The 55,154-nt window shown below is 67.5% G+C and carries 55 protein-coding genes, 1 pseudogene and 1 riboswitch (2 of these 57 running past the window's edge); of the genes and pseudogenes, 24 read left to right on the forward strand and 32 right to left on the reverse strand.

Annotated elements, in window-relative coordinates; genetic code table 11:
* The 3 genes from QNN99_RS09980 to QNN99_RS09990 form a co-directional block, all read right to left on the reverse strand.
* Positions 1 to 15: the beginning of a manganese catalase gene (locus tag QNN99_RS09980; RefSeq protein ID WP_229966300.1), read on the reverse strand. It extends 867 nt beyond the left edge of the window; 15 of the gene's 882 nt are visible here — the first part of the coding sequence; it begins with the start codon at positions 13 to 15; the stop codon falls past the left edge of the window.
* Positions 16 to 184: 169 nt separating this feature from the next.
* Entirely contained in the window at positions 185 to 1,066 is an 882-nt protein-coding gene (locus tag QNN99_RS09985; RefSeq protein WP_229966301.1) for a manganese catalase, read from the reverse strand.
* A gap of 152 nt (positions 1,067 to 1,218) precedes the next feature.
* A complete protein-coding gene (locus tag QNN99_RS09990; protein WP_229966302.1) occupies positions 1,219 to 2,379 on the reverse strand; it encodes an acyl-CoA dehydrogenase family protein in 1,161 nt (386 codons plus the stop codon).
* 136 nt (positions 2,380 to 2,515) lie between these two features.
* Here QNN99_RS09990 and QNN99_RS09995 point away from each other — a divergent pair, with 136 nt between their 5' ends.
* Positions 2,516 to 3,982: a S10 family peptidase gene (locus QNN99_RS09995; RefSeq protein ID WP_229966303.1), complete on the forward strand. Its 1,467-nt coding sequence runs from the start codon at positions 2,516 to 2,518 to the stop codon at positions 3,980 to 3,982.
* Between the two features lie 19 nt (positions 3,983 to 4,001).
* On the opposite strand, the gene QNN99_RS10000 is transcribed toward QNN99_RS09995, so the two are convergent.
* On the reverse strand, positions 4,002 to 4,502 hold the full coding sequence (locus QNN99_RS10000) for a DUF456 domain-containing protein (protein ID WP_229966304.1): 501 nt from the start codon (positions 4,500 to 4,502) through the stop codon (positions 4,002 to 4,004).
* Positions 4,503 to 4,683: 181 nt separating this feature from the next.
* Here QNN99_RS10000 and QNN99_RS10005 point away from each other — a divergent pair, with 181 nt between their 5' ends.
* On the forward strand, positions 4,684 to 5,661 hold the full coding sequence (locus QNN99_RS10005) for a hypothetical protein (RefSeq protein ID WP_229966305.1): 978 nt from the start codon (positions 4,684 to 4,686) through the stop codon (positions 5,659 to 5,661).
* Positions 5,662 to 5,764: 103 nt separating this feature from the next.
* On the opposite strand, the gene QNN99_RS10010 is transcribed toward QNN99_RS10005, so the two are convergent.
* Positions 5,765 to 6,673: an SDR family oxidoreductase gene (locus QNN99_RS10010; protein WP_229966306.1), complete on the reverse strand. Its 909-nt coding sequence runs from the start codon at positions 6,671 to 6,673 to the stop codon at positions 5,765 to 5,767.
* Between the two features lie 255 nt (positions 6,674 to 6,928).
* Complete coding sequence (locus tag QNN99_RS10015) at positions 6,929 to 8,098, reverse strand: multidrug effflux MFS transporter (protein ID WP_229966307.1); 1,170 nt, start codon at positions 8,096 to 8,098, stop codon at positions 6,929 to 6,931.
* Positions 8,099 to 8,267: 169 nt separating this feature from the next.
* Between QNN99_RS10015 and QNN99_RS10020 the strand changes: the two genes are divergently transcribed.
* Positions 8,268 to 8,714, forward strand: a complete 447-nt coding sequence (locus QNN99_RS10020) for a universal stress protein (protein WP_229966308.1) — start codon at positions 8,268 to 8,270, stop codon at positions 8,712 to 8,714.
* A gap of 10 nt (positions 8,715 to 8,724) precedes the next feature.
* Here the strand turns inward: QNN99_RS10020 and QNN99_RS10025 are convergent, their stop codons facing one another.
* Entirely contained in the window at positions 8,725 to 10,251 is a 1,527-nt protein-coding gene (locus tag QNN99_RS10025; protein WP_229966309.1) for an MFS transporter, read from the reverse strand.
* Positions 10,252 to 10,373: 122 nt separating this feature from the next.
* Between QNN99_RS10025 and QNN99_RS10030 the strand changes: the two genes are divergently transcribed.
* Genes QNN99_RS10030 through QNN99_RS10040 form a run of 3 tightly spaced genes read left to right on the forward strand, consistent with a single transcriptional unit; the run spans position 10,374 to position 12,027 of the window.
* Positions 10,374 to 10,946 (forward strand): TetR/AcrR family transcriptional regulator, encoded by a 573-nt coding sequence (locus QNN99_RS10030; RefSeq protein WP_229966310.1) that lies wholly within the window; start codon positions 10,374 to 10,376, stop codon positions 10,944 to 10,946.
* A 22-nt stretch (positions 10,947 to 10,968) separates the two neighbouring features.
* Positions 10,969 to 11,436 carry a ribonuclease E activity regulator RraA gene (rraA, locus tag QNN99_RS10035; protein ID WP_229966311.1) on the forward strand — a complete coding sequence of 156 codons (468 nt, stop codon included), beginning with the start codon at positions 10,969 to 10,971 and terminating at the stop codon, positions 11,434 to 11,436.
* 9 nt (positions 11,437 to 11,445) lie between these two features.
* Positions 11,446 to 12,027 carry a dienelactone hydrolase family protein gene (locus tag QNN99_RS10040; protein WP_229966312.1) on the forward strand — a complete coding sequence of 194 codons (582 nt, stop codon included), beginning with the start codon at positions 11,446 to 11,448 and terminating at the stop codon, positions 12,025 to 12,027.
* Here QNN99_RS10040 and QNN99_RS10045 read toward each other — a convergent pair.
* The 7 genes and pseudogenes from QNN99_RS10045 to uraD all read right to left on the reverse strand — a co-directional run.
* Positions 12,024 to 12,869, reverse strand: coding sequence for an HpcH/HpaI aldolase/citrate lyase family protein (locus QNN99_RS10045; RefSeq protein WP_229966313.1), 846 nt, complete (start codon positions 12,867 to 12,869; stop codon positions 12,024 to 12,026). The two genes, QNN99_RS10040 and QNN99_RS10045, sit on opposite strands and share 4 nt — an antisense overlap.
* 118 nt (positions 12,870 to 12,987) lie before the next feature.
* The gene (gene allB / locus QNN99_RS10050) at positions 12,988 to 14,337 is read right to left on the reverse strand and encodes an allantoinase AllB (RefSeq protein ID WP_229966314.1); all 1,350 of its coding nucleotides are present in this window, start codon (positions 14,335 to 14,337) and stop codon (positions 12,988 to 12,990) included.
* The gene (locus QNN99_RS10055) at positions 14,337 to 15,197 is read right to left on the reverse strand and encodes a bifunctional allantoicase/(S)-ureidoglycine aminohydrolase (RefSeq protein WP_229966315.1); all 861 of its coding nucleotides are present in this window, start codon (positions 15,195 to 15,197) and stop codon (positions 14,337 to 14,339) included. Before QNN99_RS10055 ends, allB begins: the two co-directional genes overlap by 1 nt.
* Positions 15,198 to 16,502 carry a DUF6986 family protein gene (locus tag QNN99_RS10060; protein ID WP_229966316.1) on the reverse strand — a complete coding sequence of 435 codons (1,305 nt, stop codon included), beginning with the start codon at positions 16,500 to 16,502 and terminating at the stop codon, positions 15,198 to 15,200.
* Positions 16,502 to 17,554: a factor-independent urate hydroxylase gene (gene pucL / locus QNN99_RS10065; protein ID WP_229966317.1), complete on the reverse strand. Its 1,053-nt coding sequence runs from the start codon at positions 17,552 to 17,554 to the stop codon at positions 16,502 to 16,504. The genes QNN99_RS10060 and pucL overlap by 1 nt, the downstream gene beginning before the upstream one ends.
* Before the next feature lie 3 nt (positions 17,555 to 17,557).
* Positions 17,558 to 17,899 (reverse strand): hydroxyisourate hydrolase, encoded by a 342-nt coding sequence (gene uraH / locus QNN99_RS17510; protein WP_229966675.1) that lies wholly within the window; start codon positions 17,897 to 17,899, stop codon positions 17,558 to 17,560.
* A 6-nt stretch (positions 17,900 to 17,905) separates the two neighbouring features.
* A pseudogene (gene uraD / locus QNN99_RS17515) lies at positions 17,906 to 18,412 on the reverse strand (2-oxo-4-hydroxy-4-carboxy-5-ureidoimidazoline decarboxylase); the annotation flags it as partial.
* Between uraD and QNN99_RS10075 the strand changes: the two are divergent.
* The 4 genes from QNN99_RS10075 to QNN99_RS10090 all read left to right on the forward strand — a co-directional run bounded on the left by QNN99_RS10075 (position 18,411) and on the right by QNN99_RS10090 (position 23,859).
* Complete coding sequence (locus QNN99_RS10075; RefSeq protein WP_229966318.1) at positions 18,411 to 18,605, forward strand: hypothetical protein; 195 nt, start codon at positions 18,411 to 18,413, stop codon at positions 18,603 to 18,605. The pseudogene uraD and the gene QNN99_RS10075 overlap by 2 nt on opposite strands.
* 428 nt (positions 18,606 to 19,033) lie before the next feature.
* Positions 19,034 to 20,176 carry an XdhC family protein gene (locus QNN99_RS10080; RefSeq protein WP_229966319.1) on the forward strand — a complete coding sequence of 381 codons (1,143 nt, stop codon included), beginning with the start codon at positions 19,034 to 19,036 and terminating at the stop codon, positions 20,174 to 20,176.
* 9 nt (positions 20,177 to 20,185) lie between these two features.
* Positions 20,186 to 21,049, forward strand: a complete 864-nt coding sequence (locus tag QNN99_RS10085) for an FAD binding domain-containing protein (protein WP_229966320.1) — start codon at positions 20,186 to 20,188, stop codon at positions 21,047 to 21,049.
* Positions 21,046 to 23,859: a molybdopterin-dependent oxidoreductase gene (locus QNN99_RS10090; RefSeq protein ID WP_229966321.1), complete on the forward strand. Its 2,814-nt coding sequence runs from the start codon at positions 21,046 to 21,048 to the stop codon at positions 23,857 to 23,859. The genes QNN99_RS10085 and QNN99_RS10090 overlap by 4 nt, the downstream gene beginning before the upstream one ends.
* 10 nt (positions 23,860 to 23,869) lie before the next feature.
* Here the strand turns inward: QNN99_RS10090 and QNN99_RS10095 are convergent, their stop codons facing one another.
* The 4 genes from QNN99_RS10095 to QNN99_RS10110 form a co-directional block, all read right to left on the reverse strand.
* Complete coding sequence (locus tag QNN99_RS10095) at positions 23,870 to 24,028, reverse strand: hypothetical protein (protein ID WP_229966322.1); 159 nt, start codon at positions 24,026 to 24,028, stop codon at positions 23,870 to 23,872.
* 55 nt (positions 24,029 to 24,083) lie between these two features.
* Complete coding sequence (locus QNN99_RS10100; protein ID WP_229966323.1) at positions 24,084 to 25,481, reverse strand: FAD-binding oxidoreductase; 1,398 nt, start codon at positions 25,479 to 25,481, stop codon at positions 24,084 to 24,086.
* 2 nt (positions 25,482 to 25,483) lie between these two features.
* A complete protein-coding gene (locus QNN99_RS10105; RefSeq protein WP_229966324.1) occupies positions 25,484 to 27,340 on the reverse strand; it encodes an L-lactate permease in 1,857 nt (618 codons plus the stop codon).
* A gap of 225 nt (positions 27,341 to 27,565) precedes the next feature.
* Entirely contained in the window at positions 27,566 to 29,140 is a 1,575-nt protein-coding gene (locus QNN99_RS10110) for an alanine/glycine:cation symporter family protein (protein WP_229966325.1), read from the reverse strand.
* A 188-nt stretch (positions 29,141 to 29,328) separates the two neighbouring features.
* On the opposite strand from QNN99_RS10110, the gene QNN99_RS10115 reads away from it, so the two are divergent.
* The 4 genes from QNN99_RS10115 (at position 29,329) to QNN99_RS10130 (ending at position 34,164) form a co-directional block, all read left to right on the forward strand.
* Positions 29,329 to 30,813, forward strand: a complete 1,485-nt coding sequence (locus QNN99_RS10115; protein WP_229966326.1) for a mannitol dehydrogenase family protein — start codon at positions 29,329 to 29,331, stop codon at positions 30,811 to 30,813.
* A 293-nt stretch (positions 30,814 to 31,106) separates the two neighbouring features.
* The gene (locus QNN99_RS10120; protein ID WP_229966327.1) at positions 31,107 to 32,330 is read left to right on the forward strand and encodes an ABC transporter substrate-binding protein; all 1,224 of its coding nucleotides are present in this window, start codon (positions 31,107 to 31,109) and stop codon (positions 32,328 to 32,330) included.
* Positions 32,327 to 33,271, forward strand: a complete 945-nt coding sequence (locus QNN99_RS10125) for a carbohydrate ABC transporter permease (RefSeq protein ID WP_229966328.1) — start codon at positions 32,327 to 32,329, stop codon at positions 33,269 to 33,271. The genes QNN99_RS10120 and QNN99_RS10125 overlap by 4 nt, the downstream gene beginning before the upstream one ends.
* Before the next feature lie 2 nt (positions 33,272 to 33,273).
* On the forward strand, positions 33,274 to 34,164 hold the full coding sequence (locus QNN99_RS10130) for a carbohydrate ABC transporter permease (protein WP_442860510.1): 891 nt from the start codon (positions 33,274 to 33,276) through the stop codon (positions 34,162 to 34,164).
* Between the two features lie 24 nt (positions 34,165 to 34,188).
* Here the strand turns inward: QNN99_RS10130 and QNN99_RS10135 are convergent, their stop codons facing one another.
* From QNN99_RS10135 to gcvP, 7 genes are all read right to left on the reverse strand, one after another.
* A complete protein-coding gene (locus QNN99_RS10135) occupies positions 34,189 to 34,611 on the reverse strand; it encodes a ChaB family protein (protein ID WP_229966329.1) in 423 nt (140 codons plus the stop codon).
* Entirely contained in the window at positions 34,611 to 34,907 is a 297-nt protein-coding gene (locus QNN99_RS10140) for a hypothetical protein (RefSeq protein ID WP_229966330.1), read from the reverse strand. The genes QNN99_RS10135 and QNN99_RS10140 overlap by 1 nt, the downstream gene beginning before the upstream one ends.
* 88 nt (positions 34,908 to 34,995) lie before the next feature.
* Positions 34,996 to 36,411 carry an L-serine ammonia-lyase gene (locus tag QNN99_RS10145; RefSeq protein WP_229966331.1) on the reverse strand — a complete coding sequence of 472 codons (1,416 nt, stop codon included), beginning with the start codon at positions 36,409 to 36,411 and terminating at the stop codon, positions 34,996 to 34,998.
* Between the two features lie 12 nt (positions 36,412 to 36,423).
* Entirely contained in the window at positions 36,424 to 37,725 is a 1,302-nt protein-coding gene (gene glyA, locus QNN99_RS10150) for a serine hydroxymethyltransferase (RefSeq protein WP_284015824.1), read from the reverse strand.
* The gene (gcvH, locus tag QNN99_RS10155) at positions 37,722 to 38,099 is read right to left on the reverse strand and encodes a glycine cleavage system protein GcvH (protein WP_229966332.1); all 378 of its coding nucleotides are present in this window, start codon (positions 38,097 to 38,099) and stop codon (positions 37,722 to 37,724) included. The genes glyA and gcvH overlap by 4 nt, the downstream gene beginning before the upstream one ends.
* Positions 38,100 to 38,349: 250 nt before the next feature.
* Entirely contained in the window at positions 38,350 to 39,471 is a 1,122-nt protein-coding gene (gene gcvT, locus QNN99_RS10160) for a glycine cleavage system aminomethyltransferase GcvT (RefSeq protein WP_229966333.1), read from the reverse strand.
* A gap of 18 nt (positions 39,472 to 39,489) precedes the next feature.
* Positions 39,490 to 42,396, reverse strand: a complete 2,907-nt coding sequence (gene gcvP / locus QNN99_RS10165) for an aminomethyl-transferring glycine dehydrogenase (protein WP_229966334.1) — start codon at positions 42,394 to 42,396, stop codon at positions 39,490 to 39,492.
* A gap of 150 nt (positions 42,397 to 42,546) precedes the next feature.
* Positions 42,547 to 42,689, reverse strand: a riboswitch (glycine riboswitch).
* A gap of 280 nt (positions 42,690 to 42,969) precedes the next feature.
* On the opposite strand from gcvP, the gene cycA reads away from it, so the two are divergent.
* Entirely contained in the window at positions 42,970 to 44,499 is a 1,530-nt protein-coding gene (gene cycA / locus QNN99_RS10170; protein WP_229966335.1) for a D-serine/D-alanine/glycine transporter, read from the forward strand.
* Here cycA and QNN99_RS10175 read toward each other — a convergent pair.
* The 6 genes from QNN99_RS10175 to QNN99_RS10200 all read right to left on the reverse strand — a co-directional run bounded on the left by QNN99_RS10175 (position 44,496) and on the right by QNN99_RS10200 (position 47,745).
* Positions 44,496 to 45,350: an MBL fold metallo-hydrolase gene (locus QNN99_RS10175; RefSeq protein ID WP_229966336.1), complete on the reverse strand. Its 855-nt coding sequence runs from the start codon at positions 45,348 to 45,350 to the stop codon at positions 44,496 to 44,498. The genes cycA and QNN99_RS10175 overlap by 4 nt on opposite strands.
* Before the next feature lie 4 nt (positions 45,351 to 45,354).
* Positions 45,355 to 45,954: an Asp23/Gls24 family envelope stress response protein gene (locus QNN99_RS10180; protein WP_229966337.1), complete on the reverse strand. Its 600-nt coding sequence runs from the start codon at positions 45,952 to 45,954 to the stop codon at positions 45,355 to 45,357.
* Positions 45,955 to 46,041: 87 nt separating this feature from the next.
* Positions 46,042 to 46,608, reverse strand: a complete 567-nt coding sequence (locus QNN99_RS10185) for a DUF6286 domain-containing protein (protein ID WP_229966338.1) — start codon at positions 46,606 to 46,608, stop codon at positions 46,042 to 46,044.
* The gene (locus QNN99_RS10190) at positions 46,605 to 47,024 is read right to left on the reverse strand and encodes an Asp23/Gls24 family envelope stress response protein (RefSeq protein ID WP_229966339.1); all 420 of its coding nucleotides are present in this window, start codon (positions 47,022 to 47,024) and stop codon (positions 46,605 to 46,607) included. The genes QNN99_RS10185 and QNN99_RS10190 overlap by 4 nt, the downstream gene beginning before the upstream one ends.
* Positions 47,021 to 47,200, reverse strand: coding sequence for a hypothetical protein (locus QNN99_RS10195; RefSeq protein ID WP_229966340.1), 180 nt, complete (start codon positions 47,198 to 47,200; stop codon positions 47,021 to 47,023). Before QNN99_RS10195 ends, QNN99_RS10190 begins: the two co-directional genes overlap by 4 nt.
* A 74-nt stretch (positions 47,201 to 47,274) precedes the next feature.
* A complete protein-coding gene (locus QNN99_RS10200) occupies positions 47,275 to 47,745 on the reverse strand; it encodes an Asp23/Gls24 family envelope stress response protein (RefSeq protein ID WP_229966341.1) in 471 nt (156 codons plus the stop codon).
* Positions 47,746 to 48,047: 302 nt separating this feature from the next.
* Between QNN99_RS10200 and QNN99_RS10205 the strand changes: the two genes are divergently transcribed.
* From QNN99_RS10205 to ald, 7 genes are all read left to right on the forward strand, one after another.
* On the forward strand, positions 48,048 to 48,683 hold the full coding sequence (locus QNN99_RS10205) for an RNA polymerase sigma factor (protein ID WP_229966342.1): 636 nt from the start codon (positions 48,048 to 48,050) through the stop codon (positions 48,681 to 48,683).
* The gene (locus QNN99_RS10210; RefSeq protein WP_229966343.1) at positions 48,674 to 49,234 is read left to right on the forward strand and encodes a hypothetical protein; all 561 of its coding nucleotides are present in this window, start codon (positions 48,674 to 48,676) and stop codon (positions 49,232 to 49,234) included. Before QNN99_RS10205 ends, QNN99_RS10210 begins: the two co-directional genes overlap by 10 nt.
* Positions 49,227 to 49,631, forward strand: coding sequence for an Asp23/Gls24 family envelope stress response protein (locus tag QNN99_RS10215; protein WP_229966344.1), 405 nt, complete (start codon positions 49,227 to 49,229; stop codon positions 49,629 to 49,631). The genes QNN99_RS10210 and QNN99_RS10215 overlap by 8 nt, the downstream gene beginning before the upstream one ends.
* Positions 49,632 to 49,639: 8 nt before the next feature.
* A complete protein-coding gene (locus QNN99_RS10220; protein WP_229966345.1) occupies positions 49,640 to 50,284 on the forward strand; it encodes a hypothetical protein in 645 nt (214 codons plus the stop codon).
* A 94-nt stretch (positions 50,285 to 50,378) separates the two neighbouring features.
* Entirely contained in the window at positions 50,379 to 51,977 is a 1,599-nt protein-coding gene (gene aceB / locus QNN99_RS10225) for a malate synthase A (protein ID WP_229966346.1), read from the forward strand.
* A gap of 121 nt (positions 51,978 to 52,098) precedes the next feature.
* The gene (locus QNN99_RS10230; RefSeq protein ID WP_229966347.1) at positions 52,099 to 52,578 is read left to right on the forward strand and encodes a helix-turn-helix domain-containing protein; all 480 of its coding nucleotides are present in this window, start codon (positions 52,099 to 52,101) and stop codon (positions 52,576 to 52,578) included.
* Between the two features lie 72 nt (positions 52,579 to 52,650).
* Entirely contained in the window at positions 52,651 to 53,769 is a 1,119-nt protein-coding gene (gene ald / locus QNN99_RS10235) for an alanine dehydrogenase (protein WP_229966348.1), read from the forward strand.
* On the opposite strand, the gene QNN99_RS10240 is transcribed toward ald, so the two are convergent.
* Entirely contained in the window at positions 53,766 to 54,506 is a 741-nt protein-coding gene (locus QNN99_RS10240; RefSeq protein ID WP_229966349.1) for a GAF and ANTAR domain-containing protein, read from the reverse strand. The two genes, ald and QNN99_RS10240, sit on opposite strands and share 4 nt — an antisense overlap.
* Before the next feature lie 187 nt (positions 54,507 to 54,693).
* Here QNN99_RS10240 and QNN99_RS10245 point away from each other — a divergent pair, with 187 nt between their 5' ends.
* Positions 54,694 to 54,843 carry a hypothetical protein gene (locus QNN99_RS10245; RefSeq protein ID WP_229966350.1) on the forward strand — a complete coding sequence of 50 codons (150 nt, stop codon included), beginning with the start codon at positions 54,694 to 54,696 and terminating at the stop codon, positions 54,841 to 54,843.
* Positions 54,833 to 55,154, forward strand: partial view of a hypothetical protein gene (locus QNN99_RS10250; RefSeq protein ID WP_229966351.1) — the 5' portion only. The gene runs 101 nt beyond the window's last position; the window shows 322 of its 423 coding nt (coding positions 1-322); its start codon is at positions 54,833 to 54,835; its stop codon lies beyond the right edge, outside the window. Before QNN99_RS10245 ends, QNN99_RS10250 begins: the two co-directional genes overlap by 11 nt.

Genomic DNA, 55,154 nt, shown 5'->3' on the forward strand with positions numbered 1-55,154 from the left:
CTTGTGAAAGAACAATCTGCACCTCCGAAAGCGTCCCGTCTTACGGCCCGGGTGGACCCGCGGGGCTGGTGGCAAAAAAATAGCCCAGAACCAAAGTCATCAGCAAGCTTTGTATTCTTGCGGCTGCCGACACAGCGGCAGCAGCCTGCCCGCCGAAACCACGCAGCAGGCAGGCCCGCTCCGGCTACTCTTTCTTCATCTTGTCCTGCGCGGCACCCGCAGCCTTTTCGACCACGTTCGGCACGTCCGTGGTTCCGTAGTAGCGGGCGTCCACCCGGGTGGGCGGCGGCATGGGCGCCGTCGTCGTCGGCCCGTCGTGGTAGGTGAACTCGCCGTGGCCGTCCGGTGTCGGGCCGGAGGCCCAGGATCCCTGGGACGCTGCCTGCCCGTCGGAGAAGTTCAGGTACTGGTAGGAGACCTCCCGGTGTTCCTTGCTCAGCGGGAAGTTGGACGGGACCGGCAGCTGCTCCAGGCCCTCGGCCTGCAGCTCCAGGGCGGCGGTGGTCCACTGATTCTGGTGCATGGTGTCCCGGGCGAGCAGGAACGAGAGCAGGTCCCGCACGCCGTGGTCATCGGTCATGTGGTAAAGCCGGGCGACGGCGATTCGGCCCTGCATTTCGATGTTGGCGTTGGACGTGAAGTCCGCCAACAGGTTCCCGCTGGCGGTAATGTAGCCGCCCGTCCAGGGGTTGCCGTTGGAGTCCACCGGCCGCGCGCCGGCACCGGCCACGATGGCGTGCTGCACATCCATGCCGCCTATTACGGCCGCCACCGTGGGATCGTTCTGCACAGCGTCGTCGGTGATGCCCAGTGGCGCCTTTTCCAGCAGCTGGGCGATCATGATGGCCAGCATCTCCACGTGGCCCATTTCCTCCGCCCCAATGCCGAACAGCAGATCACGGTATTTGCCGGGAAGATGCGTGTTCCAGCCCTGGAACCCGTACTGCATGGCCACGGTGATTTCACCGTACTGGCCGCCCAGGGCTTCCTGGAGTTTGCGGGCAAAAACGGCGTCCGGCTGGTCCGGCGTGGATTTGAACTGAAGCTCCTGCTTGTGGAAAAACATCTGTACCTCCGGGAGGGTTGGAGCGCCCGGTTCCGCGTCTCTGGGGAGGGACCGGCAAGCCGGTGCACTTCAGCCAAAACTAATCCGGGATGACCGCCCACGGAAGAGCAGCCGGCTTGGTTGCCCCTGTCATCCTCCAGTTATTCGGCGCATCACCGGAATGCCGGAATGCCCGTAAGGTGCTGGCCCAGGATCAGCAGGTGGACCTCGTCGGTGCCTTCGTACGTGCGCACGGATTCCAGGTTGTTGGCGTGACGAAGCGGAGAATAGTCCAACGTGATGCCGTTGCCGCCCAGGATCGTCCGGGCTTCGCGGCAGATGGCGATCGCTTCGCGGCAATTGTTCAATTTGCCGGCGGAAATCTGATGCTTCTGCAGCCGGCCGGCATCCTTTAACCGCCCGATCTGCAGGGCCAGAAGTGTTCCCTTGCTGATCTCCAGCGCCATGTTCACCAGTTTTTCCTGCGTGAGCTGGTACCCGGCCAAGGGCTTCTCGAACTGCAGGCGTTCCTGCGCGTAGCCCAGGGCTGCCTCGTAGCTGTCCCGGGCAGCGCCCATCGCGCCCCAGATGATCCCGTACCGCGCTTCGTTGAGGCATTCGAAGGGCCCGCGCAGCCCCTTGGCCTTGGGCAGCATCGCGTCCCCGGGCAGGCGAAGATCCGTAATCTCGATGTCGCATTGGATGGAGGCGCGCATCGACAGTTTCTGCGTGATGGGCGCAGCCGTGAACCCCGGGGTGTCGGTGGGCACCACGAAGCCGCGGACGCCGTCGTCCGTCATTGCCCAGATCACTGCCACATCGGCCACCGAGGCCAGCCCGATCCAGCGCTTGGAACCGTTGAGGATCCAGTCGTCGCCGTCGCGCCGGGCACGGGTGAGCATGTTCCCCGGATCGGATCCCGCGGCGGGCTCGGTGAGCGCAAAACAGCCGATGGCGGTTCCGGCGGCCATCCGCGGCAGCCATTCATTTTTCTGCTCCTCGGAACCGTGTTTGAAGATGGCGCCCATCGCCAGGGATCCCTGCACGGAGACGAAGGTGCGCAGCCCGGAATCGCCGGCCTCCAGCTCCAGCGCCGCCAGCCCGTATTCGACGGCGCTTCGTCCGGGGCAGCCATAACCCTGCAGATGCATGCTAAGCAGTCCCAGTTCGGCCATCTGCGGCACGATGTCCAGCGGAAACTCGGCGGCGTCATACCAGCGGGCTATGTTGGGCCGAATTGCGGTATCGACGAAGGACCGCACACCGGCGCGCAGTTCCCGTTCCTCGGCGGTGAGGAGGGAGTCGAGGTCCAGGAGGTCGGGGCTGTCCGTCATGGTGTTTCCTGTCGGGTAGGGGCGGCGTCCCGGAAATCCTAGCCCGTGCGGCAGGCGCCGTCCGCTCCCGCGTCCGCCGGCCCGTAATCCGGCCACCGTTCCGGGTTCCTGCCGGCGGCGTGGCTAGACTGCTCCAATGCCCCAAGACGAGCAGCCCCAAGACACCGGCAACCAGCCCTCCCCGGGCGAGGCGGCCACCGACGATTTTGTTGTCCGCAGCCACACCTTGCCCTCCGGCCTGGGCTACACAACCACCGCCGGGCGGATGGTGCTGCGGCAGGAGGAGACCCGGGACGGGAAATCTGACGGATTCCGGCCCAAGGCAGAGATTTTCCTCGTGGCCTACACCGCTGATCAGGCGGATTCCGCGGCCAACCGCAGGCCGGTGGTCTTCGCGTTCAACGGCGGCCCCGGCTCCTCCTCGGTCTGGCTGCACATGGGCCTGCTGGGGCCCCGGATGGTGGACTCCGGAGACGCCGGATCGCTGACCCCTCCCCCGTTCGGGCTGACGGACAACCCGGAAACGCTGCTGCAGCATGCGGATCTGGTGATGATCGATCCCGTGAGCACCGGCTTTTCGCGCGTCGTGGACGGCAACGAGTCAGGGGAGTTCCACGGCTTCGAGGCGGACCGTGATCTGGTGGCCGAAGTCATCCGGCTCTGGACCACCCGCAACAACCGCTGGCTCAGTCCCAAGTACTTGGTGGGCGAGTCATACGGCACGCTCCGCGCCGTCGCCGTCGCCGGCCGGCTGTTCGACGCCTACGGCATGGCCGTGAACGGACTGGGGCTGATCTCCACCGTGCTCAATATGGCCACTCTGGATTTCGCGCCCGGCCGCGACACCCCGTATGCGCTGCACCTGCCCACCTACGCAGCGATAGCGCATTTCCACGGCCGGCACGGGGACCGGACGCTGTCCGACGTGGTGCGCGAGGCAGAGGACTACGCCGGCCGGGAGTACGGCTACGCCCTGACGCAGGGCGCACGGCTGAGCTCCGAAGCGTTCGACGACGTCGTCGGCCGGCTGGCCGAAATCACCACCCTGGACCCGGGGTTCATCCGCCGCACCAATCTGCGCTGGGACTACGCGCAGTTCTCCGCCGAGCTGCTCCGGCAGGAGAATCTGGTGGTCGGGCGCATCGACGGCCGTTTCACCGCTCCGCCGGCGCACCAGCAGGATTCGGCCAACTGGGATGACCCCAGCCTGCGCGCCATCAACGGACCCTATGCGGCAGCCGTAAACCACTATGTGCGGGCGGAACTGGGCTACGAGAACGATCTGCCGTACGAAATCCTCACCGGCCGGGTCCAGCCGTGGAGCTACAAGAGCTTCGAAGGGGTACCGGTGGATGTCACCGAAACCCTCGAACGGCTCCTGGCGCACAACGCGCATCTGCGGGTGCATGTGGACTACGGCTACCACGACGGCGCCACGCCCCATTTCGCCGCCGAATACGTCTGGGCGCACATGCGCCTGGATGATGCGGCACGGGCACGGTTCTCGCATCACTATCACGAGGCCGGGCACATGATGTATCTGAAGCCGCAGTGCCGGCTGGATCAGCTGGCGGCGCTGGGCGAGTTCGTGCGTTCGCGCTGAGCCGGCGGAGCTTTCCCGCCTACTTGGCGGCGAAGTGCCACCAGGTGCCGCCGACAAAGACGGTGCCGGCGGCAAAGGCCAGGGCCAGTTCCAGCAGGATGCCCAGGCCCATCGCCTTCAGCGCCGCGTAGCTGGCCGACCAGGCCTCGGGCAGGCTGCGGCGGCGCAGGAACTCGCTCAGCAGCAGCCCCGCGGCGAACCCGACGATCAGCCCCACCACGGGGATAACGAACATCCCCACGACGCCCGCCACCACCCCGGCCAGGACTGAGGTGTTGGGAACTTTGCGCTGCTTCAGGCGGCGGCCGGTCAGCACCGCACTGGAAAGCAGGCCCGCCAGGGCCAGTGCGGCGCCCACGCCGAACGTCCACCATGCGGCGGTGCTCTGCAGCCCCAGGGCCCAGCCGAGCAGTGCGGCGATAATCAGGATGCTGCCCGGCAGGACCGGAATAACGATTCCGGTCAACCCCACGGCGATGGCCAGGGCAGCGATGACGGTGATGACAATGTCGGGGTCCATCCCCTCAGTCTTCCATCCGCCCGGACTTCCGCCCGCCGGAACTTCCACCGCCGGTCGGGCCCGCTCCGGGGCGGAGCCTGATCCGAGACGCTCGGCACGGCAGTCGCCAAGCCGCACGAGTCGATACTAAGGTTGCTTATAGAGCGGTTACCCCTGCACCCAACAGCACCAGGAGAGACAAATGAGCACGGACTCAGGCAACAACGGCCGACCCGGAGCAGCCAACGGCTCCGAAAACGCCGGCAACCCGACGGGACCCGACGGCGGACGGCTGCGGGATCGCTCCGGCCGGATCCCGGCGGCCGACGAAACGCAGGTACTGCCGGCCGGCACGGATCCGTCCGGGACTTCTCCGGCCTCGGGGGCAACCGCTGCGGGAGCTTCCGCGCACCCGTCGGCCGGGCAGTCGAACCAGGGCGACGACGACGGCCGCACCCGGGCCATGCCCCTGAGCGCCACCAAAGACCCCAACTCGGACTATGACGCCACCGGCGGGTCCCATCCGGACAGCGACCGGCTGGACAGCGACCGGGCGGCAGACAGCAGGGACGCCGGCCGCCGCACCGCCCTTCCGGGCAAAGCCAACCGCGAGGCACTGCTGGCACTGGAGAAGGAGCGGTTCGGCGGCATGAAGTTCGGAGCTGCCTTCTTCGGCTGGCTGACCGCCACCGGCATGGTGGTCCTCCTGTCGGCGCTGGCCGCCGCCATTGGTGCCGCCGTCGGCTTCTCCACCGACAATGACCTCGGCCAGTCCCTGGACCAGGCGATGGCAAACCAGAGCGCGGGGATCATCGGCACCGTCATCCTGCTGGTTATCCTCCTGCTGGCGTACTGCGCCGGCGGTTACGTGGCCGGCCGGATGGCCCGCTTCAACGGCCTGAAGCAGGGCCTGGCGGTCTGGCTGTGGGCCCTGATCGCCGGAGTGGTTGTGGTGGTGCTGGGACTGATCTTCGGCGACGACATCCGCAGCATCACCCAGCTGAACACCGTCGCACCGCTGCCCGAGGATCTTGACGGAGCCACTGCGGTGACCTGGATTGCCATCGCCGCCACGCTGGCCGCCACGCTTATTGGCGCCCTGATCGGCGGGCTGGCCGGCATGCGCTACCACCGCCGGATCGACCGCGCCGACTTCAGCGACGCTGACGCCCGCGGCTAGCAAAGCCTGACTCCGGAAGACAGAACGCCGGAAGACAGAACCGGCCCGCACCTTCGAAAGGTGCGGGCCGGTTCTGTCTTCCGGGCTTGTTCCAGCGGCCCCGTTACGGCGAGGGAGTGCCGCCGTTGACGTTCAGGGTCTCACCGATCACATAGCTGGATTCGGGAGACGCCAGGAACACGTAGGCCGGAGCCAGCTCGGTGGGCTGACCGGCCCGGCCCAGCGGGGTGTCCTTGCCGAACTCGGGCAGCTTGTCCTTGGGCTGACCGTCGGATACCTGCAGCGGCGTCCAGAACGGCCCCGGCGCCACGGCGTTGACGCGGATGCCCTTGGGGGCCAGCTGCTGGGCCAGGCCCTTGGTGAAGTTGTTGATGGCCGCCTTGGTGCTGGCGTAGTCCAGCAGGAACGGCGAGGGGTTGTAGGCCTGGATCGAGGTGGTGTTGATGATGCTTGATCCGGCCGGCAGGTGCGGCAGTGCAGCCTTCGTAATGCGGAAGAACGCGTAGATGTTCGTCTTGAACGTGTCATCCAGCTGCTCGTCGGAGAGGTCTTCAAGGTTGTCCACGGCAACCTGCTTGCCCGCGTTGTTCACCAGGATGTCGAGCCCGCCCAGGGCCTCGACGGCATCCGTCACCAACTGGGCACAGTAGGCGGCGTCGCGCACGTCGCCGGGCAGCGCCACGGCCTTGCGGCCGGCGGCCTCGACGAGGCGGACGATTTCCCGCGCGTCTTCCTCTTCCTCGGGCAGGTAGGCCAGCGCGACGTCGGCGCCTTCCCTGGCGTACGCAATGGCCACTGCCGCGCCGATGCCGGAGTCGGCACCGGTAATGAGGGCCTTGCGGCCTTCCAGCCGTCCGGTGCCGCGGTAGGATTCCTCGCCGCGGTCCGTTTTCGGCTCCAGGTCGGCATCCAGGCCGGGCTCGGGCTGGTCCTGCTTCGGCGGAGTGATCACCGGGAAGCGGTCCACCGGGTTCTGGAAGGTGTACTGGTCGTTCGAGCTGCCGTTGGTCATAGAGTTTCCCACTTTCGGCTGGTCATTCTGCATGCGGTACGCGTCTTCCGCAGCGGACGTTCCACCGCCGCCGAAGTAAGCGTAAGTATGCTTAGTATCCTAGACCGACTGGACTTCCCGGCTCAAGTTCCACCCCCACCGGGCTTAGAACAGCATGTTGAGGAAGCCCACGCTGACGCTGCCCAGCAGCGCGATGATCAAGAGCCAGACAATGACGGTTCGGTACTTATTCATGGTTCGCATAGGCCTACGAGTCTACCCAGCTGCCGGGTGCCGCGTGCGGGTGGCGGCCAGTGCCGCTGCTGCGAAGAGCGCGGAAACGCTCATGATCACCGCCAGCGGCAGCGCCGATTCCGCGCCCGCCAATCCCGTCAGCGGCGAAACCAGGGCTCCGGCGAGGAACTGTCCCCCGCCCAGAACCGCGGATCCGCTTCCGGCGGCGAGTCCAACTTCGGCCAGGGCCAGTGCGGTGGTGTTGCCCATGATGAAGCCCACCGAGCTGGCCGCGAAAAAGATGGGCACGGCCAGCAGCAGGGGCGGTGCCGCGAAAACCGCCAGCGCCAGCACCGCCAGCGACATGCCGAGCAGGACGGCAACTGCGGCGGCAACGGTCGTCCGCGGCGGTACGCGCCGGGCCAGCCGGGCAGAGACGAACCCGGCGGACACCAGTCCCATGGCATTGATGCCGAACACTATCCCGTAGGCGGATGCCGAGAGTCCCATCAGGTTCTGGTAGACAAACGGGGAGGCCGAAATGTAGCTCATGAGCACGCCGAAGGTGCTGGCAAACAGGACGGCGTAGCCCAGGAATTTCCGGTTGCGCAGCACCGCGGAAACACCGGCCAGCACCGGTCCGCTGCTGCGGTGGCCGGGGGGCTGGGTTTCGGAAAGCACAAACACCACGCAGGCGAACATGACGAGGGCGAGCCCAGCCAGCACCCAGAGCACGCCGCGCCAGCCCAGGGATTCCGCCAGGAGCCCGCCGACCGTCGGAGCCACGACCGGCGCCACCCCGCCAATGGTCATGAGCAGGCTGAAGGTGCGGGCCGACGTCGCGCCCGTGGTGAGGTCGGCGACCATGGCGCGCGCGATGACCACGCCGGCCGAAGCGCACAGGCCCTGGAGCAGCCGTCCGGCGATGAGGACAGCCAGCGTGGGTGCCAGGGCGCAGATTGCGGAGGCCACGACAAAGCCTGCCGAGCCCAGCAGGAGGGGGCGGAAGCGGCCGTACCGGTCCGACAGCGGACCGAAAAACAGCTGGCCGGCTCCCATGCCGAGCAGGAACGCGGTGAGCGTCAGCTGGACTCCGGTGGCCGACGCGCCAAGCTCGTCGGTCATGACCGGAAAGGACGGGAGATAGAGGTCCGTCGCGAAGGGGCCGGTGGCCGAAAGCAGGGCCAGGACCAGCAGCAGGCCTGTTGTCATGGCGGTGGCCGGTCTGCGGCGATGGGCACGAAACATATGCACGATGCTACGGCCACCCTCCCCCGGCCTTTATCGCGGGGATGGATGAGCGGACGATGGAGGGAGCACGACGGGAAGCTGCCTCCGTCGCGCTCTGGATGAAATGCCCCGCGGAAGGAACGGACAGGCAATGAGCACAAATGATGAGGACCGTAAGCCCATTGTCGTGGGAGTCGATGGTTCCAAGCTCTCCCTTGAAGCGCTGTGGAAGGCCCGCCGGCTGGCCGCCGTGCTGGATAACCCGCTCCAGGTGGTCACCGTCTGGGGAACCAGCGTTTCACTGACTGCTCCCGTCGCCTCCGATACCTGGTCTCCGCAGGTGGAGGCCGAACAGGTGCTCAATCAGGCGCTGGCGGATGCCTTCGGGACCGACGTTCCGAAGGACCTGGTGAGGACGCCTTTGGCGGGAAGTCCGGTGCTGCTGCTGATAGAAGCCAGCCGGGGCGCGGAGATGCTGGTGGTTGGAAACCGTGGCCACGGTGGTTTTGCCGGGCTGCTGCTGGGCTCCGTCAGTTCGGTGCTGGCGGCCCATGCCCTCTGCCCGGTGCTCATCGTGCACCGCGGCGAGTCCGGTTAGCAGCAGTGAGCTAGCTGTCGGCGGTAGCCCGGCGCAGCATCACGACGGCCCCGGCGGAGGCAACCAGCATCAGGACCACGCCGATCAGGGAGGTGGTGGTGACGCCGGAGTCGAAGGCCGCACGGGCTGATTCCAGCAGCGCGGATGCAGAACCCTCGGGCAGCCGCTGGGCTGCCTCGACGGCGCCGCCGAGGGTTTCGGAGGCTGCAGCGGCGTCGGCGGGGGCCAGCCCCCCGGGCAGCACAACCCCGTTCCGGTAACCCGCGGTCAGGATGCTGCCCAGGACCGCGGTGCCCAGAACCGCACCCACCTCGTAGGCGGTCTCGGAGATTGCCGAGGCCGCTCCGGCCTTGGTGGGCGGCACGGAGGACAGAATCAGGTCATTGGAAATGGTCTCCGCAGCACCCACGCCAAGCCCCAGGACCATAAAGGCAACCATTAGTCCGCCGACGCCGCCGTCGCCTCCGGTGGCCAGGATGATGGTGTAGCCGACGGCGTTCAGGAGCAGTCCGCCGGCAATGATGTAGCCCGGGCGGATATGCCGGACCACCCGCACCACGGCCAGTCCGGCGATGATGGTCAGCAGCAGGCCCGGCAGCATGATCAGCCCCGCCTGCTGCGGAGACTTCTCCAGGACCAGCTGCAGGTGCTGGGAGAGGAAGAAGATGAACCCGACCAGCGAGAAGACACTGAGCAGATTGGCGCCGATCGAGCCGCTGAAGGTGGGGTTGCGGAAAAGCCGCACATCCAGCATGGGATGCAGGCGGCGCAGCTGGCGGCGGACGAAGAGCACGCCAAACATCAGCCCGACGGCGATCGGCAGCAGTGAATCGACGCCGACTCCCGACGTCGAGATCGCCTTGATGCCGTACACGACCGGGAACATGGCAGCCATGACCAGCAGCACGCTCCACAGGTCCACCGGCCCCGGGTGGGGGTCGCGGGATTCGGGCAGCAGGATCGGGCCGAGGACCAGCAGCGGAATGAGCACCGGAACGGAGAGCAGGAACACCGATCCCCACCAGAAGTGTTCCAGCAGCAGTCCGCCGACGATGGGGCCCAGCGCGGCGCCGCCGGAGAATCCGGCCGCCCAGACGGCAATGGCAATCCGCCGCTGGGACGGAACGGTGAAGATGTTCCGGATCAGGGACAGCGTGGCCGGCATCAGCATGGCACCGAAGAGTCCCAGCAGCGCGCGGGCACCGATCAGGGCCTCGGCGGAGGGCACGAAGGCGGCGGCAGCGGAAACCAGCCCGAAGCCGGCGCAGCCGATCAGCAGCAGCCGGCGGCGGCCAATCCGGTCACCGAGGGCGCCCATGGGCACCAGCAGGCCGGCGAGGACCAGGGCGTAGATGTCCACGATCCACAGCAGTTCGGTGCCCGAGGGCGCGAGCGCGCGGGACAGCGACGGGATGGCGAAGCTCAGGACCGTGTTGTCGACGGAAATCAGCAGCACCGGCAGCATCAGCACTGCCAGACCCAGCCATTCACGCCGTCCGGCTCGTTGAATGGGGGATGCTTCCTGTACCGCGGGCACAGCTGTCTCCTTCGCAGGTTTGTCAGGGGAAAGTCGAGGGGTGGTGGCAGCGCCGGCAGGACTCACCGGCCGTTTACTGTACCGTCTAGACTGTACAGCATCGGATGGCGTAGCGTAAACGTATGCCTGAGCACATTTCCACCCGGGACCGCATCCTCTCCGCCTATGAGGAGTTGCTGATCAATGAAGGTCCCCGCGGCGCCACCATGGACGCCGTCGTTGCGCTGGCCGGTGTCTCCAAGGGCGGCCTGCTCTATCACTTCAAGAACAAGGAAGCCCTGGCCGCTGCCCTGATCGCCCGCCTCGAGGAACTGGCCGCCGCTGACATTGAGGCCATGGGCACCGACCCCGAGGGCCCGTCCCGGTACCTGGTGCGGGAATCCGTCTACGTGGACAGCGCCCTGGACCGCGCCTTGATCGGCGTCGTCCGGCTGGCGCAGGCCTCGGACCCGGAGGCATCGGCCATGCTGGAGCGGATTCACCGCAACTGGATGCAGCTGATCCTCGAGGAGGTCGGCAACCCAGCCATCGCCCGCGCCATCCTGCTGCTCGGGGACGGCCTGTATTACAACGAGGGGCTGGCCGGGGGCTGGCCCCGGGAGAAAGGCGCCGCCACCACCGAATCGGTGGCCGAACTGCTCGAGGTCGTGGAAGTCCTGAAGGCCCATGCGGCGTCCCTCCAGCACTCCCGCTGAGCCCTGTGCCACAGTAGGTGCCATGGAAATCAGCACAGCAGACCTCTACGACGAACACGGCGAGAACCTGGCGTCAGTGCCCCTGCAGTTCCAGGACCTGGGCGGCAGCCCGGGGTTCAGCGGCCCGGTCCGCACCATTCGCTGCAACGAGGACAACGGACTGGTCAAAAGCATCCTGAACTCGCCCGGCGACGGCGCGGTGCTGGTGGTCGACGGCGGCGGGTCGCTGCACACCGCGCTCATGGGCGACATGATCGCCGAGGCGGCCGTGGCCAACGGCTGGGCCGGCGTCGTCATCAACGGCGCGATCCGGGACCGTGCCGCCCTGGCAAAGCTGCCGCTGGGCGTGAAGGCACTGGGCTCGAATCCGCGCAAGAGTGCCAAGGAATCCGCGGGTGAAGTGGACGTCACGGTGACGTTTGGCGGCGTTGCGTTCCGCCCCGGCGCCGTGCTGTACGCCGACGCCGACGGCATCCTCGTCGAACGCTAAGGAGTTGCCGTGGCCAATGTCCTGCTGTTCCATCATGCCCAGGGCCTGACTCCCGGCATGGATGCCTTTGCCGACGTGCTGCGGGAGGCCGGGCACACCGTTACCGTTCCGGACCTGTTCGAGGGCCGCACGTTTGCCGGGCTCGACGCCGGCCTGGCCTATGCGCAGGAGCTCGGGCTTGAGGAGATCGAGGAGGCCGGGGTCCGGATTGCCGGCCGGTTTCCGCCCGGCATGGTCTACCTCGGATTTTCACTGGGCGTGCTGTGCGCGCAGCGGCTGGCGCAGACCCGGCCCGGCGCCCGCGGCGCGGTGCTGATCAGCGGCTGCGTCCCGCTCGGAGTCTTTGCCGATTCCTGGCCCGACGGCGTGCCCGTGCAGATCCACGGCATGGACGAGGACCCCGTCTTCACCAAGGAAGGCGACCTGGATGCGGCCGTGAACCTGGCGGAGTCAGCGGACGACGCCGAGCTGTTCCTCTATCCGGGCAGCTCACACCTGTTCGCCGACATCAGCCTGGACGGCTACGACGAAGCGGCAGCACCCGCACTCACGGCACGGGTGCTGGACTTTTTATCCCGGATCGAGGGCTAGGCGTTCCAGAGACCGTAGGAGTCCGCCAGCGAGGAGATCTTCTGCGCGCGGGCCAGTCGGGGCAGGTAGGAACCGTCACCCACGACGGCGCCGGCAGCGTGCGCCTCAAGCAGTTCGTGGGCCCAGAGGACCTCGGATTCGCTCGGCGAGAGGCCATGGTTGATGAAGTCGGCGGCGTCGGGCAGCAGGCAGAGCTTGCCGGTCATGCCCATGGACTGGGTGACCTTGCAGGCCTCCAGCAGCTTCTCGCCGAGGGCGCCCACCGTGGGGCCGTCGATCGGGCCGGGCAGCTGGCCGACGCGGGACGCGACCACCAGCTTGGAGCGGGCGTAGGCCAGCGCCATGGGATCGTCGGAGGCGCCGGTGTCGCGGCGGAAGTCGCCCACACCGAAGGCCAGGCGGAAGGTGCCGGGGGCGGAAGCGATCGCCGTCGCATTCTCGATGCCCAGCGCGGATTCCACCAGGGCGAGCACCGGGGTGCCGGCCTGCAGGCGCATCGCGGTGTGGGTGACCTGCTCGGGCTTTTCCGTCATGGCGAGCATGACGCCGCGCAGGCCGGGGGCCTTGGACAGCGCCGCGAGGTCATCGGCCCAGTAATCGGTTTCGATGCCGTTGACGCGCACCCAGGCGGTCATGCCGGTGGACAGTGCTTCGACCACTCGTTCGCGGGCCTCGGCCTTGCCCGGCGCGGGGACGGCGTCTTCCATGTCGAACACCACGGAGTCCGCCTCGGACGCGAGCGCCGGTGCAAAGTTCGCTTCGTCGGCTGCCGATGCCAGGAGCCAGGAACGGGACAGTTTTGCGGGCAGCGACGCGGCGCGGCTGTTTCGAAAGGGGGCCATGGATAAGACACTACTTTCACGGCGGCGGTTCCCTTAAATGCCACGGCTGGATTGTGCCGACCATCACTTTTCCGGTGCGGGCAGGGGTGCGGGCCGGCCCCGCCCGGGGAGCCGGCGGTTAGGCTTCCCCGCGCCGCAGCAGCCGTCCGCGCGGAACCAGGCAGTCGACGTCGGCCCCGGCCAGGAAGGTGCGCCGGACGACCCCGCTGAGCTCCCTGCCGGCATAGGGGGTGACGGGGTTCTTGTGCTGCAGGGCCGCCGGGTCCACGGTGAAAGTGTCCTCCGCCGCGAACACCGCCAAGTCGGCATCACGGCCCGGGGTGATGGCGCCCTTGCGGTGCAGGCCGGCCAGTTGTGCCGGCGCCGCTGACATCCAGTGCAGCACCCGCTCGAGGGGGACACCGCGGGTCTTGGCCTCGGTCCAGATCAGCGACAGCCCCAGCTGCAGGGAGGAGACGCCGCCCCAGGCCAGTCCGAAGTTTCCGCTGTCCAGGGCCTTCAGGTCCGGGGTGCTGGGCGAGTGGTCCGAGACGATGCAGTCGATGATCCCGTCCGCCAGGCCCTGCCAGAGCAGCTCCCGGTTCGCCTCCTCGCGGATCGGCGGGCAGCATTTGAAGGCGGTGGCGCCGTCGGGGATCTCCTCGGCGGTGAGCGTGAGGTAGTGCGGGCAGGTTTCCGCGGTGAGCCGTACGCCGTCGGCCTTGGCGCGGGCGATCAGCGGCAGCGCGTCGGCTGAGGACAGGTGCAGGATGTGTGCGCGGGCACCGGTGCGCCGGGCCGCCGCGATCACCTGGCCCACGGCGGTGTCCTCGGCGGCGCGCGGCCGGGAGGCGAGGAACCCGGCGTACCGTGGGCCGGCGGCATCGGGAGCGGCACCGATGACGTCGGGGTTTTCGGCGTGCACGATCAGCAGCCCGTCGAAGGTCTTCAGCTCGGCCAGGTCCGTTTCCATCTCTGCCGGGGAAAGGTGCGGAAATTCGTCCACTCCGGAGGAGACCAGGAAGCACTTGAAGCCGAACACGCCGGCCTCGTGCAGGGGCCGCAAGTCCGCCGTGTTGCCCGGCACCGCGCCGCCCCAGAAACCGACGTCCACGAACGCCTGCGGCGCGGCGCAGGCCTGCTTGGCTTCCAGTGCCGCGACGCTCACGGTGGGCGGGATGCTGTTCAGCGGCATGTCGATCAGGGTGGTGACGCCGCCGGCCGCCGCGGCGCGGGTGGCGGAACTGAAACCCTCCCATTCGGTGCGTCCCGGCTCATTCACATGGACGTGGGTGTCCACCAGGCCCGGAAGCAGGGTTTCGTCATCGGCCAGTTTGATCAGCCGGTCGCCGTCGAGCCCGGCGCCCAGGGGCTCGACGGCGGTGATCACGCCGCCGCGGATGCCCACCTCGGCCGCGCGGAGGCCCGCCGGGGTGAGGACGGCACCGCCCCGGATCACCAGGTCATGGCGGTGCGCTTCGGTGCCCATCATTTGCCCCCGAGCAGGACCTGGCGGTTGACGTCCTTGTAGAGCAGATAGCGGAAGTTGGAGGGCCCGCCGGCGTAGCAGGCCTGCGGGCAGAAGGCGCGCAGTGACATGTAGTCGCCCTCCTGCACCTCCACCCAGTCCTGGTTGAGCCGATAAACGGCCTTGCCCTCGAGCACGTAGAGCCCGTGTTCCATGACATGGGTTTCAGCGAAGGGAATCACCGCGCCGGGCTCGAAGGTCACCACGTTCACGTGCATGTCGTAGGCGATGTCGTCCACCGGGATCATCCGGGTGGTCCGCCATTTGTTGTCGGTGCCGGGCATCGCCGCCGGTTCAAGGTCCGCTTCGTTGCCGAACACCGGTGCCGGAGAGTGCCCGGCCAGCGGCTGGTGGGCCTTGCGGATCCACTGGAACTTTGCGGGCGCCCCGCCGCCGTTGGAAACCTCCCAGCGGGCCTGCGGGGGCAGGTAGGCGAATCCGCCGGAGGCCAGCCGGTGCTCCCGGTGCTCCGGAAAGTCCAGGCCGTCAAGGGATATATCCAGCTCCCCTTCGAGCACAAACACGAAGGATTCCACCACGCCCGGTTCCGGCTCCGGGGTGCTCGAGCCGCCGCCGGGACCCACTTCCACCAGGTACTGCGCGAAGGTGGTGGCGCCGCCGGCCACCGGACGGTTCAGGATCCAGGTGCGGGTGTTGGTCCAGCCGGGCAGCACGCTGACCACGATGTCACGCAGCACGCCGCGCGGGATCACCGTGTAGGCCTCGGTGACCACGGCACGTGACGTGAGCAGCTCGGTCTGGGCCGGAAGCCCGGCATCGGGGGCGTAGTAGCGGGGGGCGTCGCGATCGGGCGTGTTCACTTAGCGGACCTTCTCTGTGGAGGCGGGAGCGGCGTGGGGATGGGCGAGGGCGGCCAGTTCGGCACCATCCAGGCCGGTGCCCCTGGCGACCTCGTCCCCGGTCAGCGCTCCGCAGAGCAGGCCGCGGTGGACAAAGCGGGCCAGCGCACGGGCGGTGGCCGGTTCGTCGAGCACGCTGCCGGGGCGCTGCTGCACGTAGTTGCACAGGCGGGCGGCGGCGTCGTCGAACCCCTTCCGATAGAAGGAGTAGGTGGCGAGGTAGCGGGTGGGCAGCTGGGCCGGATGCAGGTCCCAGCCCTGATAGAAGCCGCGTTCCAGGGAACGGAGCACCAGCCGGGCGTGCAGCTGCCAGGCCGAGCGGACCTCTGCCGGGCTGCCCAGGGGCAGGATGTTCGTGGACCCGTCGGAGAGCCGGACGCCGGTGCCGGCCGCTGCCACCTGCAGCACTGCCTTGGCGTAATCGGCGGCCGGGTGCTCCATGGACTGCTGCGCGGGAGCGATCTGCAAGGCGTCACTGTAGTCGTAGGTGCCGTAGTGCAGGCCCGAAACCCGGCCCTTGGCGCGGTGGATCAGCGGCGCCACCGGCACGGTGCCGTTGGCGGCGAGAATCAGCTGCGGAGTTTCCACCTGCACCTGAAACCGCAGGCGCCCGGGAGGAAGCCCGTGCGCTTCCTCCAACCGTTCGCAGGTGTAGGCCATGGCCTCCACCTGGTCCACGGTGGAGACCTTGGGCAGGGTCAGCACCAGGCCGTTGGGAAGCGGGCCGGCGTCGAGCAGCCCGGCCAGGAACAGGTCCAGGGTCCGCACCCCGCGGGCGCGGGTGGCCGCTTCGAAGGATTTGAACCGGATGCCGACAAACGGCGGAGCGGTTCCGGCGCGCATGGCCCCGGCCACGGCGGCGGCGGCGGAAACGGCGTCGGCGTCCTCCTCCGCCTCCGGCCGCAGGCCGTAGCCGTCTTCGAAGTCCAGGCGCAGGTCTTCAACGGGTTCGGTGTGCAGCTTTGCTTCCACCAGGGGCACGACGGCGGCCGCGAGGTCGGCGCCCAGGCCGATCAGGGCAGCCAGTGCCGGCAGCCCGCCGTCGTCGTTCGCCGCCGCCAGACCGGCCGCGCCCCAGTCGGCGGGCAGGCCGGGCCGGCAGCGATCGGCGGGCAGGTAGACGGTGTGCACCGGTTGCCGGGTGCCGGCGTCGCCGGGATATGCGGCGGCCAGCAGCCGGTCGGTGTCCGCCAGGGCGGCAGCCAGGCGGAGCAGGTGCTCGTCCCCCAGAACGGGGGCCGGGTGGGAGCCTGAGGCGTGAATCATCAACAGAATCCGCCGATGCTGTCCCAGATCGGGGAATCCTGCCCGGCGCCTTCGCGCAGGACCGATGCCTCGATCAGCCCGTAGGGCCGGTCAGCGGCGAAAAAGACCTCTTGGGGATTGTCCAGGCCGAAGGGAGCCAGATCCACCAGGAAGTGGTGGTTGTTCGGCAGGGACAGCCGGACCTCCTCGATTTCCGGATGGACCTCAAGCACCGCCCTGCCCATTTCGAACATGGTCTGCTGCAGGGCCAGGGAGTGGGTGTTCGCGAAGGCTTCCAGCAGCAGGTTCCGCACCGAGGCGTAGGTCGTGTTGAAGTCCGCGACGCCGGATCCGGTGCCCGCGGCGTAGCGCCACTTCGCCGTGACGTCGGTGGCGAGGACGCGGTCGGTGGTCTCCGCGAGGGTGGTGAAGCGGTCCCGCGGGAAGCCGTGGAACTCGGAGCCGGTGGATTTCAGGACGGTCAGGCCGCTGATGCCGGAAACCAGGTGCAGCTGTCCCCCGACCGAAAGCAGCACCGCGGTGCGGACTTCTGACTTGTCCTTGGCGAAGGCATGGTCGTGGTTGTTGATCCGGTTCCAGAAGTACTGCTCCGCCGCCCAGCGCCCGCCGGTGACCCAGTCGAAGCCGGAGGTGAAATGCCGGGCCAGCCGCATCAGGAACTCTTCGGGCGAGCCCACGCCGTCGCGGGCGAAGGCATAGATGGTGTTTTTCTGCGTGTCGGTGGCCACCACCCGTGAGTTGTTTCCCTGGGTGTGGGCGGCCTCGAAATCACCGTGCAGCTGGGAGGTGATGCTGAGGTCCTCCAAATGGTGCCGGGCCGTGTCGCGGCTGACCTTGACCAGCCGGACCTCGGCCTTGCCGTACTGGTTGCGGCCCAGGACAATCTTCGGTCCGGAGCCGGCGCCCGGATTGCCGTCCTGAGGATTGCCGTCAGGCGGGTTGTCGTCCCGGGGATTGCCGTCAGGCGGGTTGCCGTCCAAGTTGTCCCCCAAGCTGTTCCCGGTGATGTCCCCCGTGATGTCCCCTGTCGGGGCGTGCGTCGCTTCTGTCATGGTTCAGCTTCCTCGGTAGGTGGAGTAGGCGAAAGGGCTCAGCAGCAGCGGTACATGGTAGTGCTGGGCCGGGTCGGTCAGGCTGAAAACAAGGGAAACGCTGGGGAAAAAGGTGTTCGTTCCCGCGGCGGCAAAGTAGTCGCCGGTGGCAAAGTCGATGCGGTAGGTTCCCGGTTCGAGCGCCTCGGGGCCGAGGCTGCCGATCCTGCCGTCCCCGTCAGTGGTTCCCGCTCCGATCCGGTTCCAGCCGCCGTCTCCGTGGGACCAGAGGGAGGCCGCGACGCCGGCGGCGGGCTTGCCGGTTCCGGTGTCCAGGACGTGGGTGGTGATGCGGCTGCGGGTCATGGAGCTCAGCAATCCTTCGAGTCGGAGGATGGCGATGTCGCGCAGCTGGGCGGCGATGACGGGGATTTCTTCGGCTGAAGTGTTCCCGAGCCGCTCCTGGAGGGAAGCCAGAATCTCCTCGGCGGTCCGGCCGGCGGCGCGGATGAGGAAGATCCGCCCGAATTTCTCTTCATAGGCGCGGTTGCCGGCCAGCAGCCGGTCCTGGGCGCCGTCGAGGCCCGGGACCGACGCCTGCTCGCCGCGGGAGAACCCGGCCTCGGCACCGTTGCCGGCCGGGCGCTCGCCAATCCGCGGATGATGCGCCAGCGCGGCGTCAATTTCGGCTTCGGTCCAGTCGGGGGCAGCGAGCTCGGCGAAACTCAGCAGCTCCCCGGGGGTGGCGAAGGGCCGGGCCGCTGCGATTTCGCTGCTCCAGCGGGGAATGTCCACGCAGGGGCGCAGCATGGCTTCCGCGTCCGCAGCCGGCGCCGCGTTGAACGCTGTGAGGAAGTCTTCGGAGGAATCTGCTGCCATGGGTGTCAGCTTTCAGGTAGGCATTCCGCCGCTGCCGGCGCTGAACACCCTTGACCATCGGACTCGCCGACTTGATTCGATGTTTTCCGGCAACGCAATTGTTATTTCGGCCAGTTTGGGGGCCAGAACTGCACCTGTCAAGGAACCGGCAGTGGTGCCGGAACAAAACGTCACGCTGTTTCCTGCGCGTTAAATTCCCGCTGCCCGTGGGTTAATTGGCGGCGGAAAAGTCCCACACCGCTGCCCCGGTCGAGCCGCCCGCACTGCCACCGCCCGTCCAATGGCCGCCCGCTGGCCGGTGCGGCGGGCAAAGCGATCCCGGCGGCAGGGGATCCCGCGCGGCGGATCAGCGTGGTACGCTTCCGTGAAATTACCGGAGCCATTACGGCACTCGAGGATATTTTTGGTCGAATGCGAAATAGCATTCTTACCGATCGAGGCGGCAATTCGCAGCCGTAAACTCCATCGCCGTCTTTTATTGTTCTTGCCATTGTTGGAACTGTTTTCGCGGAGTCAAGGCCCCTGCCGTGCGGTGGGGGAAACTTCCCGCTTGGTTGCAGGGTTGACCGGCGGCGGTTGCCGTCGGCCGGTGTTGCTGGAGGGTTGGCCGCAGTGTTGGACATGTTGGATGCACTGGCCTCGGCCGTGAGGGGCGGCGAGCCCTGCGCCGCCGCCACCGTGGTCCGCGCGTCGGGGTCCGTTCCCCGCCCCGTGGGCACCTCAATGCTGATCACCCGGTCGGGAAAAATCACCGGGTCCCTGTCGGGCGGCTGCGTGGAAGCCGCCGTCGCCGCCGCGGCCGAGGAGTCGCTCGCCGACGGCCGGGCGCGGCTGGAGACCTTCGGCTACGACGCCGCCGACGCCTTTGCCGTGGGCCTGAGCTGCGGCGGCACCCTGGAGGTCCTGATTCAGCCGTTTCCGCCCGGCCGGCTGCCGGCCGTTCCCGCCGCCGGCACCCCCTGCGCACTGATCACCCGGGTTGATGCCTCAGCTGCTGCGGTGCCGTTGCTGGTGCCCGACCCGGCCGCCGCGGCAGCCAATCCGGCGGAGCTCCTGTCCCGGCACGGCGTGGAGCTGCGGTCCCTGCTCGGCGTGGATCCGCGGCTGGCGGCCGCCCGCCTCGCCCCGCTGCTCGCCGCCGGCCGCACCGGGCTGGTGGAACTGGGCGGCACTGAGTGCGGCGGCGGTCCGGTGGTCCTGTTCCTGGAATCCCGGCTCGCCCCGCCGCGCCTCGTGCTGATCGGCGCCAACGACTTCTCCGCCGCGCTGGCCCGGCAGGGCCGGCTGCTGGGCTACCACGTCACAGTCTGTGACGCCCGGCCGGCTTTCACCACCGCTGAGCGGTTTCCGGCGGCCCACCTCGTGCGCGTGCAGTGGCCGGACCGGTATCTGCAGGAGCAGGCGGAAGCCGGAGAGCTGGACGCCCGGTCGGTGATCTGCGTGCTCTCCCATGACGCCAAGTTCGATGTGCCGGTGCTGGTCACGGCCCTGCAGCTGAACGTGGCCTATGTGGGGGCCATGGGGTCGCGCCGCAGCCACGAGGCGCGGATGGCCGCCCTGCGCGCAGCCGGACTCACCGGCGGGCAGCTGCAGCGGCTGCACTCCCCCATCGGTTTGGACCTTGGCGCCGCCAGCCCGGAAGAAACGGCCCTCTCAGTGTTTGCCGAAGTGGTGGCAGGCCGGTCCGGAGCGGCCGCCAGCGGGCTGCCGCTCCGGGAATGTTTCGGCCCCATCCATCCGTTCAACCGACAACACGTCAGCTAGGGGAAACGCATGGATTTGCCCACCGTCTCGGAACTGGTCAACACCGCTGACCCGCGGTCCTGGCGTCCCGGGGACGCCTGGCTCGCCGGCGGCACCGTGCTGTTTTCCTACGGCAGCGACACGCTGGAACGCCTGCTGGACATCACCACGGCCGGGTGGGAACCGCTGACCGCGTCCGACGCCGGTCTCGAGATTGCGGCCACCTGCACCATCGCCGACCTGTATGCCTTTCCCGCGGCCGCTCCCCGGACCATGCGTGCGCTGTGGACCGCCCTGGACCTGGTGCGTCCCTGCTGCGACTCGTTTGTGGCGTCCTTCAAGATCTGGAACGTGTCCACGGTGGGCGGCAACGTCTGCGCCGGGCTGCCCGCCGGACCCATGACCTCCCTCACCGCGGCGTTGGACGGCGTCGCCCTCCTGTACGCCGCTGACGGCACGACCCGCCGGCTGCCGGTGGCCGAGCTGGTGACCGGGGACGGCCGGACCGGCCTGGCGTCCGGGGAGCTGCTGCGCAGCATTACCGTCCCGGCCGCGGCGCTTCGTTCCCGCACCGCGTTCCGGCGCCTGTCCCTGACCAACCTGGGCCGCTCCGCGGTGCTGCTGATCGGCCGCTTGGGGGAAGACGGCGGTTTTGTGCTGACCGTGACCGCCTCCACCAAGCACCCGGTCCAGTTGCGCTTCCCCTCCCCGCCCTCCGCGGCTCAGCTGCGCACGGCACTCGGGGCGGCAGTGGCGCCGGAGCTCTGGCACGACGACGTCCACGGGCTGCCCGAATGGCGGCGCTCCATGACCGAACGGCTCGCGGAGGAAATCCGGGCCGAACTCGCGGCTCCGCCGGCCCCCGGTTCCCGCCCGAAGGATGGTTCCCAATGACTTATCGGATCAACAACACCAAGGTCGACGCTGCCCCCTTCCCCGGCCAGTGCCTGCGCACCTTCCTGCGGGAGCAGGGTTATCTCGGCGTGAAGAAGGGCTGCGACGCCGGCGACTGCGGCGCCTGCACCGTGCATGTGGACGGCAAGCCTGTGCACAGCTGCCTCTATCCCGCTGTCCGCGCCGAAGAGCGGGAGATCACCACCATCGAGGGCCTGGCCGGCGAGGACGCACTGCACCCGATGCAGCAGCAGTTTCTGGATGCGCAGGGATTCCAATGCGGCTTCTGCACCGCCGGAATGATCATGACCGCCGCGACCTTCGACGAAGAACAGAAGCAGGACCTTCCGCGGAACCTGAAGGGCAATCTGTGCCGCTGCACGGGCTACCGGGCCATCGAGGACGCGGTGTGCGGGGTACGGCACGCGGCCGTTCACGGGTCGGGGACCGGGAATGCCAGCGACGAGCGCACCGGGAGCGCCGCCGCGGAATACGCCGGCGACATCGGCACCGGGCACGCCGGGCACACCGGCAGCATTGGCAGCAACGTCCCTGCCCCGGCCGGCCCGGCCATCGTCACCGGGAGCGCCCGCTATACCCTGGATCTTCCGCGCGCCGTCCTGCCTGAGGGGCTGCTGCACCTGAAAATCCTCCGCTCTCCGTATCCGCATGCCAGGATCACCTCGATCGATGTTTCCGAGGCACTGGCGGTCCCGGGCGTCGAAGCAGTCTTCACCCACCACGATGCTCCGCTGCAGCGTTTTTCCAGCGCCCAGCACGAACTGCACACCGATGACCCTGACGACACCCGGATCCTGGACGACGTCGTGCGCTTCAAGGGCCAGCGCGTGGCGGCCGTCGCGGCGTCGTCGGTGGCTGCCGCTGCGGAAGGAACCCGGCGCATCAGGGTCGAGTACGAGCTGCTGCCGGCAGTTTTCAACCCGGCCGCAGCCATGGCGCCCGGCGCTCCGCTGCTGCACCCCGGCCCGGACGGCGGAAGCAACATCGTGGCCGAACTGCATTCCGAAATCGGAGACCTCGACGCCGGGTTCGCCGCCGCCGACGTCGTGCATGAAAACACCTACGAGAGCCAGCGGCTGCAGCACGTCGCCCTGGAAACTCACGCCGCCGTCGCCTGGTTCGACGAGGCCGGCCGGCTCACCGTCCGCACCTCCAGCCAGGTGCCGTTCCTGGTCCGGCGCACCCTGTGCCGGATCTTCGAGCTGCAGCCCGGGTCCGTGCGGGTGGTCTCCGGGCGGGTGGGCGGCGGCTTCGGCGGCAAGCAGGAAGTGCTCACCGAGGATCTGGTTGCCCTGGCCGCGCTGCGCCTGAACCGGCCCGTCCAGCTGGAACTGACCCGGGAGGAGCAGTTCACGGCCAGCACCGTGCGGCATCCGTTCGCCGTCCGTGTCCGGGCCGGAGCCGCCCGCGACGGCACGCTGACCGCGCTGGAGCTGGACGTCACCACCAACACCGGAGCCTACGGAAACCATGCCCCGGGCGTGATGTTCCACGGCTGCGGCGAGTCGGTTGCGGTGTACCGGTGCCGCAACAAGAAGGTGGACGCCCGGGCCGTCTACACCAACACCATCCCCTCCGGGGCGTTCCGCGGTTACGGCCTGAGCCAGATGATTTTCGCCGTCGAATCAGCGATGGACGAACTGGCCCGCGGCATCGGCATGGATCCGCTGGAGTTCCGCCGCCGCAACCTCATCGCTCCGGGTGATGCCATGCTCTCCACTGCCGCCGAACCGGCGGAGGATGTGCACTACGGCAGCTACGGCCTGGACCAGTGCGTGGACCTCGTCCGTGCTGCGCTGGACCGCGGGCTGCAGTCCGACGACACGTCGGGAGCGGACCTGGCTGCGGAATGGCTGCTCGGCACCGGCACCGCCGTCGCCATGATCGATACGGTGCCGCCGCGCGGACACATCTCCCACGCGAAGATATCCCTGCTGGCCGACGGGCGCTACGGGCTCGACGTCGGCACTGCCGAGTTCGGCAACGGCACCACCACCGTCCACACCCAGCTGGCCTCCACTGCCCTGCACACCAACCCGGGACAGGTGGTGATCCGCCAGTCCGATACTGACCTGGTGGACCATGACACCGGCGCCTACGGTTCCACCGGCACGGTGGTGGCCGGCAAGGCCACGCTGGCCGCCGCAGCGGAACTGGCAGTGCTGCTGAAGGGATTCGCTGCGTCGCTCTTCGCCAACACCTCCGCCCAGGTGCAACTGGAGGCCGCGGCGGTGGAGTGCGACGGCGAGCGCCTGTCCCTGGCCGAGGTCGCGGCCCGGGCGCAGGAAGCCGGCATAGAACTGTCGGCGGAGGGACGCTGGGGCGGCACCCCACGGTCGGTGGCGTTCAACGTCCAGGGCTTCCGCGTGGGGGTGCACGGCGGCACGGGTGAAATCCGGATCCTGCAGAGCGTGCACGCCGCGGACGCCGGCGTGGTTGTGAACCCCGCGCAGTGCCGCGGCCAGGTTGAGGGCGGAATCGCGCAGGCCCTGGGCGCTGCACTGTTCGAGAAGGTGCGCGTCAGCGACACCGGCGAGGTGCAGACTCGAATCCTGCGCGAGTACCACGTGCCCACCTTCGCCGACGTGCCGCGCACCGAGATCCTCTTCGCCGACACCGACGACGCCCTCGGGCCGATGGGCGCCAAATCCATGAGCGAGAGTCCGTTCAATCCGGTGGCCCCGGCGCTGGCCAACGCCGTCCGGGATGCCACGGGCCTGCGGTTCAGCGAGTTGCCGCTGGCGCGGGACTCCGTCTTCCTGGCCCTGCAGGCAGCGCGGACCGCCTAGAGCGGGCCGCTCAGCGCGGACCGCTTATGCCTGTTCCGCTCGAACCGGCGCGCATTTCCGCGATCCGCAGCCGCAGCCGCAGGAAAATGATCAGCAGCACCAGTGCCCACACCGCCAGCACGGCTAGCGCGGCGACAAACAGCAGATACACCATTCCAAAACCCTGCATAGCCATCATGATTTCCCCCATCGGTGAGCGGCAGTTTCCGCGAGCCTACTCCGGGTCACAGGGCCTTTCCGGGATTCAGGATGCCCAGCGGGTCCAGGGCGCGGCGGATGGAGTGCTGAACACCCAGGGAGACATCCCCGAGTTCGGCACCCACCCAGTCCCGCTTGAGCAGGCCCACCCCGTGCTCTCCGGTCAGGGTTCCGCCGAGCCGGTTGGCAAGGAAAAACATCTGCCCGAGCGCTTCCTTGGCCGGCCCTTCGGTGACCGAGTCCTGCGGGTCCATCACAATCATGGGATGCAGGTTTCCGTCCGATGCATGGGCGATCGTAAAGATGCGCGCACCCGTGGCGGCGGAGATCTCCTCCAGCCCGGTGACTGCTTCCGCCAGCCGGCCCCGCGGCACGCCGATGTCACCGATCGACACGCGGCCGATCTTCTCCAGGGACGGAATGGCCTCGCGCCGTGCAAGCACCAGGGCGGCGGCCTCCTCGTCGTCGGCGGCTTTGCTGCAGGACCCGGCGTGCGGACTGACGGCGTCGAGCACCACATCCTGTTCCAGGAAGGCGCCGTAGCCGTCAGTCTGAACCAGCAGGAAGGAAGCGCCGCGGGACCGGTAGTTCGTGCCCAGCGCAGCATCGACGGCCTCGAGGGTGGGCCCGTCCATGAGCTCCATCATCGACGGTTGGATGCGGGCGGCCACCACCGCCGACGCAGCCCGGGCGGCGCTTTCGACGTCGGGGAAGAACGCCGCCACGGTGGCGGTGGCCACCGGCAGCGGACGCAGCCGTAGGGTGGCCTCGACGACGACGCCGAGCGTTCCTTCGGAGCCGATGATCAGCGCGTTCAGGTCATACCCGGTGACGCCCTTGATGGTCTCCCGCCCGGTGCGCAGCTCCCGCCCGTCCGCCAGGATGACCCGCAGCGCCAGCACCGATTCACGGGTCACGCCATATTTGGCGCACCGCATTCCTCCGGCGTTGGTGGCGATGTTCCCGCCAATGGAACAGATGGCGGTGCTCGCGGGATCCGGTGCGTAGAACAGCCCGTACTCGGCAGCCGCCGCATTTATTTCCGCGTTCAGCACTCCGGGCTGGACCACGGCCAGCTGTTCCACCGGGTCGATGCGCAGGATCCGATTCATTCCGGAGACATCCAGCACCACTTCACCGGAGCGGGCTGAGGATCCGCCGGCCAGCCCGGTGCCGGCCCCGCGGGGCACCACCGGAACGCGGTGCGCGGTCGCCAGCTTCAGGGTGGCCGCCACGTCCTCGGCGGAGGCGGCAAACACGACGCCGTCCGGATGCGTGTCGGCGACGAAGCCGGAGCGGTCGGTGCTGGCGTGTTCGCGGTGGACGGCGTCGCGCGAGGCATGCGGGGCCGCCCCAAGCAGGGCGTCGCTGGCCCCCGGCCCGGACACATCCAGGGTGGACTCGGAATCGGAGAAAAGACTCATGGCTACGGCACCATCCATCCCAGGACCGAGGTGGATTGCAGCCAGACCAGGAGCGTCATCAGGGCCAGCAGCCCAAGGCTCCAGCCAAGGAGTTTGCGGAACAGGGTGCTTTCGGACCCTTCCAGTCCCACCGCTGCTGCGGCAATGGCGAGGTTCTGCAGCGACAGCATCTTGCCCATCACGCCAGCCGACGAGTTCGACGCCGCCATCAGGGTGGCGGACAGCCCGGTTTCATTGGCGGCGGCAACCTGCAGTTGGCCGAACAGCGAGTTGGAGGATGTGTCGGATCCGGTCAGGGCCACCCCGATCCAGCCCAGCAGGGGTGACAGCAGGGCAAAGAATCCGCCGGCGGACGCGAGGGCGACGCCCAGCGTGGTGGTTTGCCCGGAAAGGTTCATCACGAAGGACAGCGCCAGCACGGCGCACACCGTCACGATCGTCCAGCGCAGCTGCTTGAGCGTTTCCCCGTAGACCTTCAGTCCCTGCCCCGGCCGGATCCGGTACAGCAGCATGGTCAGGATTCCGGCAAACAGCAGGAGCGTGCCGGTGGCCCGGATGTGGTCAAAGCGCAAGGTCTGAGCGCTCACCGCCTTGCCGTTCGAGTCCACCACGTCCAAGCCGGGCCAGCGGAACGTGACGCTGCCGATTTCGGTCAGCCAGATCTTGATCCCGGGCACCTGGGCCAGCGAAAACACCGCGATGATGATCAGGTAAGGCGCGGTGGCCATCAACACGCTGCGGGCATCAGGCCGGGTGGTGCCGCCCGCCGCAGCGGATTTACCGGCACCGGGGGGTGCACCGGAAGCCGTGGTACCGCCGACGGGTGCGCCGGAAGCCGGGGCTCCGCTGACGGGTGCGCCGGAAGCCGGGGCTCCGCTGACGGGTGCGCCGGAAGAGCGCCGGCCCCGGCCGCCGCTGCCGGGCTGGCCGGCAGCCGATTCAACGGTGTCAGTGGTTTTCGGAGCCGCTGCCTCTTGGGCGTCAGGCACTTCGGTCTCCTGCACCTCCCCGGACATGCCGATGATTTCTGCCGGCTGCCAGACCCGGAGCATGAGCAGCACCGCGGCGACGGTGGCCACTGCTGCCACAACGTCGGTCAGCTCCACCACGAAGAAGTTCGACGCCACGAACTGCGCGAGCCCGAAGACGAAGCCTGACACGAGGGCCACCGGCCAGGTCTGCCGCAGTCCGCGTTTTCCGTCCACCAGGAAGACCAGGATGAGCGGAACCACAAGGGCGATGAAGGGGGTCTGCCGCCCGGTCATGGAGGACAGTTCCTGGAGCGGAATCCCGGTCACCCCGTTCAACGCAATGATGGGGGCTGCCATCGCGCCGAACGCGACGGGGGCGGTATTCGCCAGCAGCGCGACGATGGCGGATTTCAGCGGCTTCATCCCGGCGGCCATCAGCATGGCTGCCGCGATGGCCACGGGCGCACCGAAGCCGGCCAGGGACTCCAGCAGGGCACCGAAGCAAAACGCGATCAGGATGGACAGGATCCGCAGGTCATCGGAGATGGAACGGATGGTGCGGCCAAGCACTTCGAACCAGGGCGTGGCTACCGTGAGTTTGTAGATCCACAAAGCGTTGATCAGAATCCAGAGGATCGGAAAGATCGCGTAGAACGCACCGAGGCCGGTGGCGGCCACCACCTGGTCCACGGGCATCCGCCACGCAATCACGGCCAGCAGGATGGAGAGCACCAGGCTGATGACTCCCGCCTGGTAGGCCTTCATGCGGAAAACTCCCAGCAGGACAAACAGCACGAGCAGCGGCAGGGCAGCCAGAACCGCCGAAATCGCCAGCGATCCCCCCACTGGATCCAGAATCTGTTCAAATGCCTGCGCCTGAATATCCACGAAAACCCCTTTGTTCTGCCGTGGCCGATGCCCACTCAGGACAGGGGCATCCCCCCGTTCGGTGAACGTAGCGTTGACCCTAGGGCCGGAGCCCTTCGCGGTCAACGGTGCATAACAAAAAACTCCTCCGCCGGCAGGCAGTGCCCGGGGCCGGCGGAGGAGTTTCGTCAGGGGTTGGTCATCCGGGTTGTGCTACCCCGGGGCGGGAGGTTCAGGCGCGGGGGTTCAGGCGGTGGCTGCCGCCTCCTTGATGTCCTGGTCGTCGATGCCGAGCATCTCCAGCTTTCCGCTCTTGCGGTCCGCCAGGTACTCCTTCATTTCCTTCTTGATCACGGGCAGCAGCAGGTAGACGCCGAGCAGGTTCACGAACGCGCAGACAAAGAGCGCGGCGTCGGCGAAGCTGATGACCTGGCTGAAGGACAGCACGCAGCCGGCCACGGTGAAGGTCAGGAAGATGACTTTGTAGGTGACCTCGCGGCGCTTGCCCCGGCCGAAGAGGTACTCCCAGGACTTCAGGCCGTAGTAGGACCAGGTAATGAGGGTGGAGTAGGCGAAGAGCGCGACGGCGATGGAGAGCACGATCGGGAACCAGGGCAGGACGGTGGCGAAGGCATCGGAGGTGAGGATGACGCCGTCGGGCGCAGATCCGCCGGCCTGGACCTGGTCGATTCCCGCCTGCAGGCTGGGCGTGGAAGCCATGATGATGGCCAGCGCCGTCATGGTGCAGATGAGGACAGTGTCCACGAGCGGCTCGAAGAGCGCCACGAAGCCTTCGCTGACCGGGCGGCGGGTCTTGACCGCCGAGTGGGCGATGGCCGCGGAGCCGACACCCGCCTCGTTGGAGAAGGATGCCCGCTGGAAGCCGACGATCATGACGCCGACGACGCCGCCGGCGAAGCCCTCGGGGCGGAAGGCGCCGTCAATGATGGCGCCGAAGGCTGCCGGGACGTTCTCGAAGTTGACGATGATGACGAACAGGCAGGCCACAATGTAGATGCCGGCCATGGCGGGCACCAGCTTGGAGGTGGTGGCGCCGATCGATTTGATGCCGCCCAGGATCACCACGGCCACCAGGACGGCCAGGACCAGCCCGAAGACCAGGGCCGCTCCCGCGCTGCCGAGGATGCCGTCGTCGCCGCCGGTGACGTTCTGGATCTGCGCGAACGTCTGGTTGGCCTGGAACATGTTGCCGCCGGCCACACCGAAGATCAGGATCGCGACCGCAAAGATTCCGGTGAGGATTTTGGCCGGCCACCGGCCGAAGCGCGCGAAGGCCACGGGCAGGTATTTGAACGGACCGCCGCTGATGGAGCCGTCGGCATGGACTTCGCGGTACTTCACGCCGAGGGTGCATTCAGCGAACTTCGAGGCCATGCCGAGCAGCCCGGCCAGGATCATCCAGAACGTGGCGCCGGGGCCACCCAGGGCCATGGCCGCACCGACGCCGGCAATGTTGCCCAGGCCGACGGTGCCGGAAAGGGCGGAGGTGAGTGCCTGGAAGTGCGGCACCTCGCCCGGATCGTCGTGGGAGGAGAACTTGCCGCGGACCACCTGCACGGCGACCTTCAGCCCGCGGAACTGGATGAATCCGAAGTAGAACGTGAAGACGATGCCGGCCAGGATCAGCCAGGCGACGACGGCGGGGAAACTGAAGTCTCCGATGGTGATCGGGAAGAAGACGATCCCGGAGAACACCGTGGTGATCGGTTCGAAGAACGAGTTGACGGCGGAATCGATGGTTCCGAGCAAACCACCGTCCTCCGATGCCGGTGCCATGGAAACTGCCCGTGCTGCGTTCATGGTTCGAGCCCCTGTTTTCTGTAAGTATGTTGCCGAATGCGACAACATAGCCTTGCTTAATACATAGGTGTTGCACAAATCACACGTTGCCTTACAATCCGTCGTTCCGCCGGCCGTGGAATGTGCCCCGATCGCTCCCGTGCTAGGTTGAGCGGCACCAACCGCCCCGTCCCCCAGCAGGTGTGACCATGAGCAAACTGAGCACTGCAACGTTGTCCGGCGTCTCCGCCAAGCTGCCCGTCCCCTCCTATGACCGCGCCGGCCTCAGCGTCGGCATTGTCCATTTCGGCGTCGGCGGTTTCCACCGCGCGCACCAGGCCATGTACCTGGACCGGCTGATGAATGCCGGCGGGGCCCGGGACTGGGCCATTTGCGGAGTCGGCGTCCTGCCGGGCGATGCCGCCATGAAGACCGTCATGGAGAACCAGGACTGCCTGTACACGCTGGTCCTCAAGAATCCGGACGGCACCCGGGAGGGGCGCGTCATCGGGTCCATCGTCGAGTATCTGCTGGCCCCGGAGGACCCGGAGGCCGTGATCGAGAAGATGGCAGCGCCCGGCACGAAAATTGTCTCCCTGACCATTACCGAGGGCGGTTACAACTTCCATCCCGTGACCGGTGAGTTTGATGCGGCCAACCCCGCCGTGGCGGCTGACCTGGAGCCGGGGGCCGTTCCGTCAACGGTCTTTGGGCTGGTCACCGAGGCGCTGCAGCGGCGCCGGGACCGCGGACTCCCGCCGTTCACCGTGATGTCCTGCGACAACATCCAGGGCAACGGCGACGTGGCGGCCAAGATGTTCACCGCCTTCGCTCGCCTGCGGGATCCTGGGCTGGGTGAGTGGATGCAGGAAAAGGTGGCCTTTCCGAATTCAATGGTGGACCGCATTACACCGGTCACCACCGACGAGGACCGGGCCATGGTGGCGGCGGACTTCGGCGTGGACGACGCCTGGCCGGTGGTCAGCGAGGACTTTGAGCAGTGGGTGCTGCAGGACGATTTCCCGCTGGGCCGCCCGGCCTTCGAAGACGTCGGCGTGCAGGTGGTGGACGACGTCGAGCCCTATGAACTCATGAAGCTGCGGCTGCTCAACGCCAGCCATCAGGGGCTGTGCTACTTCGGCTACCTCGCCGGCTACCGGTACGCGCACGAGGTCTGCCAGGATCCGCTTTTCGCCCGGTTCCTGCTGGATTACATGGACAAGGAAGCCACCCCCACGCTGAAGCCGCTGCCGGACGTGAACCTGGCCGGGTACAAGCACAAGCTGATCGAGCGGTTTTCCAACCAATATGTCCGCGACACGCTCGCCCGGCTGTGCGCCGAGAGCTCGGACCGGATCCCCAAATGGCTGCTGCCGGTCATCCGGGAGAACCTGGCCAGCGGCGGGGAGATCCACCGTTCGGCCGCTGTCGTCGCCAGCTGGGCGCGGTATGCCGAAGGCTTCGACGAGCAGGGCGAGCCCATCCAGGTGGTGGACCGGCTGCGGAAACCGTTAATGGCTGCCGCAGGACGCAACCGCGAGGATCCGCTCGCCTTCGTGTCCAACCGCGAACTTTTCGGAGACCTGGCGTCCAATGACCGGTTCATCCGGGCGTACACCGCTGCGCTGGCTTCACTGCACGACGCCGGCGCGCGGGCCACGGTTTCCGGCCTGGTTTCGGAGCGGGGACGCTAAGCCGCGGAGCGGGGAAACCACCACAGCCGCTGCAGTCCTGCCGAAAGTTTGCGGACCATTGCTCATTTGACAGGGCCTGTTTATAGTTCACCGAAATGAGCGCAGGGCAATTCTCACATGATCAAAGGTGACGTATGAGACTACGACGCAGCAGACCCCGCAGGTTTCGGCCCGGCATCGGAAGATCGGCGGCGGCATCGGCGGCGGTGCTTGCACTCGTGCTGTCCGGATGCGGCGCTGAAAGCTCCGAAGGACCGGAAGAAATCGTGGTGGCCATTGTTTCCAATCCGCAGATGACTGACGCCATTTCGCTGGAGGAGGACTTCCGCGAGCAATATCCGGATATTGACGCGCGATTTGTTTCCCTGCCGGAGAATGAGGCCCGCGCCAAGATCACGGCCTCGGTGGCCACCGAGGGCGGCGAATTCGACGTCGTCATGATCTCCAATTACGAGACCCCGATGTGGGCGGAAAACGGCTGGATCACCAACCTGCAGGAGTATGCCGACACCACTGCCGGTTACGACCCGAACGATTTTGTGCCCAACATCCGCGAAGCACTGAGCTACGAGGGGGACCTGTATTCCGTTCCCTTCTACGGCGAATCTTCCTTCCTCGCCTACCGGGAGGACATTTTCGAGGAGAACGGGCTCACCATGCCGGAGCGGCCCACCTGGGAGGACGTTGCCGGATTCGCCGAACAACTCCACGATCCGGACAACGGATTCTCCGGCATCTGCCTCCGCGGCCTGGCCGGCTGGGGCGAGGTGATGGCGCCGCTCGGAACCATGATGAACACCTACGGCGGAGGCTGGTTCGACGAGGACTGGAACGCCACGCTGGACTCGCCCGAGGTGGAGGCCGCCGTGACCGACTACGTGGACCTGGTCCGCACGTCCGGGCAGCCCGGAGCCGCCACCAGCGGGTTCGGCGACTGCCTGACCCAGTACAGCCAGGGCACCGCCGCCATGTGGTACGACGCAACCTCCATGGTCTCCTCAGTGGAGGACCCGGCCTCCTCCCTGGTGGTCGGCAAAACGGGCTACGCCCAGGCGCCCGTGCAGGAAACGGAATCCTCCGGCTGGCTGTACAGCTGGTCCCTGGCCATCCCCACCACCAGCGAGAAAAAGGACGCCGCCTGGGACTTCATCTCCTGGATGACCAACAAGGAATACATCCAGCTGGTGGGCGAGAAGATCAGCTGGGAACGCGTGCCGCCCGGCAGCCGGCTGTCGACCTACGAGATTCCCGAATACGCCGCCGTGGCCGAGGCCTATGCCGAGCCCACCCTGTCCTCCATGGCCGGCGCCTCGCAGGAGACCAGCATGGCCAACCCGGTGCCGTATCCGGGCCTTCAATTCGTGGGGATCCCGGAATTCCAGGATCTGGGCACCCGCGTGGCGCAGCAGATCTCGGCAGCCATCGCCGGACAGAAATCGGTTCCCGAGGCCCTGGAGCAATCACAGCGCTACGCCGAAACCGTCGCGGAAAGCTACCAGTCAGGAGAAAACAGATGACCAGCCTGGTGGACAAACATCAACAGAAGGTCCGCCGCGAGACGGAGCAGCGGCGGGCCCGCGGCATGTCCAGCGCCGAGGGCTGGAGGCGGCGCGGGCCCCTGCTGCCGGCTCTGGTCTTCACGCTGATCGTGACCCAGGTGCCGTTCCTGTTCACCATTTGGTATTCCCTCCAGAACTGGAACCTGCTCAATCCCGGGGGCGACCGGTTTGTGGGGCTGTCCAACTATGTGGAGATCTTCGCCGACTCCACCTTCCGCCAGGCAGCGATGAACAGCGTGATCTTCACGTTGGGCTGCGTGTTCTTCGCGATGCTCCTCGGCATCGTCTTCGCCCTGCTGCTGGACCGCTCCTTCGCGGGCCGCGGGGTGGTCCGCACCCTGTTGATCACACCGTTCCTGATCATGCCGGTGGCCGGCTCCCTGCTCTGGTCCGTGTCCATCCTCAACCCCAGCTACGGCCTGTTGAACTGGCTGATCGGCCTGGTGGGCATTTCCCCGGTGGACTGGACCTCCGTCCACCCGATCGCCTCGATCCTGATGTCCCTGGTGTGGCAGTGGACACCGTTCATGATGCTGCTGGTCCTGGCCGGGCTCCAGGCGCAGCCCAAGGACGTGCTGGAAGCGGCCCAGGTCGACGGGGCCGGCTGGTGGCGGACCTTCATCTCCGTGACCCTTCCCCAGCTCCGCCGCTACATCGAACTCGGGATCCTGCTCGGCGCGATCTATGTGGTGAACACCTTTGACCAGATTTACCTCATGACGGCCGGCGGGCCCGGGACAGCCAGCGCCAACCTGCCGTTCTACATCTATCAGCGGGCCTTCCTGGGCTTCGACATCGGGCAGGCAGCCGCCATGGGTGTCGTGGTGGTTATTGCCACGATCATCATCGCGACCTTCGCCCTCCGCCTGATCTTCCGCAGCTTCGACGTAAAGGACTAGCCGTGGCCACACAAACAGAATCGGCTTCTTCCGAAAGCACCCCGTCGGGCCGCCGCCCGGCAGCACCGGCACGCCGCAGCAAACCAGAGACGACGTCGTCCCTGTTGACGGTGCTGACCTGGGTCATCGCCATTGCATTCTTCTCACCGGTCCTGTGGATGGTGCTCACCTCCTTCAAACAGGAGTCGGCTGCGGCCTCCAACCCGCCGTCGTTCTTCTTCACCCCCACCCTCGACCAGTACCGGGCCGTCATCGATGCCGGGGCCGGCTCCTACTTCGTCAACTCGCTGATTGCCACCGGCGTCTCCACGCTCCTGGTCGTGATCATGGCGGTGCCCGCGTCGTATGCCCTCAGCATCCGGCCCGTCAAGAAGACGCAGGACGTGCTGTTCTTCTTCATCTCCACCCGGATGCTCCCGGTGGTGGCGGTCATCATGCCGATCTACGTCATTGCCGGCCAGCTGAAGGTCCTGGACAACATCTGGACCCTGGTGGTCCTTTACACCTCGATGAACCTGCCCATCGCGGTATGGATGATGCGCTCCTTCTTCCAGGAGGTGCCCAGCGAGGTGCTCGAGGCAGCGCAGATGGACGGAGCCGGGCTGCTGAAAACGCTGTGGCGGGTGCTGATGCCCATGGTGGCACCGGGCCTGGCCGCCACCGCACTGATCTGCGTCATTTTCGCGTGGAACGAGTTCTTCTTCGCCCTGAACCTCACGGCGGCCAGGTCTGCGACCGTGCCGGTGTTCCTGGTCTCCCAGATGACCAGTGAAGGCCTGTACCTGGCGCAGCTGTCCGCCGCCTCGGTGCTGGCTTCCCTGCCGGTGGTCCTCGCGGGCTGGGTTGCGCAAAAGCAGCTGGTCCGCGGGCTGTCCATGGGCGCCGTGAAGTAAGGGCCGGCGCTGCCCGGATCGGCCCTAGCCTTCCCGGGCCCGGCGGGTTTCCCTGTCGTTGGCCTTCCGGATCGCGGCCACCAGCTCGGCCTTGCTCATGGCCGAACGCCCGGGGATGTCCAGGTGCGAGGCCACGTCGTAGAGGTGAGCCTTGGAGGCATTGGCATCCACTCCGCCGGCCGTTGCAGCGGAGGAATTCCGGCCGCCCTCGGCCCGGGCATCCGAGGGCCCGGACTCCTCCTTGGCCTCCCAGCGGTCGCCCACCTTTTCATGGGTGTGCTTCAGGGCGGCGAAGGCGGTTCGGGCAGCCCGCTCCTCATCGCCGTACTCCTCCGCAGCGGAGTCGAACGTCTTGGCGAAGGTGTCCTGGGCTTTGCTGTCCGAGCGCTGCAGGGTGGAGGGTATTTCCTCCTCGATGGCGTGGCCGTCCTTGCCGGTTTTGGGCATTACGCGTCCTTGCCGGGGATCTGGCCCGGTGCGGGAATCGGGCCATTGCCGGGAATCGGCCGAGGTCCGGGGATCGGGCCCGGGGCTCCGCCGATAAAAGGAGCCGCGCTGCCGAAGACCCCGTTCGGTTCCATGGCCGACAAAACCTCGTCCGCATCGGTGTCATCGGGCAGCGGTTCGGGCTGCCGCCACGCCTGCGTTCGGTCCGGAACGGCATTGCGGGTCAGGCCGTCGGTTTCCAGCTTCATTTCCTCGTCCAGGCGCCGCCCGTGCGTGGTGTTTCCGCGTTCGGACATGATGGGTTCCTTCCGCAGGTACGGTTACTCAGCGTCCTTACGGTCTATCAAAGGAACCGCACGGGCTCAACCCGCCGCGGCTGCCCGCTTAGCACTCCACCACGTTCACGGCCAGGCCGCCGAGCGCCGTTTCCTTGTACTTCGAGCTCATGTCGCGGCCGGTTTCACGCATCGTCACGATCACCTCGTCCAGCGAGACGCGGTGGTCGCCGTCGCCCCAGAGCGCCATCTTGGCGGCATTCACGGCCTTGGCGGCACCAATGGCGTTGCGTTCGATGCACGGTACCTGCACCAGCCCGCCGATCGGATCGCAGGTCAGCCCCAGATTGTGTTCCATGGCGATTTCGGCGGCGTTCTCCACCTGCTCCGGAGTGCCGCCCAGGATCTCCGCCAAGCCGGCGGCAGCCATCGACGACGCCGACCCCACCTCGCCTTGGCAGCCCACCTCCGCGCCGGAGATGGAGGCCTGTTCCTTGTAAAGCACGCCAACGGCGCCGGCGGTCAGCAGGAAGCGCACGACGACGTCGTCCCGCTCCTCCTGCGTCGCGTTCTCCATGCCCGGGCCGTAGTGGGTGGCATAAAACATCACGGCGGGAATGATGCCGGCCGCACCGTTGGTGGGTGCGGTGACCACGCGGCCGCCGGAGGCGTTTTCCTCGTTGACCGCCAGGGCCACCAGGTTCACCCATTCCTGCCAAAACTTGGGATTCCGGTCCGGGTCCTCTGCGCGCAGCCGGGCATGCCAGGCCGGCGCCCGGCGGCGGACCTTGAGCCCGCCGGGCAGCAGGCCGGTGCGGCGGATGGCTGAATTCTTGCACTCCTCCATGACGTCGCGGATGTGCAGCAGGCCGGCGCGGATCTCCGCCTCGGTTCGGGACGCCAATTCGTTGGCGAGCATCACGCCGCTGATGCTCAGGCCGTTGTCGGTGCAGTGCCGCAGCAGTCCGGCGGCGGTGCGGAACGGAAGCGGCAGCTGCGCCTTGGTGGATTCCAGCTCCAGGGCGGCCGCACGCTCCTCGCCGTCGCGCACGATGAACCCGCCGCCCACTGAGAAGAACGTGGCCTCGTGCAGCACGCCGCCGTCGGCCGCCGTGGCGGCGAACTTCATACCGTTGGTATGCCGGGGCAGGACGGTGAGGGGGTGCAGGACGATGTCCGCTTCGCCGTATTCCAGAATGCGGAGGCCGGCACCGGGGATCTGCGAACACAGCTGCAGTTTCCGTGTCGCTTCGATCGCTGCGAGCCGCTCTTCAACTTCGCCCGGCAGGATCTTTTCCGGGGCGAAGCCTTCCAGCCCCAGCAGCACAGCGGTCATGGTGCCGTGGCCGCGGCCGGTCGCCGCGAGCGACCCGTAGAGGTCAACGCGGAGGCCGGCCACGGCATCCAGGACGCCGGCGTCGACCAGCTCCGCCGCAAACACGGCAGCGGCACGCATGGGGCCCACGGTGTGTGAGCTCGACGGGCCGATGCCTACGGAGAACAGATCAAAAACGCCAACAGCCACTTACAGGTTCCTTTAGACGTGCGCCGGTGAGGATGCCAGGTCGGCAACCTCGGTGTACAGCGGATGCGCTGCGGCCAGCGCGGAGACGCGGGCCTTCAGCGGCGAGAGGTCATCGTCCTCACCGGCAATGAGCGCCAGCGCAATGATGTCCGCCACCTCGCGGAACGCGTCCTCGCCAAAGCCGCGCGTGGCCAGGGCCGGCGTTCCGATCCGGAGGCCGGAGGTCACCATCGGCGGGCGCGGATCAAAGGGCACGGCGTTGCGGTTGACGGTGATGTCGATCTGCGCGAGCCGGTCTTCGCCTTCCTGCCCGTTGAGGGCGGCGTTGCGCAGGTCCACCAGCACCAGGTGCACGTCGGTGCCGCCGGAGATCACGGAGATGCCCTTGGCGGTGACGTCGTCGGCCAGCAGCCGCTCGGCCAGGATCCGGGCACCGGCCAGGGTGCGCTCCTGGCGTTCCTTGAACTCGGGAGTGGCCGCGATCAGGAACGCGGTGGCCTTGCCGGCAATCACATGCTCCAGCGGGCCGCCCTGCTGGCCCGGGAAGACAGCTGAGTTGATCTTCTTGGCGATGTCGGCGTCGTTGGAGAGGATGATGCCGCCGCGCGGTCCGGCCAGGGTCTTGTGCGTGGTGGAGGTGACCACGTGGGCGTGCGGCACCGGGCTCGGATGCAGCCCGGCGGCGACGAGGCCGGCGAAATGCGCCATGTCCACCATCAGGTACGCGCCCACGGAGTCGGCGATGCGGCGGAATTCAGCGAAGTCCAGCTGCCGGGCGTAGGCGGACCAGCCGGCGACAATCAGCTTCGGCTGGTGCTCCTGAGCCAGGCGCTCGACCTCGGCCATGTCGATGAGCTGGGTGTCTTCGGCAACGTTGTACGGCACCACGTTGTAGAGCCGGCCGGAGAAGTTGATCTTCATGCCGTGCGTGAGGTGTCCGCCGTGCGCCAGGGACAGGCCCAGGATGGTGTCGCCCGGACGGATCAGGGCGTGCATCACCGAGGCGTTGGCCTGCGCGCCGGAGTGCGGCTGCACGTTGGCGAAGCCGGCGCCGAAGAGGTCCTTGGCCCGGTCAATGGCCAGCTGCTCAATGACGTCCACGTATTCGCAGCCGCCGTAGTAGCGCCGGCCCGGGTAGCCCTCGGCGTACTTGTTGGTCAGCACCGAGCCCTGGGATTCCATCACGGCCACTGAGGTGTGGTTTTCCGAGGCGATCATTTCCAGGCCGGACTGCTGGCGGCGGCGCTCGTTGTCGATCTGCCGCGCCACCTCCGGATCAATCTGCGCGAGGTGCGAGTTCAGGTAATCGGTCACAGCTCGCCGCCGTTCTTCTCTGCGTACTCCTCGGCGGTCAGCAGCGCACCCTCGGAGGTGGCGTTGACCGTGAAGAGCCAGCCGGCGCCGTACGGATCCTCGTTCAGCAGGGCCGGGTTGTCGATGGCCTCCTGGTTGATCTCCATGATCTCGCCGGAGACCGGTGCGTACAGGTCCGAAACGGACTTGGTGGATTCCACCTCGCCGCACGTCTCGCCGGCGGTGACGACGGTGCCGACCTCGGGCAGGTCCACGTAGACCACATCGCCCAGCGCATCGGCGGCAACGGCGGAAATGCCGACCTTCACGGGGCTGGAGGAGTCCACCCACTCGTGTTCGGCCGAATAGCGGAGTCCTGCGTTTACTTTGCTCATGGTGTGCCTTTCGGTGCGTCTGCTGGTTCTTCGGGTTACTTCAAAGTCTAGGTCCGGGCACTGGAAGCGCGGCATTCTGCCGCCCTTAGCGTTCCAGATCCTGCCCTCCTCCTCGCAAGCTCGGAGAGGGAACCCTGGATCTTTCACTGCCTCGCTCGTTCCTCGCTCGGCGATGCGGGCTACACAGAATGCCCCGCGACCGGCGCGCTTGGGTCACCTTGACCCGAACGCGCCGACCTGTCTCGGGGTGCTACTTCTCGCGCCGGTAGAACGGAAGTTCCACAACCGTGAACTGTTCGGGCTTGCCGCGGAGGTCGACGTCGAGGGTGGTTCCGGGCTCGGTGCAGGCCGCGTCGACATAGGCGAGGGCGATCGGATAACCGAGGGTGGGGCTCGGAGCGCCGGAGGTGACTTCGCCGACTGCCGTGCCGTCCCTGAGGACCGGATAGTGCGAGCGCGCGGAGCGTCGGCCGGCACCCTTCAGCCCGACCAGGCGGCGGGCAGGACCGGCGGCCTTGCGGGCCTCGAGCGCGGCACGGCCCACAAAGTCCCCCTCCTTGGAGAGGGCGACGACGGGGCCCAGGCCTGCGGCGTACGGGTCCGTGTCCAGGGTCAGTTCGTTGCCGTAGAGCGGCATTCCGGCCTCGAGCCGGAGGGAGTCGCGGCAGGCCAGCCCTGCGGGAATCAGGCCCCGCCCCTCCCCGGCGGCCAGCAGCGCTGACCACAGGGCCGGCGCGGCGTCGTTGGGCACATAGATCTCGAAGCCGTCCTCGCCGGTGTAGCCGGTGCGGGCCACGAGCAGCTCCAGTGTCCGCTCCCCCGCCCGGATGCCCACCGTGGCGACGGCGTAGTACTTCATGCCCGTGACCAGGTCCTGCTGGTCGGCGGGCACCAGGGCCAGCAGGATGACTTCAGCCTCGGGGCCCTGCACGGCCACCAGCGAGGTCTCCGCGGAGACATCGTGCACGCGCACGTCAAAGCCTTCGGCGCGGGCGGCCAGTTCGGCGGCCACCACCGGTGCGTTGCCGGCGTTGGGCACCACCAGGTAGGAGTCCTCGGCGAGCCGGTAACTGATCAGATCGTCGATGATCCCGCCGTCGTCGTTGGTGATCAGCGAGTACTTGGCCCGGCCAATCTTGACGGCGGAGAGCTTGCCGGCCAGGGCGTAGTCCAGGAACGCGCCGGCGTCCGGGCCGGCAACCTCGACTTCGCCCATGTGCGAGAGGTCAAAGAGGCCGGCGGCCGTGCGGACGGCGCGGTGTTCGGCCAGCTCGGAGCTGTACTTTAGAGGCATCTGCCAGCCGCCGAAATCGGTGAAGGCAGCGCCGAGCCGTTTGTGCTCTTCAAAGAGCGCCGTGTATTTCTCAGTCATCGTCGTACCTGTGTCTCTCTAGTTTTCAAAGTCTTCGATGGGCGGGCAGGAGCAGATCAGGTTGCGGTCGCCGGCAGCGCCGTCGATCCGGCCCACCGGAGGAAAGTACTTGTCCATCCGCTGGCTCTTCATCGGGAAGGCAGCCTGTTCGCGCGGATAGGCGCGGTTCCATTCGTTCCCGGCGACGACGACGGCGGTGTGCGGGGCGTTGCGCAGCGGGCTGGACTCAAGGGAGAAGTCCCCGGCGGCGACCTGGTCGATTTCGGCGCGGATGGCGATCATGGCGTCGATGAACCGGTCAATCTCGCCCAGGTCCTCGGACTCGGTGGGTTCCACCATCAGCGTGCCGGCCACCGGGAAGGACAGTGTGGGGGCGTGGAAGCCGTAGTCCACTAAACGCTTGGCAACGTCTTCGGCGGTGACGCCGGTCCGTGCCGTGAGCTCGCGCAGGTCCAGGATGCACTCGTGCGCCACCAGCCCGCCCTTGCCCGTGTAGAGCACCGGGAAGTACTCGTTGAGCCGGGCGGCCACATAGTTGGCGGAGAGCAGCGCGCTCTTGGTGGCTTCGGTCAGGCCTTCGCCGCCCATGAGGTTCACGTAGGCCCAGGAGATCGGCAGCACGCCGGCGGAACCGAAGCGCGACGCTGACACCGGGATGTCCTCACCCTCGGTCCAGGTGGCGGCGTCGCCGGGCAGGAACGGCGCCAGATGCGACTTCACTGCCACCGGGCCCACGCCGGGGCCGCCGCCGCCGTGCGGAATGCAGAAGGTCTTGTGCAGGTTCAGGTGCGAGACGTCGCCGCCGAACTCACCCGGCTTGGCCAGCCCGACAAGCGCGTTGAGGTTCGCGCCGTCAATGTAGACCTGGCCGCCGGCCTCGTGCACGGCGTCGCAGACGTCGCGGACGTCGTCGTCGAACACGCCGTGGGTGGAGGGGTAGGTGATCATGATCGCGGAGAGGTTCTCGCGGTGCGCGTCGATCTTGGCGCGCAGGTCGGCGTGGTCAATGGCGCCGTCGTCGGCCGTGGCCACGACCACCACCTTCATGCCGGCCAGGACGGCGGAGGCGGCGTTGGTGCCGTGCGCGGAGGCCGGGATCAGGCAGACCGTGCGCTGCGTTTCGCCGCGGGAGGAGTGGTAGCCGCGGATGGCGAGTAGGCCCGCCAGCTCGCCCTGCGACCCGGCGTTGGGCTGGATGGACACCCGGTCGTAGCCGGTGATGACGGCGAGCTTGGCTTCCAGGTCCGCGATCAGTTCGCGCCAGCCCTCGGTCTGGGAGTCCGGGGCGAACGGGTGGATGGATGCGAACTCCGGCCAGGTCATGGCCTGCATTTCCGCGGTGGCGTTGAGCTTCATGGTGCAGGAGCCCAGCGGGATCATGGTGCGGTCCAGGGCCAGGTCGCGGTCCGAGAGGCGGCGCAGGTAGCGCAGCATCTGGGTTTCGGAGCGGTGCGTGTGGAACACCGGATGGGTCATGAACTCCGAGGTGCGCAGCAGCTGCCCGTCCAGTTCAAAGCCAGCCGGGGCCGACGCGGCGGCGGCCACGCCGTCGGCCGGGATGCCGAAGGCGGCGGCGACGTCGGCCAGCACGGCGGGTGTGGTGGTTTCGTCGCAGGAGATGCCCACGGTGTCGGCGTCGATGTGCCGCAGGTTGATGCCGCGGGCCTCGGCGGCCGCCATGACCGCGGCGGCCTTGCCGGGAACGCGGGCGGTGACTGTGTCGAAGAAGCTACCGTGGAGCAGCTCGATTCCGGCGCCCTGCAGCGCGGCGGCCAGCGACCGGGCGGAGTCGTGGGCGCGGCGGGCAATCGCGGTCAGGCCCTGCGGCCCGTGATAGACGGCGTACATGGAGGCCACGATCGCCAGCAGCGCCTGCGCGGTGCAGATGTTGGAGGTGGCCTTCTCGCGGCGGATGTGCTGTTCGCGAGTCTGCAGCGCCAGCCGGTAGGCGGGGGTGCCGGCGGAGTCCTTGGAGACGCCCACCAGACGGCCGGGCAGCGAACGCTCCAGGCCTTTGCGCACTGCCATATAGGCGGCGTGCGGGCCGCCGAAGAACAGCGGCACGCCGAAGCGCTGGACCGAGCCGACAGCGATGTCGGCGCCCTGCTCGCCGGGAGGCGTGATCAGGGTCAGCGCCAGCAGGTCAGCGGCCACGGTGACCAGCGCGCCGCGGTCCTTCGCCTCGGCGATGACGGGGGCGAGGTCACGGACGACGCCGGAAACGCCGGGCTGCTGCAGCACGACGCCGGTGATCTCGCCGTCGGGCAGGCCGCGGGCCAGGTCGGCGACGATCACCTCGAAGCCCAGCGCCTTGGCCCGGCCCTTCACCACGGCGATGGTCTGCGGCAGCGTCTCGGCATCGAGGACAATGGTGCCGTCTGACTTGCCCTTGTTCGAGCGGCGCATCAGCAGCACCGCTTCGGCCACCGCTGTGGCTTCATCGAGCAGGGAGGCGTTGGCGATGGGCAGGGCGGTGAGGTCCTGGACCATCGTCTGGAAGTTCAGCAGGGCTTCGAGGCGGCCTTGGGAAATTTCGGGCTGGTACGGCGTGTAAGCGGTGTACCAGGCAGGATCCTCCACGACGTTGCGCAGGATCACCGGCGGGGTGTGCGTGCCGTAGTAGCCCTGGCCGATCATTTGCACGGCTGTCCGGTTTTTGCCGGCGATGGCGCGGAGCTGCGCCAGGGTTTCTTCTTCAGAGCGGGCCGGATCGAGAATCAGGGGGCTCCCCTGCCGGATGGCGGCGGGCACTGCCATGTCAGCCAGAGCATCCAGGGAATCGAACCCCACTGCCTTAAGCATCTCAGCGGCCGAACCGGCACGGGCGCCAATATGGCGGTCAACAAACACCGCTGCGGAAACCGAACCCGCTGCAGCGGCACGTGCGGCGATGGGGGTTGAAGCAGTGGACAGATCAGCAGTCATGAGGGGCTCCAGGAAAGGCAGACGGGGGTACGCCAACGATTGTTGAGTCCTCCCCGCTCTGTAGGGGACCTGAGAGATTCCGCGGGGGTGGCCCCGCTTGCACCGTCGGTGAGTTCCGCGCCAAGGCGCGGAGCTGCTTTCCAGAGTTGCCTCGCTGTGGCGGTACAGGGGCCTGAGAGATTCCCGGGGAGGGTTTGCTCCTACGGCGCCCGCCGAAGCCGTACTGATACGGCTTCGGTTTTACGGCTGCAGTTTTACGGCTGCAGGCTGCGGGACTCTCCCGCCACGGCTGATAAAGGCATATTCACTTGTGTATTTCCACCAGTGACCATACCCTCCGGCACGAGTCCCAACAAGAGAGTGACGGCCGCCGCTTCCTCTTTGACGATCGTCCGCCCCTGCCCGCGGCCGCGGCGGGCCGCGAAAACCGCCAAATTGACATCCTCCGCGCCGGGCTTCCAAACTTGATTGTCGGCGGTGGCGCCAACAGCCTCAGGCGGCCTCACGCAGGGCGCCGGTCCGTGTGCGTGCGGCGTCACATGCGCCGGCTGGTGCCTATTGAGAAAGAGCCCAATGCCCGACCGCTTGTCCAGCCCCTCCCCCGCACCTTCCCCCGCGCCGTCCCCGGCGCCTTCCCCCGCCACTGCCCCCGTGGACACATCCGCCGGAGGACAAAGTTCCGCCGAGCCGGAACTCTCCCGCTCCCTCTCCAACCGCCACATCCAGCTCCTGGCGATCGGCGGTGCCATCGGGACCGGCCTGTTCATGGGGTCGGGAAAGACCATCTCGGCGGCGGGACCGTCAGTGATCTTCGTCTACATGACCATCGGCTTCATGCTGTTCTTCGTCATGCGGGCCATGGGTGAACTGCTGCTCTCCAACCTCAAGTACAAGTCCTTCAGCGACTTCTCCGCGGATCTGCTGGGACCCTGGGCCGGCTTTTTCACCGGCTGGACCTATTGGTTCTGCTGGGTGGTCACCGGGATCGCGGATGTGGTGGCGATCTCCCACTACGTCACGTTCTGGTGGGCCGACGCTCCGCTGTGGATCCCGGCGTTGGCCTGCATCCTGGTGCTGCTGGCCCTCAACCTGCCCAGCGTCAAGGCGTTCGGCGAGGCCGAATTCTGGTTCGCCCTGGTCAAGATCCTGGCCATTGTCACCCTTATCGTGGTGGGCCTGGTCCTGATTTTTACCCGCTTCGAGTCCGGTGACAACAACGTCGCCGGCTTCAACAACCTTTGGGAGCACGGCGGCCTGTTCCCCACCGGCCCCATGGGCTTCGTGGCCGGATTCCAGATTGCGGTGTTCGCGTTCGTGGGCATTGAACTGGTGGGAACGGCGGCGGCTGAAACGAAGGATCCGGAAAAGAACCTTCCGCGGGCCATCAACTCGATTCCACTGCGCATCATGCTCTTCTATGTAGGTGCCCTGGTGGTGCTGATTTCGGTGGTTCCCTGGGACAGGTTCAGCGCTGACGAGAGCCCCTTCGTGGGCATGTTCACCCTCGCCGGCCTGGGTGCGGCAGCCGCCGTCGTGAACTTCGTGGTCCTTACCTCAGCTGCATCGTCAGCAAACTCGGGGATATATTCCACCTCGCGCATGGTTTTCGGTTTGGCGCACGACGGCGACGCCCCCGGGGCGTTCGGCCGCCTGTCGCGGCGCAAGGTGCCGCAGAACGCCCTGTTCTTCTCCTGCACCTTCCTGCTGGCCGGAGTGGTGCTTCTTTACGCCGGCGAGTCGGTCAGCGCGGCGTTCACGCTGGTCAGCACCATTTCGGCACTGTGCTTCATGTTCGTGTGGACGATCATCCTGGTGAGCTACCTGGTGTACCGCCGCCGCCGGCCGCAGCTGCACGAGGCATCCATTTTCAAGATGCCCGGCGGCGTGGTGATGGTTTATGTGGTGCTGGCCTTTTTCGGCTTCCTGCTGTGGGCGCTGACCACCAAGGCTGACACCCTGCAGGCGCTGCTGGTCACTCCGATCTGGTTCGCCCTTCTGGGCGTGGTCTACGCTTTCCTGCGCCGGACGCCGCTCCATCAGGCACGGGTGGCCGAACACAAGGCCATGGTCGCGGCGGAACGGGCAGGTACCCGCCTCAGCTAGCCGCGGGTGAAATCGAGATAACGGCGGGCGGACTCCTGCACGATGCGGTCGGCGCCGTGCGGGATCACCCGGTCCCACCAGCCGCCGTAGAGGCGCTCGTAGCGCAGCGGTGCCAGCCGGGCCGCAGCTTCCTGAACAACTTGGGGACGCTCCGGTATCTGGTTCGGGTAGCTGTAGAGGAAAGACACGTGCGTGCGGTCGGGGATGACATTGATGATGTCACCGCTGAAGAGGGCGCCGCCGCCGTCGGGGTCCCCGGACCAGTGCAGCACCGTCCCGCCCGGGAAATGGATCCCCGCCCGGTACAGGGTCAGGTCCTCGCCCAGGCTGCGGTCATCGCCGTCCCAGAACTCCAGGACCGGATCGGGGCGGCCGACCCAAGACCGGTCGGCGGCGTGCAGGTAGACCGGCACGCTGAATTCACGAGCCCATTCCACCATCGTTGTATAGAAGTGCGGATGGCTGATGGCTATGGCGCTGATCCCGCCCTCGGCACGGATCAGGGCCGCGAGTTCATCATCCAGATACGCCTGGCAGTCCCAAAGAACATTTCCGCCCGCCGCCTTGACCAGCAGCGCCCGCTGCCCGATGGCGAAGGCCGGTTCGCAGCCGATGCCCAGCACCCCCGGCCCCTGGGCATGGATGCTGCCGCGGTGCGACGGACCGCGCAGTCTGGCGAGCGTGGTCCAGGCCTGGCCGGTCAGCGGCACGTACTGGCGTTCGTCGTCGCAGATGGGACAGTCCGAACGCGCAGCGCCGTACTGCGTTCCGCAGGCGACGCACAGCGGCAGGACGGCCGCGGCGAGGACCGGAGAGTCCGCGTCCCGCTCGGCCGGGGATTCATGTGGCATGGGCCTAATAAACCACGGTTCCCGTTGAGCTGACAGTGTTGCCGGACAACGCCGTCTTGTTGCTGGCCTCCAGGTGGATCCCCAAGCTGTGCAGCGGCGTTTCGAGGGCAGAGGCGAGGTTCGGAACAACTGTTCCCTGGATCCGGTTGAGGACCTCCCCAATGTCGGCGCGGGCGTTGACCGTCACCTTCAGGGTCAGATCGGGGTGGTCGACGGTTCCGCGCAGCAGCGCAGTGGAACCCACCACCCCGGGTATCTGGTCCGTTTCATACTGGACAGCTCCCGCCAGCACGGAGGGATCGCACACCGTGATGCCGCGCGCGGCATCCTCCTGCAGCCGGAATGGGCCGGCGGCGAGCCGCCGGGGAATCTGGGCCAGCATCCACCACAGGCCCAGCAGGCCCAGCAGCAGTCCGGCGATCAGAGCGACGACGGGAGCGTAGTCCGGACCGGTGACTGCCTCCGGGGGGCCGCTGAGGACCGGCCCTGCCGCAGGGCCCACCACGCCGGTGGCCAGCAGCAGGACCCAGATGCCCGCTGCGAGACACAGCAGGCCAAGGATGGTCAGCCAAACACGGTTGGCCTTGCCGGGGTGCTGCCGCATGATGTTTCCCTATCTCTTTCGAAGCTGCTGCCGATCTTGCGCTTTGTCCGTCCCTGCTCCGTCTTCACGTCGGGGCACCCGGTCGTGTCAGTTGCCGGACCGGATGATGACGGTGATGGCCGGAACCGGATCCAGGCCTGCCGCCTGCAGGCGGGACCGAACGCCGTCAGCGACCCAATGCTGCAGGTCCGCAGTGTCCCGCAGCGCGGTGTTCACTGTCACCCGGACCTCCCGGTCCGTCGCCGTCGCGGTCGCCGAGGACACGCCGTCAATGTGCTCGCAGGTTGCCGCTGCCAGCCGGGCAGCGGCTCGCCGTGACATGACGGCCTGGCTCCGTCCCACAACTTCCCGCTGGGGCTCCAAATGCAGGCGCAGCGAATGGAAGCGTCCCGGGATAAACACGGCGAGCAGCAGCGCCAGGCCCACAACGGCCAGGAGAATGCCAGCCACCCAGGCTCCGACGCTGTTCCAGCTCAGGGAGGCAAGCCAGTCGGACACGGCAGTGAAGAATGGCGGCCATTGGCCCTGGGCCAGCCGTGCTATCGCCGCCCAGATCAGCAGGACCCCGACGGCCAGCAGGACCAGGCCGCAGATGATGGCCGGCACGGCACGGCTCGGCCGGGGACGCAGCGTGACGGGCGGGCCGCCGTTCACTGCAGCCTCCGCCGGCCGTCAGCCGGCGCATCGGGCCAAAGCCACGAAACGGTGACGTCGACCTGGCGCACCTCCACACCGGTCAGCTCCGTGAGCCGGCCGGAAATCCGGTCCCGCAGCTGATCCGCGGCCCGCCGGAGCGGCACCGGATAGGGCAGGCCCACCTCCACCTTCATCGAGGCGAGGTTTCCCGCCAGCTCGACGTCGGCCCGCGGCCGGGCTGAAACATCCGCCCGTGCCCCGATTCCCAGGAACCCTCCGCTGCTGCCGCCCGCGAAGGTTTCATCCTTCGCAATCTGTCCGGCCATTTTTTCGACTACCTTCCGGGAGAGCACGGTGGTGCCCCGGGCTCCGATCTCCGGCCACGGCTGGCGCCCCGCCGGTGGACCGGCGCCCTGGATTCCGGGTGCGCTCATCTGCTCGACGCTCTGCCGAACATGGACTGAAGGTCAAGTTTGCCGTCGGCTGCCATCCCCACCAGCAGTCCAACCAGACCGAAAAGCACAGCCAGCAGGAGGGCGTACCACCCCCCGAAAGCCAATACGATTCCCAGGATCAGGCCTACCGCCAAGCACCATTTTGTTGCGGACATGAAGTCCTCCTTCAGTAGGTTGCCGCCGCCGTTTCAAAGACCGGGCCGGCACATTGCTCTATCTCAAAAAGGCCCTATTCCAACCGGTCCGAGGGCTTCGGGCTTGAATCCTCGTCGTCGCCCGCGTCGTCGTCCGGCAGGTGAACGTCAGTGACGTTCACGTTGACCTCCAGCACTTCCAACCCGGTGGCGTTTTCCACCGACCGGATGACGTTGCGGCGGATGCCCTGGCTGACCTCCACGATGGAGTAGCCGTATTCGACCACGATGCTCACGTCGATCGCAGCCTGCCGCTCCCCCTTCTCCACACTGACGCCGTTGCTGACGTTGGTTTGGGATCCCGGGATCCGCTCGGTCATCGAGCTGAAGGCCCGCCGCGCGGCGTTGCCCATCGCAAACACCCCCGGCACCTCCCGGGTGGCCATGCCCGCCAGCTTCTGCACCACGGTCTCCTCGATGGTGGTGTCGCCGTGCTGCGTGTGCAGCGGACCCGACTTCCGCACCGGCTCCGTGTCACTGGAGCTGGTAGCCGTGCTTGCGGCCACGCTCCCGGTGGTTCCGCCCGGGGAGCCTGCGGTGCTGTGCCCCGTGGGCGCCGGACCGGCGGATGGTCCTGAAGGTTGTTGGGCATCTGCCATGTAACTCATCTCCTGCTCGGAAGTGGACCCCGCGGGGCCGCGTGAAGGGATCGCGTACGGCATTAATGACGCTGATGGCGGGCAATCGTCACGCCGCACCACAAACTTCTTATTCTCCGGCCGTGCATGGCCTGTGAGTGTTCCGCGGAACCGGAGCGTCTGCGATATTGAAACCGGTCCGGCGGTCGCCGGACCGGACAGGGGTGCTCATGGCCACGGCTGAATCACCGGAAGAGTCCGGCACCTACACGCAGTCCCGCCGTCCGGCATTTTCCGGCAAGCCCGGCACGCTGAGCGGCCTGGATGAGGCCACCATCGTGGCTCGCGCCCAGGACGGGGACCTTGCTGCCTTTGAACACCTGGTGGAGACTTACCAGGGTCGGCTGTTCCGGCTGGCCTACCGGATGCTCAATGACCGGGGCGAAGCCGAGGACGTCGTGCAGGACACGTTGACCGCCGGCTGGCGGGCCCTTCCCGGGTTGGACCGGTCGGGCGCCTTCGGCGGCTGGGTGTACCGGACGGCCACCAACCGCTGCCTCGACGTTCTGCGCCGCCGCAGCGCCCACCCCGAGGACAGCATGGATTCAGCCGGTCTGTGGCCGGCTCTTGCAGTACAGTCCGGCGACCCGCACCGGAATGCGGAGATCGCTGCGGAGTTCGAGTGCCTGTCCCGTGCCCTGGCGGCGCTTCCGCCGGGGCAGCGGGCCTGCTGGCTGCTCCGCGAACTCCATGACCAGAGTTATGCGGAGATCGGAGCCGCATTGGGAATCAGTCCGGTCACCGTGCGCGGGCGGCTGGCGCGGGCCCGGGAGAAACTGGCGGAGGCAATGATCCAATGGCACTAGAAAACCCTTCTCCCGCTCCGGCCTGCGGCCGCACCGCCAACCGGGTCTGGCACGAGATCGGGCGTCCGCCGGATCTGCATACCCGCTCGTGTCCGGATTGCCGACAGGCCAGGAGCAGCCTGGAAGCGCTGTACACGGCGACGGTCTCGCTGCGTGACCACGATCTGAGCCACCCCGCCTTCCGCCCGCCGCGGGGCCTCAAGGACGCCATCATTGACGTGGCCTGCGCCCAGGTGCGGCGCGGGGTGCTGCTTCCGGTCGCGGCGACCGCGGACGGGACCGTGGAAGTCAGCGAACTCGCACTCGCCGCCGTCGTCCGCGATGCTGCCAGTACCGTTGGCGGGGTCCGGGCACGCCGCTGCCGCATAGATCTGACCCCCGATGCCGCCGCCGGACTGCGAATCCATCTGCGCACCGCGGTGGCACCCGGCGTGGACATCTGCCGGGCAATGGACTTCCTGCGCCGGAACATCCGCAGCGCCGTGGCTGCCTCCGTGGGGATCATTCCACACACTGTCCACCTGACCGTGGAGGACTTGTACGATGACTGACCGGCCCCTTCGCGGCAGGATCGCCGGCAGCAAAACGGTGGCCGAACTGGCGGCACGGGTCGCCGTGGAAACACCCGGCGTTCTTCGGCTGGAACCAAGCCTGGGCCGCCTGCTGATGCGGCTCGGCGCGGCGGCCCGCAACGGGCTGCGCGGCATCCCGGAGCCCGGCTCCCTGACGAGCCGGACGGGCGTCTTTGCCGCCGTCTCCGCCGGCCGGGCCACCGTCGACCTGGAGGTGGCCACCGATGCCAGGTTCAACGCCGTGAGGGTGGCTGCCGACCTGCAGGAACGGGTGCGGCAGGCCTTGGAGCACACGGGGGTGGCGACCGCGGCCATCAACGTCACAGTCCTGGCCATCGAAGAACCTCCGCCCGTGCCCCGATTTCCGGGGCGGTGACCTGCCCGGTGGGATCCTGGCAGAGCACTTTCGCCCAGTGGGCCCCGGCGTGGGCAGCAGTGCGCGGACTGCACAGCACTCCGGACGGCGATGCCGTGCAGATGGCGCCGGCGGGCGGCACGGTTCCTCCGCAGTACGTCGTTACCTGGCCGGGCCGGGACACCCCGCGGGCAGCAGCGGAGGTGATGGGCCGCAGGGGCGCGCGTCTGACCCTGGTGACCGATGATGCCGAAACTGCCTACGGATTTGCCGCCGGGCAGGGGCTGGTGCCGCTCTCGCGGCTGGCGCTGCTCACCGCCGATCCGTCGGACCTGCCTCAGGTGCCACAACTCCCCGAGGGCGCGGAGCTTGGCCTGGCCGAAAGCGCGGGCGGCTCGGTGGTCGAAATCAGTGCGTCCGGCAACCCGGTCGCCCGGGGCCGGATTGCCCTGGGAAGCGGATTCGCGGTGTTCGGGGGCATCGATATCCGGCGCGCGGACCCGGACCACACGATGGAGTCCGCTGTGCTGGCTGCGCTCACCGGTGAAGCCGCGGTTCGGGAAGCACCGCTGATCCTGATGCCCGCGCTGCCGAAGTCCGCCCTCTGGTACGGCCGGCAGGGCTGGAGCCCGACGGCGGACATCCTCACCTTTCTGCGGGCCAACGACACCTAGCTCCGGGCCGCGGGAAACCATCCGTGTAAACTGCCTTCCACTTGGCGCCCAGCGGGCCGCCTCAGAGCTCCACACCATCCCAGGGAGATGCACGATGGCCATAAACGTAAGCGATTTGTCCCCTGTCGAGGGGTCCGAGAAGATCCTGACACCGGATGCACTGGTTTTCCTTGAAGAACTGCACCACCGGTTCCGCGCCACCCGTGATGAACGGCTGGCGGCCCGGATCGAACGCCGCAACCGCATCGCTGCCGGGGAAAGCCTGGATTTCCTGCCGGAGACGGCCGAAATCCGTGAGGCCGACTGGACGGTGGCGGCGGCCCCGGCTGCGTTGACGGACCGGAGAGTTGAGATGACCGGACCCGCTTCACCGGCCAAAATGGCCATCAACGCACTGAATTCCGGCGCCAAAGTCTGGCTGGCGGACCTCGAAGACGCCCAGACCCCCACCTGGCACAACGTGGTGGACGCCCAGGTCAATCTGTACGGAGCCTCACGCGGGAACCTGTCCTTCAGCAGCGGGGAGGGCAAGGAATATGCGCTCCGGAACGACGCGCCGCTGGCAGTGATGGTCGTCCGTCCCCGCGGCTGGCACCTGCCCGAGAAGCACGTGACCATCGACGGCGAACCCGCCGTGGGCGCACTGGTGGACTTCGGCCTGCACTTCTTCGCCAATGCCCGCGCCCTGCTGGAGAACGGCGCCGGCCCGTTCTACTACCTGCCCAAGATGGAAAGCCATCTGGAAGCCCGGCTCTGGAATGACATTTTCTCCTTCGCCGAGGACTACGTGGGCGTGCCGCAGGGCACCATCCGCGCCACGGTGCTGATCGAGACCATCCCGGCCGCCTTCGAAATGGACGAAATACTCTACGAGCTGCGCGACCACGCTTCGGGCCTGAACGCCGGCCGCTGGGATTACCTGTTCAGCATGATCAAGGTTTTCCGCGATGCCGGGAAGGCATTCCTGCTGCCCGACCGCGCCGACGTTGCCATGACGGCCCCGTTCATGCGGGCGTACACGGAACTGCTGGTGAAAACCTGCCACCGCCGCGGTGCCTTTGCCATGGGCGGCATGGCGGCGTTCATCCCCAACCGGCGCGAACCGGAGATCACGGCCAAGGCGTTCGAGAAAGTGACTGCGGACAAAACCCGTGAAGCCAACGACGGCTTTGACGGGTCCTGGGTGGCCCACCCGGATATGGTTGCCACCTGCCGCGAGGTCTTCGACTCGGTCCTTGGGGAGAAGCCCAATCAGGTGGACCGCCAGCGCGACGACGTCTCCGTGTCGGCTTCCGAGCTGCTGGACGTCAGCACGGCCGGCGGCTCCATCACCGAGGCCGGCCTCCGGTCAAACCTTTACGTGGCAGTGGCGTACACGGCCGTATGGCTCTCCGGCAACGGCGCCGTGGCCATCCACAACCTCATGGAGGACGCCGCCACGGCCGAGATCTCCCGCTCGCAGGTGTGGCAGCAGGTCCGGAACGGCGTTGTCCTGGAGGACACCGGCGCCACGGTGACGCCGGAGCTGGTGGAGCGGATCCTGTCGGAAGAGACCGAGCGGCTGCGAGGCGAGGTTTCCGAGGACCTGTTCACCCGCTACTACGCCCCTGCCAGCCAGCTGATCGCTGACATCAGCCTCGCCGAGGAGTACGTGGACTTCCTGACGCTGCCCGCCTACGAGCTGATCGACTAACGTTCCCGGTGCGGCTCCGGCAACACTGCCGGAGCCGCACCGCAGCGCAGGTCCGACGCATGGAACCGGGCAAATAACGGCTGCATGCGCGCCGATCCCGGAACTTTGGCAAGATGGCAGCATGACCCAGAGCCCTCACCGCACGCCGGCACTTCCGGAACCAGAAGTACGGGCCCTGGCCCGCGCCCTCTCCGCCGGGGATGTGACCGTTTTTGTCGATGGAACGGCACTTCGCCTGCCGGCGGCCGCACGCGACGCCGTCCTGGATCTGCTCGGCCGGCTGGGCCGGGGCGAATCAGTCACCGTGGCTTCCGAAACCGGGGTCCGCGCCGAAGCCGCCGCTGCCGGCACCGTGCCGAAATCCCGCGAGCCTGCCGCCCGGAACGGTTCGAACGTGCCGCTCCTGACGACGTCGCAGGCCGCTGCCGCCGCCGGAATCTCGCACACCTACCTGCGGAACCTGACGGACGCCGGCATCATTCCCGTCGAATACCGCGGTACCCACCGCCGCATCCGCCTGTCCGACGTCGAAGCGTGGCTGGAGCAGCAGCAGGCCAAGACGGCCCGCGGGCAGCACGGGGAACCGTCGGGCGGGCAGTGACGGGCCCCGCTCCCCTATGCTGGTGAGAACCCGGCGGTCCGCCGCCGCACCTGCGATGTTTTGGAGCCAACTGTGATCATCGGTATCCCCAAAGAAATCAAGAACAACGAGTTTCGCGTCGCCATCACGGCTTCCGGCGTCCATGAGTTCACCATGCGCGGACATACCGTGCTTATTGAGTCCGGAGCCGGCACCGGGTCGAGCATCAGCGATTCCGAGTACGCCGCCGCAGGTGCCCGGATTCTCGAGTCCGCCGACGACGTCTGGAACGGGGCCGGGCTGATCCTGAAGGTCAAGGAACCGGTTGCTTCCGAATACCGCTACTTCCGTCCTGATTTGGTGCTCTTCACCTACCTGCATCTGGCCGCCGCCCCGGAGCTGACCCGGGCGCTGATGGATTCCGGCATGACGGCCATCGCCTACGAAACCGTCCAGGAAGGGCGGTCACTGCCGCTGCTGGCCCCCATGTCCGAGGTGGCCGGACGGCTGTCCGTCCAAGTGGGGGCCCAGTGCCTGACGTCGCCGGCCGGCGGCCCCGGACTGCTGCTGGGCGGCGTCCCCGGCGTCCGGCCGGCAAAAGTGGTGGTGCTCGGCGCCGGAGTGGCCGGCACCAATGCCGTCGCCGGGGCGGTCGGGTCCCATGCCGACGTCGCCGTCCTGGACATCAACATCGACCGGCTGCGCCAGCTCGACGCACAGTATGCAGGCCGCATCCGCACCATCGCCTCGAACGCCTTCGAGATCGAGCGCGCCCTGCTCGACGCTGACCTGGTGATCGGATCGGTGCTCATTCCCGGAGCCCGTGCTCCGAAGCTGGTCAGCAATGACATGGTTTCGCGGATGAAGCACGGCAGCGTCCTGGTAGACATCGCCGTCGATCAGGGCGGGTGCTTCGAAGACACCCGTCCCACCACCCACCAGGACCCGACGTACCGGATCCACGGCTCCCTGTTCTACTGCGTGGCCAACATGCCCGGTGCCGTCCCGAACACCTCCACCTATGCGCTGACGAACGTGACGCTTCCCTACGCCGTCGCACTGGCGGACCGCGGGATCCGCGGCGCCCTCACCTCCTCGCAGGCGCTGGCGCGCGGACTGAACGTTGCCGGCGGCGAGGTTACCCACGCCTCCGTCTCCGTGGCCCTCGGGCTGGACCTGGCGCCGGACTGGACGGAGCTGGTGCCCGCCTAGCGGCCGGCGGCGAAGTGGGTGGTGCCCGGCTCGCCGTTCAGCCGGCCGACGATCTCGGCCGCCAGAACCCGCACCTTGATGTTCCTGCTGTTCGAAGCCCGGCGCAGGGTGTCAAAGGCCTCCCGCTGAGTGCAGCGGTCCTGCCCCATGATGATCCCCACCGCTAGGTCAATGTCGGTCCTCGACGCGAGCACGGCCTGCAGGTCCTCCACGGTGGCCACGTGCTGCGAAACGCGTACCGCAAGCAGCAGCGCATGGGAGGCCTCGGCCGCATAGGTGCGGGCGACCCGGCGGAAGTCCTCGTCAAAGACGTCCGGATCCTTGGCGTAGAGATTCATCGCGGCTTTGGCTTCGCCGCCCAGTTTGAGCGGAACGGAATACAGTGAGCGGATTCCGACGTCCCTGATGTGCTCCATGTACTCGGGCCAGCGCGAGTCGGTGGCCGCATTGCCCACATGCACCTCATCCTGGACCCGGATGGCGTCCAGGCAGGGCCCGTCGCCGAAGGCGTACTGGATCTCATCCAGCTGGAGCGCCTCGCCGTCGCTGCTGGCCACTGTGAACTGGTGGTTCCGCGAACGCTGGAGGGTGATCCCGCAGTAAACGGTTCCGCGAGTGGACAGGGACGACGACGTCAGCACGGCGAGGGCGTGGAGAAAGTCCTGGACGTCCTCGTGCTGCATGAGCAAATCCTGCAGCCGCACCCAGGGAGCGGCGTCTGTCCTCTGGTCTTCCATGGTTCCTTGCCTTGCATTCCCGGCGACTCTGCGTCGCTGACGCCCCGTCCGGGAATTGTTCGGGGCGCGGTTCGATACTACGATAAGAAACTCACGGTCAAGACGCGGCCATGGCTTCCTGCGAACCCTTCAGCAGAGGACCACCATGGATCCCGCAGTTCACCCTCCCCTTTGCCATCAATGCGGCATGGATGATTTCCTCATTTTCGAATCCTTCACCCCGGCAGCGGACAACAGCCCGGGCGTGGCCAATTACACGTGCTCCGCGTGCGATACATTCGCCGGCCATCAGGTGCCTGCCGGCTGGACGCCGCCGGGCTGGCACCATGAGTCCTGAGCAGATTTCAGCGGGCGCCGTCGATTTTCCCCGGCTGCTCGCCGCTGCGGCCTTCCTCACGAACCGGGCCACCGAAGAATCCCTTGCCGAACTTCGGCTCACCCAGGAGCGGACCATTATTCTTGGCCTCTTGACCTCTTCGCCCGCCGACGCGGCAGCCCTGGCCACTGCCTCCGGCCTGGCGCCCGGGTGCGTTGACGACTGTGTGCGTGCCCTGGAGTGCTGCGGCTATGCCACCATCGGCTCCGGCGGCAGGTGGACCATAACGTCCACCGGGGCCGCCGTGGAGACCCAGGCCAGGCAGGCCGAAG

It is taken from the genome of Arthrobacter sp. zg.Y820 (assembly GCF_030125555.1).
Classification (GTDB): Bacteria; Actinomycetota; Actinomycetes; order Actinomycetales; family Micrococcaceae; genus Arthrobacter_B.

What these genes read in the sequence shown, in the direction of transcription:
- QNN99_RS10005 (WP_229966305.1), top strand. Translation starts at nt 4,684, where the DNA reads ATGAGCACGGACTCAGGCAACAACGGCCGACCCGGAGCAGCCAACGGC.
- pucL (WP_229966317.1), bottom strand. Translation starts at nt 17,554, where the DNA reads ATGACAGAAGCGACGCACGCCCCGACAGGGGACATCACGGGGGACATC.
- QNN99_RS10090 (WP_229966321.1), top strand. Translation starts at nt 21,046, where the DNA reads ATGACTTATCGGATCAACAACACCAAGGTCGACGCTGCCCCCTTCCCC.
- allB (WP_229966314.1), bottom strand. Translation starts at nt 14,337, where the DNA reads ATGGGCACCGAAGCGCACCGCCATGACCTGGTGATCCGGGGCGGTGCC.
- QNN99_RS10100 (WP_229966323.1), bottom strand. Translation starts at nt 25,481, where the DNA reads ATGAGTCTTTTCTCCGATTCCGAGTCCACCCTGGATGTGTCCGGGCCG.
- QNN99_RS10085 (WP_229966320.1), top strand. Translation starts at nt 20,186, where the DNA reads ATGGATTTGCCCACCGTCTCGGAACTGGTCAACACCGCTGACCCGCGG.
- QNN99_RS10245 (WP_229966350.1), top strand. Translation starts at nt 54,694, where the DNA reads ATGGATGATTTCCTCATTTTCGAATCCTTCACCCCGGCAGCGGACAAC.
- QNN99_RS10125 (WP_229966328.1), top strand. Translation starts at nt 32,327, where the DNA reads ATGACCAGCCTGGTGGACAAACATCAACAGAAGGTCCGCCGCGAGACG.
- QNN99_RS10020 (WP_229966308.1), top strand. Translation starts at nt 8,268, where the DNA reads ATGAGCACAAATGATGAGGACCGTAAGCCCATTGTCGTGGGAGTCGAT.
- QNN99_RS10110 (WP_229966325.1), bottom strand. Translation starts at nt 29,140, where the DNA reads ATGAACGCAGCACGGGCAGTTTCCATGGCACCGGCATCGGAGGACGGT.
- QNN99_RS10060 (WP_229966316.1), bottom strand. Translation starts at nt 16,502, where the DNA reads ATGATTCACGCCTCAGGCTCCCACCCGGCCCCCGTTCTGGGGGACGAG.
- QNN99_RS10240 (WP_229966349.1), bottom strand. Translation starts at nt 54,506, where the DNA reads ATGGAAGACCAGAGGACAGACGCCGCTCCCTGGGTGCGGCTGCAGGAT.
- QNN99_RS10045 (WP_229966313.1), bottom strand. Translation starts at nt 12,869, where the DNA reads ATGGCCCCCTTTCGAAACAGCCGCGCCGCGTCGCTGCCCGCAAAACTG.
- QNN99_RS10075 (WP_229966318.1), top strand. Translation starts at nt 18,411, where the DNA reads ATGGGTGTCAGCTTTCAGGTAGGCATTCCGCCGCTGCCGGCGCTGAAC.
- gcvP (WP_229966334.1), bottom strand. Translation starts at nt 42,396, where the DNA reads ATGACTGCTGATCTGTCCACTGCTTCAACCCCCATCGCCGCACGTGCC.
- QNN99_RS10195 (WP_229966340.1), bottom strand. Translation starts at nt 47,200, where the DNA reads ATGTCCGCAACAAAATGGTGCTTGGCGGTAGGCCTGATCCTGGGAATC.
- QNN99_RS10010 (WP_229966306.1), bottom strand. Translation starts at nt 6,673, where the DNA reads ATGACCAACGGCAGCTCGAACGACCAGTACACCTTCCAGAACCCGGTG.
- QNN99_RS10180 (WP_229966337.1), bottom strand. Translation starts at nt 45,954, where the DNA reads ATGCGGCAGCACCCCGGCAAGGCCAACCGTGTTTGGCTGACCATCCTT.
- QNN99_RS10080 (WP_229966319.1), top strand. Translation starts at nt 19,034, where the DNA reads ATGTTGGATGCACTGGCCTCGGCCGTGAGGGGCGGCGAGCCCTGCGCC.
- uraH (WP_229966675.1), bottom strand. Translation starts at nt 17,899, where the DNA reads ATGACCCGCAGCCGCATCACCACCCACGTCCTGGACACCGGAACCGGC.
- QNN99_RS10030 (WP_229966310.1), top strand. Translation starts at nt 10,374, where the DNA reads ATGCCTGAGCACATTTCCACCCGGGACCGCATCCTCTCCGCCTATGAG.
- QNN99_RS09985 (WP_229966301.1), bottom strand. Translation starts at nt 1,066, where the DNA reads ATGTTTTTCCACAAGCAGGAGCTTCAGTTCAAATCCACGCCGGACCAG.
- gcvT (WP_229966333.1), bottom strand. Translation starts at nt 39,471, where the DNA reads ATGACTGAGAAATACACGGCGCTCTTTGAAGAGCACAAACGGCTCGGC.
- aceB (WP_229966346.1), top strand. Translation starts at nt 50,379, where the DNA reads ATGGCCATAAACGTAAGCGATTTGTCCCCTGTCGAGGGGTCCGAGAAG.
- QNN99_RS10000 (WP_229966304.1), bottom strand. Translation starts at nt 4,502, where the DNA reads ATGGACCCCGACATTGTCATCACCGTCATCGCTGCCCTGGCCATCGCC.
- gcvH (WP_229966332.1), bottom strand. Translation starts at nt 38,099, where the DNA reads ATGAGCAAAGTAAACGCAGGACTCCGCTATTCGGCCGAACACGAGTGG.
- QNN99_RS10115 (WP_229966326.1), top strand. Translation starts at nt 29,329, where the DNA reads ATGAGCAAACTGAGCACTGCAACGTTGTCCGGCGTCTCCGCCAAGCTG.
- QNN99_RS09990 (WP_229966302.1), bottom strand. Translation starts at nt 2,379, where the DNA reads ATGACGGACAGCCCCGACCTCCTGGACCTCGACTCCCTCCTCACCGCC.
- QNN99_RS10175 (WP_229966336.1), bottom strand. Translation starts at nt 45,350, where the DNA reads ATGCCACATGAATCCCCGGCCGAGCGGGACGCGGACTCTCCGGTCCTC.
- rraA (WP_229966311.1), top strand. Translation starts at nt 10,969, where the DNA reads ATGGAAATCAGCACAGCAGACCTCTACGACGAACACGGCGAGAACCTG.
- QNN99_RS10015 (WP_229966307.1), bottom strand. Translation starts at nt 8,098, where the DNA reads ATGACAACAGGCCTGCTGCTGGTCCTGGCCCTGCTTTCGGCCACCGGC.
- QNN99_RS10230 (WP_229966347.1), top strand. Translation starts at nt 52,099, where the DNA reads ATGACCCAGAGCCCTCACCGCACGCCGGCACTTCCGGAACCAGAAGTA.
- QNN99_RS10135 (WP_229966329.1), bottom strand. Translation starts at nt 34,611, where the DNA reads ATGCCCAAAACCGGCAAGGACGGCCACGCCATCGAGGAGGAAATACCC.
- QNN99_RS10210 (WP_229966343.1), top strand. Translation starts at nt 48,674, where the DNA reads ATGGCACTAGAAAACCCTTCTCCCGCTCCGGCCTGCGGCCGCACCGCC.
- QNN99_RS09995 (WP_229966303.1), top strand. Translation starts at nt 2,516, where the DNA reads ATGCCCCAAGACGAGCAGCCCCAAGACACCGGCAACCAGCCCTCCCCG.
- cycA (WP_229966335.1), top strand. Translation starts at nt 42,970, where the DNA reads ATGCCCGACCGCTTGTCCAGCCCCTCCCCCGCACCTTCCCCCGCGCCG.
- QNN99_RS10190 (WP_229966339.1), bottom strand. Translation starts at nt 47,024, where the DNA reads ATGAGCGCACCCGGAATCCAGGGCGCCGGTCCACCGGCGGGGCGCCAG.
- QNN99_RS10140 (WP_229966330.1), bottom strand. Translation starts at nt 34,907, where the DNA reads ATGTCCGAACGCGGAAACACCACGCACGGGCGGCGCCTGGACGAGGAA.
- QNN99_RS10205 (WP_229966342.1), top strand. Translation starts at nt 48,048, where the DNA reads ATGGCCACGGCTGAATCACCGGAAGAGTCCGGCACCTACACGCAGTCC.
- QNN99_RS10095 (WP_229966322.1), bottom strand. Translation starts at nt 24,028, where the DNA reads ATGCAGGGTTTTGGAATGGTGTATCTGCTGTTTGTCGCCGCGCTAGCC.
- QNN99_RS10215 (WP_229966344.1), top strand. Translation starts at nt 49,227, where the DNA reads ATGACTGACCGGCCCCTTCGCGGCAGGATCGCCGGCAGCAAAACGGTG.
- QNN99_RS10120 (WP_229966327.1), top strand. Translation starts at nt 31,107, where the DNA reads ATGACTGACGCCATTTCGCTGGAGGAGGACTTCCGCGAGCAATATCCG.